The sequence below is a fragment of the Phaeodactylibacter xiamenensis genome (assembly GCF_000759025.1).
GTDB classification, from domain to species: domain Bacteria; phylum Bacteroidota; class Bacteroidia; order Chitinophagales; family Saprospiraceae; genus Phaeodactylibacter; species Phaeodactylibacter xiamenensis.
The window spans coordinates 288,358-346,028 of record NZ_JPOS01000083.1 but is presented as its reverse complement, the minus strand read 5'-3'; the positions used below and the strand labels follow the sequence as shown (position 1 = coordinate 346,028).

54 protein-coding genes and 1 tRNA gene (2 of these 55 only partly in view) are annotated in these 57,671 nt (G+C 49.8%); 37 read left to right on the top strand and 18 right to left on the bottom strand.

Annotated features, from left to right (window positions below; all coding sequences use genetic code 11):
- The 6 genes from IX84_RS24330 to sufB form a co-directional block, all read right to left on the bottom strand.
- A protein-coding gene (locus IX84_RS24330) for an SUF system Fe-S cluster assembly protein (RefSeq protein WP_044227009.1) crosses the window boundary here: on the bottom strand, positions 1-238 show its 5' portion. It extends 74 nt beyond the left edge of the window; the window shows 238 of its 312 coding nt (coding positions 1-238); it begins with the start codon at positions 236-238; its stop codon lies beyond the left edge, outside the window.
- Positions 239-282: 44 nt separating this feature from the next.
- Positions 283-708 carry a SufE family protein gene (locus IX84_RS24325; RefSeq protein WP_044227005.1) on the bottom strand — a complete coding sequence of 142 codons (426 nt, stop codon included), beginning with the start codon at positions 706-708 and terminating at the stop codon, positions 283-285.
- A 9-nt stretch (positions 709-717) separates the two neighbouring features.
- On the bottom strand, positions 718-1,956 hold the full coding sequence (locus IX84_RS24320; RefSeq protein WP_044227001.1) for an aminotransferase class V-fold PLP-dependent enzyme: 1,239 nt from the start codon (positions 1,954-1,956) through the stop codon (positions 718-720).
- A gap of 6 nt (positions 1,957-1,962) precedes the next feature.
- On the bottom strand, positions 1,963-3,303 hold the full coding sequence (sufD, locus tag IX84_RS24315; protein WP_044226998.1) for a Fe-S cluster assembly protein SufD: 1,341 nt from the start codon (positions 3,301-3,303) through the stop codon (positions 1,963-1,965).
- Positions 3,304-3,392: 89 nt separating this feature from the next.
- On the bottom strand, positions 3,393-4,154 hold the full coding sequence (gene sufC / locus IX84_RS24310) for a Fe-S cluster assembly ATPase SufC (protein ID WP_044226995.1): 762 nt from the start codon (positions 4,152-4,154) through the stop codon (positions 3,393-3,395).
- Positions 4,155-4,226: 72 nt separating this feature from the next.
- Positions 4,227-5,672 (bottom strand): Fe-S cluster assembly protein SufB, encoded by a 1,446-nt coding sequence (sufB, locus tag IX84_RS24305; RefSeq protein WP_044226993.1) that lies wholly within the window; start codon positions 5,670-5,672, stop codon positions 4,227-4,229.
- Between the two features lie 354 nt (positions 5,673-6,026).
- Here sufB and IX84_RS31485 point away from each other — a divergent pair, with 354 nt between their 5' ends.
- Complete coding sequence (locus IX84_RS31485) at positions 6,027-7,184, top strand: oxygenase MpaB family protein (protein ID WP_152605220.1); 1,158 nt, start codon at positions 6,027-6,029, stop codon at positions 7,182-7,184.
- A 104-nt stretch (positions 7,185-7,288) separates the two neighbouring features.
- Here the strand turns inward: IX84_RS31485 and IX84_RS24295 are convergent, their stop codons facing one another.
- Positions 7,289-8,740, bottom strand: coding sequence for a RagB/SusD family nutrient uptake outer membrane protein (locus tag IX84_RS24295; RefSeq protein WP_044226989.1), 1,452 nt, complete (start codon positions 8,738-8,740; stop codon positions 7,289-7,291).
- Positions 8,740-11,724: a SusC/RagA family TonB-linked outer membrane protein gene (locus IX84_RS24290; RefSeq protein ID WP_044226986.1), complete on the bottom strand. Its 2,985-nt coding sequence runs from the start codon at positions 11,722-11,724 to the stop codon at positions 8,740-8,742. Before IX84_RS24290 ends, IX84_RS24295 begins: the two co-directional genes overlap by 1 nt.
- Positions 11,725-11,834: 110 nt before the next feature.
- Here IX84_RS24290 and IX84_RS24285 point away from each other — a divergent pair, with 110 nt between their 5' ends.
- Complete coding sequence (locus IX84_RS24285; RefSeq protein WP_160213910.1) at positions 11,835-15,917, top strand: two-component regulator propeller domain-containing protein; 4,083 nt, start codon at positions 11,835-11,837, stop codon at positions 15,915-15,917.
- 122 nt (positions 15,918-16,039) lie between these two features.
- On the top strand, positions 16,040-17,266 hold the full coding sequence (locus IX84_RS31480) for a T9SS type A sorting domain-containing protein (RefSeq protein WP_052516357.1): 1,227 nt from the start codon (positions 16,040-16,042) through the stop codon (positions 17,264-17,266).
- 235 nt (positions 17,267-17,501) lie between these two features.
- On the opposite strand, the gene gcvP is transcribed toward IX84_RS31480, so the two are convergent.
- The gene (gene gcvP / locus IX84_RS24275) at positions 17,502-20,387 is read right to left on the bottom strand and encodes an aminomethyl-transferring glycine dehydrogenase (RefSeq protein ID WP_044226980.1); all 2,886 of its coding nucleotides are present in this window, start codon (positions 20,385-20,387) and stop codon (positions 17,502-17,504) included.
- Positions 20,388-20,540: 153 nt separating this feature from the next.
- Positions 20,541-21,836: an NAD(P)/FAD-dependent oxidoreductase gene (locus tag IX84_RS24270; RefSeq protein ID WP_044226977.1), complete on the bottom strand. Its 1,296-nt coding sequence runs from the start codon at positions 21,834-21,836 to the stop codon at positions 20,541-20,543.
- Positions 21,837-22,054: 218 nt separating this feature from the next.
- Here IX84_RS24270 and IX84_RS24265 point away from each other — a divergent pair, with 218 nt between their 5' ends.
- From IX84_RS24265 to IX84_RS24250, 4 genes are all read left to right on the top strand, one after another.
- Positions 22,055-22,639, top strand: coding sequence for an FKBP-type peptidyl-prolyl cis-trans isomerase (locus IX84_RS24265; protein ID WP_044227292.1), 585 nt, complete (start codon positions 22,055-22,057; stop codon positions 22,637-22,639).
- A gap of 90 nt (positions 22,640-22,729) precedes the next feature.
- The gene (locus tag IX84_RS24260; RefSeq protein WP_044226972.1) at positions 22,730-23,041 is read left to right on the top strand and encodes a DUF6122 family protein; all 312 of its coding nucleotides are present in this window, start codon (positions 22,730-22,732) and stop codon (positions 23,039-23,041) included.
- Positions 23,042-23,086: 45 nt separating this feature from the next.
- Positions 23,087-23,770, top strand: coding sequence for a tRNA (guanosine(37)-N1)-methyltransferase TrmD (gene trmD, locus IX84_RS24255; RefSeq protein WP_044226969.1), 684 nt, complete (start codon positions 23,087-23,089; stop codon positions 23,768-23,770).
- Between the two features lie 15 nt (positions 23,771-23,785).
- The gene (locus tag IX84_RS24250; RefSeq protein WP_152605219.1) at positions 23,786-24,181 is read left to right on the top strand and encodes a hypothetical protein; all 396 of its coding nucleotides are present in this window, start codon (positions 23,786-23,788) and stop codon (positions 24,179-24,181) included.
- A 256-nt stretch (positions 24,182-24,437) separates the two neighbouring features.
- On the opposite strand, the gene IX84_RS24240 is transcribed toward IX84_RS24250, so the two are convergent.
- Together IX84_RS24240 and IX84_RS24235 are read right to left on the bottom strand one after the other, a co-directional pair.
- Positions 24,438-26,012, bottom strand: coding sequence for a choice-of-anchor B family protein (locus tag IX84_RS24240; RefSeq protein ID WP_044226964.1), 1,575 nt, complete (start codon positions 26,010-26,012; stop codon positions 24,438-24,440).
- A 5-nt stretch (positions 26,013-26,017) separates the two neighbouring features.
- Positions 26,018-26,500: a DUF6495 family protein gene (locus tag IX84_RS24235; protein ID WP_044226963.1), complete on the bottom strand. Its 483-nt coding sequence runs from the start codon at positions 26,498-26,500 to the stop codon at positions 26,018-26,020.
- Between the two features lie 98 nt (positions 26,501-26,598).
- Here IX84_RS24235 and IX84_RS24230 point away from each other — a divergent pair, with 98 nt between their 5' ends.
- The 3 genes from IX84_RS24230 to IX84_RS24220 are packed head-to-tail and all read left to right on the top strand — an operon-like array spanning position 26,599 to position 29,351.
- Entirely contained in the window at positions 26,599-27,441 is an 843-nt protein-coding gene (locus IX84_RS24230; protein ID WP_152605218.1) for a TerC family protein, read from the top strand.
- Between the two features lie 42 nt (positions 27,442-27,483).
- The gene (locus IX84_RS24225; RefSeq protein WP_044226961.1) at positions 27,484-28,494 is read left to right on the top strand and encodes a DNA cytosine methyltransferase; all 1,011 of its coding nucleotides are present in this window, start codon (positions 27,484-27,486) and stop codon (positions 28,492-28,494) included.
- Positions 28,491-29,351 (top strand): NgoMIV family type II restriction endonuclease, encoded by an 861-nt coding sequence (locus IX84_RS24220; protein ID WP_044226959.1) that lies wholly within the window; start codon positions 28,491-28,493, stop codon positions 29,349-29,351. The genes IX84_RS24225 and IX84_RS24220 overlap by 4 nt, the downstream gene beginning before the upstream one ends.
- Before the next feature lie 3 nt (positions 29,352-29,354).
- Here IX84_RS24220 and ilvN read toward each other — a convergent pair whose 3' ends face one another.
- From ilvN to ilvD, 3 genes are read right to left on the bottom strand one after another with little or no spacing between them, the layout of a single operon-like run.
- Positions 29,355-29,894: an acetolactate synthase small subunit gene (gene ilvN, locus IX84_RS24215; protein WP_044226955.1), complete on the bottom strand. Its 540-nt coding sequence runs from the start codon at positions 29,892-29,894 to the stop codon at positions 29,355-29,357.
- A 50-nt stretch (positions 29,895-29,944) separates the two neighbouring features.
- The gene (gene ilvB / locus IX84_RS24210; RefSeq protein ID WP_044226952.1) at positions 29,945-31,699 is read right to left on the bottom strand and encodes a biosynthetic-type acetolactate synthase large subunit; all 1,755 of its coding nucleotides are present in this window, start codon (positions 31,697-31,699) and stop codon (positions 29,945-29,947) included.
- A 41-nt stretch (positions 31,700-31,740) separates the two neighbouring features.
- Positions 31,741-33,420 carry a dihydroxy-acid dehydratase gene (ilvD, locus tag IX84_RS24205; protein WP_044226949.1) on the bottom strand — a complete coding sequence of 560 codons (1,680 nt, stop codon included), beginning with the start codon at positions 33,418-33,420 and terminating at the stop codon, positions 31,741-31,743.
- Between the two features lie 613 nt (positions 33,421-34,033).
- Between ilvD and IX84_RS24200 the strand changes: the two genes are divergently transcribed.
- Entirely contained in the window at positions 34,034-34,924 is an 891-nt protein-coding gene (locus tag IX84_RS24200) for an NHL repeat-containing protein (RefSeq protein ID WP_052516356.1), read from the top strand.
- On the opposite strand, the gene IX84_RS24195 is transcribed toward IX84_RS24200, so the two are convergent.
- On the bottom strand, positions 34,892-35,581 hold the full coding sequence (locus IX84_RS24195) for an autotransporter outer membrane beta-barrel domain-containing protein (RefSeq protein ID WP_044226948.1): 690 nt from the start codon (positions 35,579-35,581) through the stop codon (positions 34,892-34,894). The two genes, IX84_RS24200 and IX84_RS24195, sit on opposite strands and share 33 nt — an antisense overlap.
- A 140-nt stretch (positions 35,582-35,721) precedes the next feature.
- On the opposite strand from IX84_RS24195, the gene IX84_RS24190 reads away from it, so the two are divergent.
- The 26 genes from IX84_RS24190 (at position 35,722) to ppdK (ending at position 55,764) form a co-directional block, all read left to right on the top strand.
- Positions 35,722-35,793, top strand: a tRNA-Arg gene (locus IX84_RS24190).
- 185 nt (positions 35,794-35,978) lie between these two features.
- On the top strand, positions 35,979-36,881 hold the full coding sequence (locus tag IX84_RS24185; protein WP_044226945.1) for a hypothetical protein: 903 nt from the start codon (positions 35,979-35,981) through the stop codon (positions 36,879-36,881).
- 87 nt (positions 36,882-36,968) lie between these two features.
- Positions 36,969-37,166, top strand: a complete 198-nt coding sequence (locus IX84_RS24180; RefSeq protein WP_044226942.1) for a helix-turn-helix domain-containing protein — start codon at positions 36,969-36,971, stop codon at positions 37,164-37,166.
- 79 nt (positions 37,167-37,245) lie between these two features.
- Positions 37,246-37,524 (top strand): hypothetical protein, encoded by a 279-nt coding sequence (locus tag IX84_RS24175; protein WP_044226939.1) that lies wholly within the window; start codon positions 37,246-37,248, stop codon positions 37,522-37,524.
- Between the two features lie 267 nt (positions 37,525-37,791).
- The gene (locus IX84_RS24170; protein WP_152605217.1) at positions 37,792-38,781 is read left to right on the top strand and encodes a hypothetical protein; all 990 of its coding nucleotides are present in this window, start codon (positions 37,792-37,794) and stop codon (positions 38,779-38,781) included.
- Complete coding sequence (locus IX84_RS24165) at positions 38,781-39,020, top strand: hypothetical protein (RefSeq protein ID WP_044226933.1); 240 nt, start codon at positions 38,781-38,783, stop codon at positions 39,018-39,020. The genes IX84_RS24170 and IX84_RS24165 overlap by 1 nt, the downstream gene beginning before the upstream one ends.
- 75 nt (positions 39,021-39,095) lie before the next feature.
- Positions 39,096-40,685: a hypothetical protein gene (locus tag IX84_RS24160; RefSeq protein ID WP_152605216.1), complete on the top strand. Its 1,590-nt coding sequence runs from the start codon at positions 39,096-39,098 to the stop codon at positions 40,683-40,685.
- A gap of 61 nt (positions 40,686-40,746) precedes the next feature.
- Entirely contained in the window at positions 40,747-41,250 is a 504-nt protein-coding gene (locus IX84_RS24155; protein ID WP_044226926.1) for a hypothetical protein, read from the top strand.
- Positions 41,251-41,267: 17 nt separating this feature from the next.
- Positions 41,268-41,573 (top strand): hypothetical protein, encoded by a 306-nt coding sequence (locus IX84_RS24150; RefSeq protein WP_044226923.1) that lies wholly within the window; start codon positions 41,268-41,270, stop codon positions 41,571-41,573.
- Positions 41,574-41,701: 128 nt separating this feature from the next.
- On the top strand, positions 41,702-41,842 hold the full coding sequence (locus IX84_RS33815; RefSeq protein WP_173426321.1) for a hypothetical protein: 141 nt from the start codon (positions 41,702-41,704) through the stop codon (positions 41,840-41,842).
- Positions 41,839-42,042, top strand: a complete 204-nt coding sequence (locus tag IX84_RS24145) for a hypothetical protein (protein WP_044226920.1) — start codon at positions 41,839-41,841, stop codon at positions 42,040-42,042. The genes IX84_RS33815 and IX84_RS24145 overlap by 4 nt, the downstream gene beginning before the upstream one ends.
- The gene (locus IX84_RS24140; RefSeq protein ID WP_044226917.1) at positions 42,039-42,647 is read left to right on the top strand and encodes an STIV orfB116 family protein; all 609 of its coding nucleotides are present in this window, start codon (positions 42,039-42,041) and stop codon (positions 42,645-42,647) included. The genes IX84_RS24145 and IX84_RS24140 overlap by 4 nt, the downstream gene beginning before the upstream one ends.
- A 4-nt stretch (positions 42,648-42,651) precedes the next feature.
- Positions 42,652-43,809 (top strand): phage integrase SAM-like domain-containing protein, encoded by a 1,158-nt coding sequence (locus tag IX84_RS24135; RefSeq protein ID WP_044226914.1) that lies wholly within the window; start codon positions 42,652-42,654, stop codon positions 43,807-43,809.
- A gap of 103 nt (positions 43,810-43,912) precedes the next feature.
- Positions 43,913-44,224: a hypothetical protein gene (locus IX84_RS24130; protein ID WP_044226911.1), complete on the top strand. Its 312-nt coding sequence runs from the start codon at positions 43,913-43,915 to the stop codon at positions 44,222-44,224.
- A gap of 116 nt (positions 44,225-44,340) precedes the next feature.
- Entirely contained in the window at positions 44,341-45,219 is an 879-nt protein-coding gene (locus tag IX84_RS24125; RefSeq protein WP_152605215.1) for a hypothetical protein, read from the top strand.
- Positions 45,212-45,412 (top strand): hypothetical protein, encoded by a 201-nt coding sequence (locus IX84_RS24120; protein WP_044226905.1) that lies wholly within the window; start codon positions 45,212-45,214, stop codon positions 45,410-45,412. The genes IX84_RS24125 and IX84_RS24120 overlap by 8 nt, the downstream gene beginning before the upstream one ends.
- Positions 45,409-45,927, top strand: coding sequence for a hypothetical protein (locus IX84_RS24115; protein ID WP_044226902.1), 519 nt, complete (start codon positions 45,409-45,411; stop codon positions 45,925-45,927). Before IX84_RS24120 ends, IX84_RS24115 begins: the two co-directional genes overlap by 4 nt.
- A 437-nt stretch (positions 45,928-46,364) precedes the next feature.
- Positions 46,365-46,616 (top strand): hypothetical protein, encoded by a 252-nt coding sequence (locus tag IX84_RS24105; protein ID WP_044226897.1) that lies wholly within the window; start codon positions 46,365-46,367, stop codon positions 46,614-46,616.
- Between the two features lie 7 nt (positions 46,617-46,623).
- Positions 46,624-46,917 (top strand): hypothetical protein, encoded by a 294-nt coding sequence (locus IX84_RS24100; RefSeq protein ID WP_044226894.1) that lies wholly within the window; start codon positions 46,624-46,626, stop codon positions 46,915-46,917.
- 184 nt (positions 46,918-47,101) lie between these two features.
- Complete coding sequence (locus IX84_RS24095; protein ID WP_152605214.1) at positions 47,102-47,308, top strand: hypothetical protein; 207 nt, start codon at positions 47,102-47,104, stop codon at positions 47,306-47,308.
- A gap of 766 nt (positions 47,309-48,074) precedes the next feature.
- On the top strand, positions 48,075-48,542 hold the full coding sequence (locus IX84_RS24085; RefSeq protein ID WP_044226886.1) for a DinB family protein: 468 nt from the start codon (positions 48,075-48,077) through the stop codon (positions 48,540-48,542).
- Positions 48,543-48,555: 13 nt separating this feature from the next.
- Positions 48,556-49,593, top strand: a complete 1,038-nt coding sequence (locus tag IX84_RS24080) for an alpha/beta fold hydrolase (protein ID WP_044226885.1) — start codon at positions 48,556-48,558, stop codon at positions 49,591-49,593.
- Positions 49,594-49,762: 169 nt separating this feature from the next.
- Positions 49,763-50,515: an alpha/beta hydrolase gene (locus tag IX84_RS24075; RefSeq protein WP_238578332.1), complete on the top strand. Its 753-nt coding sequence runs from the start codon at positions 49,763-49,765 to the stop codon at positions 50,513-50,515.
- 79 nt (positions 50,516-50,594) lie between these two features.
- Positions 50,595-51,791, top strand: a complete 1,197-nt coding sequence (locus IX84_RS24070) for a CehA/McbA family metallohydrolase domain-containing protein (protein WP_044226879.1) — start codon at positions 50,595-50,597, stop codon at positions 51,789-51,791.
- A 94-nt stretch (positions 51,792-51,885) separates the two neighbouring features.
- Complete coding sequence (locus IX84_RS24065) at positions 51,886-52,800, top strand: Gfo/Idh/MocA family protein (protein ID WP_044227285.1); 915 nt, start codon at positions 51,886-51,888, stop codon at positions 52,798-52,800.
- Positions 52,801-53,007: 207 nt separating this feature from the next.
- The gene (gene ppdK / locus IX84_RS24060; protein WP_044226874.1) at positions 53,008-55,764 is read left to right on the top strand and encodes a pyruvate, phosphate dikinase; all 2,757 of its coding nucleotides are present in this window, start codon (positions 53,008-53,010) and stop codon (positions 55,762-55,764) included.
- A gap of 60 nt (positions 55,765-55,824) precedes the next feature.
- Here ppdK and IX84_RS24055 read toward each other — a convergent pair whose 3' ends face one another.
- Positions 55,825-56,598 (bottom strand): hypothetical protein, encoded by a 774-nt coding sequence (locus IX84_RS24055; protein ID WP_044226872.1) that lies wholly within the window; start codon positions 56,596-56,598, stop codon positions 55,825-55,827.
- 156 nt (positions 56,599-56,754) lie between these two features.
- Positions 56,755-57,671: the 3' portion of a hypothetical protein gene (locus IX84_RS24050; RefSeq protein ID WP_044226870.1), read on the bottom strand. The gene runs 352 nt beyond the window's last position; 917 of the gene's 1,269 nt are visible here — the last part of the coding sequence; its start codon lies beyond the right edge, outside the window; it ends in the stop codon at positions 56,755-56,757.

Below are 57,671 nucleotides of genomic sequence, written 5' to 3'. Positions count from 1 at the left end.
CCAGCTCCACATCACTGACGCCCTCCACCATAGCCACTTTTTGTTGTACCTCCATGGGCAAAGAGTCCGCTACCGGGCACATCGGCGTGGTGAGCGTCATGCGCAGATTGACGATACCCTGATCACTGATATCGATACTGTAAATCAGTCCCAGTTCGTAAATGTCCACTGGGATTTCCGGGTCATAAACAGTTTTGGTGGCTTCTACGATTTTGGCTTCTAATGCTGCTTTGTCCATGATTGATCTTCTTTGACGTTGCGTGCGCTAAACAAATGTCGTCGTTACTGGCTTTTCGCGTTGATGGCCAGGCCGTACATCTTCATCTGCTTAACCATGCTGACCAGCCCATTGGACCGGGTGGGGGAGAGATGCTCCTTCAGCCCTATCTTATCAATGAAGTAGAGATCCGCCTTTGCTATTTCCTCGGCTTTTTGGCCAGACAGCACCCGGACCAGCAACGCAATAATACCTTTGGTGATGACGGCATCACTATCGGCCGTAAAACTCACTTTGCCTTCTGCTTCATCTGCATGCAGCCAAACCTGACTCTGACAACCCTTGATCAGGTGGTCTTCATCTTTGTACTGCTCATCAATCAGGGGCAGAGATTTGCCCAAATCGATGATGTACTCGTACTTCTCCATCCAGTCCCCGAAGAAGGCAAACTCATCGATGATTTCGTCTTGTATGCTGTTGATTGGGTTCATTGTGAAATTTTACTTTAACATCAAAACGGCCCTGTTAATTCCCGCCACGAGCGCATCAATATCCGCTTTGTTGTTGTAGAAGGCGAAGGAAGCCCGCACCGTACCAGGGATTTCATACCGGGCCATGAGGGGCTGCGTACAGTGGTGACCGGTGCGTACTGCAATGCCGAGCTTATCCAGGATAGCGCCCAGATCGTAGGGGTGTACCCCATCCACGAGGAAGGAGACCACGCTGGCTTTTTCTTTTGCTGTCCCGATGATACGCAGGCCTTCGATTTGCTCCAGCTGTTCTGTAGCGTAGACCAGCAGTTCGTGTTCGTGCCGGCTGATATTCTCGTAACCAATACTTTGTATGTACCTGACAGCTTCTCCCAGGCCAATGACGCCCGAAATATCCGGCGTGCCGGCTTCGAACTTATGCGGCAATTCGTTGTAGGTGGTCTTTTCGAAAGTCACCGTTTTGATCATCTCTCCTCCGCCATGGTAGGGCGGCATTTGCTCCAGCCATTCTTCCTTGCCGTACAGCACTCCTATACCCGTTGGGCCAAACATCTTGTGGCCGGAGAAGGTGTAAAAATCCGCATCGAGGGCCTGCACATCTACCTGGGTATGAGGGATGGCTTGTGCGCCGTCCACCAGCACGGGGATGTTCAGTTCGTGCGCCCGGTCGATAATGGCTTTCACGGGGTTGACCGTGCCCAAAGCATTAGACACATGTACCAGAGAAACGATTTTCACGCGCTCATCCAGCAGCTCGTAGAGGGCATCCAGGTCAATTTCGCCCGCATCGTTAACCGGTGCCACCCGGAGTTCCGCTCCGCGCTCCTCACAAATCATCTGCCAGGGCACAATATTGGAATGGTGCTCCATGGCTGTAATCAGTACCGCATCCCCCTGATTAATAAACTTCCTCCCATAGGAAGAAGCAACGAGGTTGATCCCTTCGGTGCAGCCCCGGACAAAGATGACCTCCTTTTCGGAAGGAGCATTGATGAATTGGCGCACAAGCTCCCGTGCCTCTTCAAAAGCAGTAGTCGCTTCCTGGCTCAGCTGATACACCCCCCGGTGCACATTCGCATGCCCGGTACGATAGTAATCATTGAGCCGGTCGATGACCTGTGCCGGCTTTTGGCTTGAGGCTGCGCTGTCCAGGAAGATGATGGGCTTGCCGTTCATCTCCTGTTCCAGCAGCGGGAAATCCTTGCGGATTTTTTCAATATCAAACGCTTGTTGAGCGGTAACTTCCATGTTGTTCTACTGTTCGAATTTCTGGTTGATCAGCATCTCTGCAAAATCGCGGACCTGCTCGTGCTTAAAGTACTCCAGCACTTCTGCGATGAAGGCGTGTTGCAGCATAGCCCGTGCCTGATGGTCGTTGAGACCGCGGCTGCGCAGGTAGAAAACGGAGGACTCATCGAGCTGCCCGATTGTGGCACCGTGGCTGCACTTCACGTCATCAGCAAAGATTTCCAGCTGTGGCTTGCTGTCCATTTCGGCTTTATTGGACAGTACCAGGCTGCTACTCTGCTGGAAGGCGTTGGTCTTTTGTGCATCCTTGCGCACCATTACTTTGCCATTGAATACACCGCGGGCGCTGTCGGTTACGATGCCTTTGTAAAGCTCATTGCTTTGACAGTGCGGTACGGCGTGATCAATGAAGGTATGGTTGTCAATGTGCTGTTGCTCCTTGCCAAAGTAAACACCGTAGTAGTTGGTGGTCAGGTTAGACCCTTTGTGCACGGTGTTCAGGTTGTTGCGCACGATGCGGCCACCCAGGTCTACGGTATAGTTTGAGAATTGGCTGTCGCGGTCCTGCTCCGCATCCACCCGGTTGATCACAAAGCCCTCGGCTCCTTCCTGCTGCAGGCAGTAGTGATGGATGTGGGCATTGGCGCCTATGGTAACGCGGTTGTAGATGTTGTTAAAGTAAGTACCGGTAGCTCCCGGCTTCTCAAATTGCCCTTCGATGTAGGCAAATTCGCTGCCTGTCTCCGCCACTGCGATGTTCATGTGGCTGTTGAGGATGGGCGTTTCAGCATTGGTAGACAGGTGAAGGATATAGACAGGCTTTTCGCAAGCGACATTCTTCTCGCTGTACAGGAATAAACTGTGCTGTGAGAATGCGGCATTAAGGGCTACGAAGATATCATCCTGATCCTTCAGAATACGGTCCATATGCTCGCGGGCAATGCTGCCAAATCGGTCGCTGTCCATAGCGTCCCGAAGCAGCATTACATGCATCCCAGCCGGTAGTTCGGCAAATTGTGATAAAGAATCGCTGAGCTGGCCATTTACAAAAACAATCAAGTGCGCGTCCATGCCTTCCGGCAGGTAAGCCTGTATATCAGCTGCATCCATACCCTGAGCCTGTCCGATGGCATAATCTGGTTGAAGAATACGGTTGACGCTCGTGTACTTGTACTCTTCCCACCGGCGGGTAGGGAAGTCGAGTGTGCCTGCCAGGGTCATGGCTCGCTGACGGTACTCGTCCAGCGGATGAGCCGACTGCTGATTCGCGGCCTCAGTTTGGTCAAACAGCTCCTGAAACTTTTGTTTTTCGGCTGCGTATCTGTCCTGAGCTACGGTTGTTGACATATCGTAAGCTATTATTTGAAGTGCGGCTTATGAAAATAAGCCGGCAGCTTAGGTTCGTAAATGAATGACTTTGATTGCGGATAGGGTAGTTATACCGCTACTGCGTCTACCTCTTCCTTGATCCAGTCATAACCCTTGTCTTCCAGCTCCAGTGCGAGTGACTTATCGCCAGACTTCACAATGCGGCCTTTGTACAGCACGTGCACAAAATCAGGCTCAATGTAGTTGAGCAGGCGCTGATAGTGGGTCACGATGATGAAGGACCGGTCTTGTGTACGAAGCTTGTTCACTGCCTCTGATACAATGCGCAGGGCATCGATATCCAGCCCGGAGTCGGTCTCATCCAGGATCGCCAGTGAAGGCTCAAGCAGTGCCATTTGCAGCATCTCACTACGCTTCTTTTCACCACCGGAGAAGCCTTCGTTGAGGGAGCGGCGCAGGAACTTCTCGTCCATGCCCACCAGTTCAATTTTCTCGCGGATGTACTTCAGCATCTGCATTGCATTCATGGCTTCCAGCCCGCGTGCTTCACGGTTGGCATTAACGATGCTCTTGAGGAAGTTAGAGGTGCTCACGCCCGGAATTTCGACCGGGTACTGAAAAGCCATAAAGATACCGGCTAAAGCGCGCTCGTCCACTTCCATCTCAAGAAGGTCTTCGCCTTTATATAGTACGCTGCCGCTTTCCACTTCGTAGTCTTCGCGGCCCGCGATGACATTGGCGAACGTACTCTTGCCCGAGCCGTTAGGGCCCATGATAGCGTGTACTTCGCCCGGTTTAACTTCCAGGTTGATACCGTTCAGGATGGTTTTGTCTTCAACCGCAACTTTCAGGTCTTTAACAGTCAACATTATGGTTTGGTATTTTTGTCGTGATCAATTTGGGTAAGGAAGGGAAACCCCTTCCCGGGTTAATGTTTAAGGTTAGCCAACGCTGCCTTCCAGGCTGATAGCGAGGAGCTTCTGTGCTTCCACTGCGAATTCCATCGGGAGCTCGTTGAAGACTTCCTTGGCAAAGCCGTTGACGATAGTATTCACTGCGTTTTCCTCGCTCAGCCCGCGCTGCATAAGGTAGAACAGCTGATCTTCGCCAATTTTGGAGGTCGTAGCCTCGTGTTCCACTTTGGCCGTGTTGTTTTGTACTTCCAGGTAGGGGAAGGTGTGCGCGCCACACTTGTCGCCCATGAGCAGGGAGTCACAAACGGAGAAGTTATGGGCATTTTCAGCCTTCTTGCCAATTTTTACCAGTCCGCGGTAGGAGTTGTGGCTGTGGCCGGCAGAGATACCTTTGGAGATGATGGTACTGCGGGTGTTCTTGCCCAGGTGGGTCATTTTGGTCCCTGTGTCTGCCTGCTGACGGTTGTTAGTTACCGCTACAGAATAGAATTCGCCCACAGAGTTGTCGCCCAGCAAAACGCAGCTTGGATACTTCCAGGTCACGGCAGAGCCAGTTTCCACCTGTGTCCAGGTAATTTTGGAATTGACGCCTTTGCAAAGGCCCCGCTTGGTAACAAAGTTGTAGATACCTCCTTTCCCTTCTTTATCGCCAGGATACCAGTTTTGTACCGTGGAATACTTGATGGTGGCATCATCCATAGCTACGAGTTCTACCACTGCTGCGTGCAACTGATTCTCATCGCGCATTGGAGCCGTACAGCCTTCCAGGTAGCTTACCTGACTGCCTTCTTCGGCGACGATGAGGGTGCGTTCAAACTGTCCGGTGTCCCGCTCGTTGATACGGAAATAGGTGCTCAGCTCCATGGGGCACTTCACGCCTTTAGGCAGGTACACGAAGGACCCATCGCTGAATACTGCAGAGTTTAATGCGGCGAAATAGTTGTCGTTAGCCGGTACTACAGAACCGATATATTTTTTTATCAGTTCGGGGTGTTCCTGCACCGCTTCGCTGAAAGAGCAAAAGATAATACCCAACTCAGCCAGCTTCTCTTTATAAGTGGTCTTCACAGAAACCGAGTCGATTACGGCGTCTACCGCAACACCGGCCAGCATCTTCTGCTCGTCGAGCGGGATACCAAGCTTGTTGAAGGTATCTAGCAGCTCCGGATCTACCTCATCAAGGCTGTTGAGCTTTTTCTTCTTTTTAGGCGCAGCGTAGTAGATGATATCCTGAAGGTCGACCGGCGGGTAGTCCACGTTTGGCCATTTTGGCTCGGTCATTTCCAGGAATTGGCGGTAAGCTTTAAGGCGCCACTCGGTCATCCACTCCGGCTCATTCTTTTTGGCGGAGATCGCACGGACCACATCTTCACTTAGCCCCTTGGGCAGCTTGTCCGTTTCGATATTGCTGGTGAAGCCATATTTATAGTCGCTCTTGGTATGCTGCTCCAGCGTCTGCATGGAATCGCTCATAATCTATGCGGTTTTTCCAGTGTTATTTAGACTAATTCTAATGCAAATGTCAGGAATTTATACAAAAAAGTACAAATAAGGTTTAGAGAATATTACACCTTTTTAGGTATTGGTGTTTCGGGTCGGCTGCTGCTGGTTTTGAAATCGATCGAAACCTTGGAATGTTGCTGGGTTTGATTGGATCTGGCAGGGTTTTATTTTGTAAAATCACAAAAGGGTGTTTTATAATTTTGGTATAGCTGTTTGCAAATTAGGTATAGAGACTCACTATTATTAGGTATATCTGATGAGGGAATAATCTCCAATTATGACCGAAAAGTATGTATCTTGAATATTCAATCAATCCCAGAAGCCATGCCTACGTCGACAACCTGGAACGCTGAATTTTTAGATCAAATGCGCCAAACCGCTGACCCGTTGGCTGATCAGGCGGTTGCACATTTAGTCACCACTGAAGGTCGAGAAGCGGCCCAGCGACTATTCGACCTTTTGATCCGTCGGATTGAAATGCCGTTGGATGAACTGCCCCCTTCACTAAAGGACTACTGGGAAGCCACACAGCAGCTGCCAGATTGGGTAGACTCGCGAAGGGTTGAGGCAGCCCATGGGCTTTTTCGGGATCATGGCCCCAAGTTCCTTCTGTTTTTGTATTACAAGTCGCTCCCCCTGCTTTACTGTTGCAAAAACGGGGCTCAGGTACTGGTGCAGACTAGCCGTCTGGCGCATAACCGGGAGGACATCACCATCTTTACACGGCGCATAGCTGAAACCGGGCAGTTTCTGATCGATGTGATGACCGATGGCGGTTTACAGCCAGGCAAAACAGGCATACAGTCTATTCAAAAAGTCCGGCTCATCCACGCGGCTATCCGCCACTTCATTCCTCCGGAGCGATGGGATACCGAGCGTTTGGGGATGCCAATTAACCAGGAAGACCTTGCTGTAACGCTGATGACTTTTAGTGTCGCGGTAGCAGATGGGCTGGAGCAGTTTGGAATACCTGAACCAACGGAGCGGCTGGAATCTTATTTGCACTGCTGGAAAGGGATCGGTGCCCTCCTGGGAATTGACGAACGCTTGTTGCCGACAGACTTGGCAAGCGCCCGTACTTTACTGGAGACGATTCTCAAGCGTCAGGCAGCCCCTTCCGAAGCCGGGCAATTGCTGACTAAAGCCCTCGTGGAATTTGCGGAGCGCACATTGCCTGCCGAGCGTATGGACGATGCCCCCCAAAGCCTCATAAATTATCTCATTGGCAGGGAGCGAGCCCAAATGCTGGGCATTACGCCCCCTGCGGGATGCCTGCCCGCTGCCGCACCGTTCTTCCTCAAGTCGCTTTTCCGTGCCGGAGAGCGCCTGGAGGATAAAATCCGGGAGCCCAAGTCCGTTTTCATAGACTGGTTTTCCATGCAGATGGCACGACGGATGGTCGGCTATTTCGATACCTACAAGCAGCGTCATTTTGAAGTGCCCGAACGGATGCGGCAGGCTTGGTTTGAGGGAGGAGGGTGATAGGCTGGGTGATGCCTGGCTTGACCACTCAACCCTACGGAGCCATAATCTCGTAGAAATCAGGAAATATTCCCCTATGTGGAAGATAAAACATAAACAGCCTGTCAATACCCCGGATTCTGCACCAAATTCGGGCTCGTATCCAGCTCCCGCTGAGGGATGGGCAGCCGCAGCCGGGGATGGTCCCAGGTGATACCGGGGCGGATTTCGGCACGCTCACGTTGCCTGTCGAAAAGTAAATGCCCTTCAAAGGCCAGTTCGATTTGCCGGTCCTGCTGCAGTATTTTTTTTAGCGCAGCCTGGTTGTACTCGCCGGACTCAATCCGGAGCATCGCATAGCCATCCTCAACAAGCAGGCCGAGCGAATCGTAAACTAAGTAGCCGCGCTGCCGCAATTGATTGATCACAGCAATGGCCTCGTCATGTTGCCCCAATTCCAGGGCAGCCTCCGCCCGGATGAGTAGGCACTCTGTAAACCGGAATAGCGGAAAGTCAAGAAATGTATCCCCCCGGTTGTATTTCAGGCAGTAGAGGGTATCCTGGCTGATCAGCGGCCTGAGCCAATCCGGCTTTGCGGGCCCTCTCAGGTCCGCAATCTGGTAGCCCGCGCTTTCTAGGTTTGTCTGCTGCGCAGAGGAAAGTCCTGAAATGTAAGTCGCTTGCGCAAATTTAGCGGTAATCCTGGCATCTGTATACGCCCAGTCGAGGCTTGCTGTACTTTGATTGCCCAAGCCTCCCAGGGTGAACCAAACCCTTTCCTGGCTATCGGCTTCCCAAAAAACATCGGCAGGGTCCGTTTGCAGTTCGAACGGTCCGTTGATCACAAACCCTGCTTCATCATAGGCAGCGGTATACGCGTGAGCTTCCAGGTACAGGCGTGCCCTCATTGCATGTACCGTATATTGATTTACCCGGCCTGGTACAATTACGGTGGATAGGTTGGCTGCAGCCTGCTCCAAATCAGTCATGATCTGATCGTACACCTCACCAAGGGAACTCCTGCCCGGGTATTGCAGCTCACTTGAGTTTATAACAGGTGTAAGCATGACAGGCACCCCAAGGCTGTCTGCATTTTCCAGGCTATACGGGCGACAGAAATACCTTGCGAGCTGGTGGTAGGTGTATGCCCGGAGGAAGCAGGCTTCGCCGGTAAGCTGGTTTTGTGCCTCTTGGCTAAATCCGGGATACCGGCGGACGACTTCCGGCAGGGTCTCTAAAAGCAAATTGGTTTGATTAATTATTTGGTAGCAAGTGGACCATAACTCAAAAACGCGGTTGTTGCCGGGCTGAACCTGCAGGTTGTCGAAATTTTCAAATCCTTCTCCTTCCAGGGTAGCGCTGCCACCAAGTAGTTCGGCAAACAACAGCGCATTCCTTCCTGCAAATTCTTCACTGTGCACCAGCTGATAGAGGCCGTTCAGTAAAGCCTGAAGGTCATCGGGCGATTCCAGAGCATTTTCAAGAAATAGGGCATTTTCGGGCTGCTCATCCAGCCAATTTTGGCAAGCACTGCAGCAAATAAAAAACATCAACAGGAAAAAGAAGCTTTTTCTCATCACCATTCGGTTTCAAGTCCAAGAATAAAGGCACGGGCAGCGGGTAAATTGTAAAGCCTGCCCCCCTGAGCGCCCGATTGGATATTATAGAACTCGCTGTTGGGGTCCAGTCCTTGGTAGCGTGTCCAGGTCCAGAGGTTCTGTGCGCTGGCGTAAACCCGCATTTTTACATTTGCATCACGTTTTAGCCTCCAATCGTAGGACAGCGTTAGATTTTGAAGGCGCAGGAAATCGGCATCATGGAGGTAGCGGGTAGACATCTGATTGCCATTTGGCTGGAAAAGACGGGCCTGTGGTACATCTGTATTGGTATTTTCCGGAGTCCAGGCATTCAGCTGTGTCCGCAATTGATTGAAATTGCCGGTTGAGAAATTTTCCTCCAGATGCATAAAATCATTTAGGTAAGCCTGATGCCCGACCTTAAAATGAAAAAAGGCCGTCAGGCTAAGCGGGCCGTACCGAACTCGGTGCTGTAGGCCCCCGCTTACATCGGGAATTGGGCTGCCAACGACTTCACGGCTAGCCAGTGCAGCCTGATTGGTGGTACTGCCATCTTTCTGATAAAAGAGGGCATCTCCATTTCCAGGGTCCACACCAGCATAGCGAATAAGATAAAAGGCACCAGCAGGCTCTCCCGGACGAAAAAGGTTGTAGTTATTGAACAGGAGGTCATTGTCCGTTCCATCCCCATCGGTATCGGGCAGGGCAACCACTTCATTACGCAGCCATGTGGCATTAGCGCTGATGTCCCAGCTCAGCGGCCCTTCGACCACTTTGCCACGAAGCTCCAATTCAATGCCAGTATTACGTATTGTTCCTGCATTGCGCCAAATTGTATTAATGCCATTGGTGGCTGGTACAGGCGCTTGCAGGAGCAGGTCGCTGGTATTCCGGTTGAAGAAGCCCAGGGTACCTGACAGCCTGCTTTGCCAAAAAGCAAAGTCAAGCCCAATATCCAGCTGCACGGTTTCTTCCCAGCCCAACTGTGGATTGCCGAGTGATTGCAGGGTAATGCTGCTCTGCCCAAGGTAACTGCCCCGTGGATTCACCAGGCTGTAAGCCGCCAGGTCCTCAATAGCGGCATTCCCGGTTTCCCCAATGCTGCCCCTGACCTTCAGGTATTGGAGCCCGGTATGGCGATTAAGGGTGTGGTCAATGAGTATCCTGCCCACGCCCAGCGCAGGAAAAAACCCAAATTGTTCGTCTCGCCCAAACCGAGTGGAGCCATCGTAGCGGGCAGAAAGGGTAGCCAGCCATTTTTCTTTGAACTGATAGTGCAGCTGAGAAAAGTACCCAAAAAATTCTGCGGCTTGCGCTTCACTAAAGTACTCATTAATCTGACTGGTGGCAGTCAGTACCCGGCTGCGGTCATCTACGGGCCCGCCTGAGGCAAAGTCAACAGTGAAATCCGATTTGAGATATTGCATTCCGGCGATGACTTCGAGGTTATGCGCCCCGGAGCGTAATGGTGCCCAGGTAGCCTGACTGGACCATTGCAGGCTGTTGAGCTGTTGATGAAGCCGGGAGGCAGAGCCACCAAATCTTCCAAAAAAGGTGGCCGGTCCATCGTATCCCTGTTCCTGTTCGTAGGTTTGTTCAACAGCCAACGTAGACCGGAACCTGAGTTGAGGAAGGGGGGCAAATTCCACATAACTGCCACCCAATATTTGTTGTGTTTCCAGCCTCATCTCCTGGTCTTTGAGCACCACTAAAGGGTTGCCGTTGATCCCACCTAGGCCCAAACTGGTGCGAAGAGGTGTTCTGATCAGTTCCCCCTGCTCGTCAAAAGCCTTTGTGTTGGGCAAAAACCAGGCACTCCAGGCATGGGGAGAGCCAAGAAACTGATGCCCGGTATAGCGCTGGGCCGCGCGGCTGGGCGCAAGGTTGAGCCCTGCCGTCCATTCAGGGCTAAACTGATGCCGGATATTGGCACGCAGATTGAGCCGCTCCAGATTAGTCGTGATCAGGTAGCCATCTTCATCCTTGTAGTTGGCTGAAACATAGTATTGAGTTTGCTCATTTCCTCCGCTGAAGCTGGCGTAAGCCTGGTGCTGGAACCCTCTTTGAAGGATCAGCGACTGCCAGTCGGTGTCTGGCTGGGCGTCCACGTTATAAATCAGGTTGGAAAAGCCAGTATTCTCAGCGGCTTGGTTCCAAAGCGTGGCATATTCCCTGCCATTGAGCACATCGTAGCGCTGACTGGCTTCAGAAAAGCCGGCAAAGTATCCGGCCCGCAGTCTTGGCGCTCCGGGCTTTCCCGTTTTGGTGGTAATCAGCAGTACTCCGTTGCCGGCCTGAGCGCCAAAAATTGCCGCCGAAGCTGCATCCTTAAGTACTTCCACGGAGGCAATGTCTTCTGGGTTAAGGGTTTGCAGGGGATTGGTTTGGAAACCGAGAGTCCAGGAACCATTCTGAGCTGGCATGATCATACCATCAATGACAATAAGGGGTTGGTTGCCTGCACTAATGGAGTGGACACCCCGGACGCGGATGCTGCTGGCCGCCGCCTGCCCGCCGGATGCCGGAGTGATGGTGACGCCCGGGAGCTGCCCCTGCAGCCCCAGCTGCCAGCTGTTGAGTGGCATACGCTCAAAGGCTGCCGGCCCGGTTTTGCTGATGGCTCCGGTGACCGATCTGGCACTTTGCTGCCCAAACCCTGTGACGAAGACTTCTTCCAATTGAAAAACGGCAGGCTGGAGTTCGATGCGCATTGGCATTTCACGGAATATGGAAACTGTTTGGGGTTGAAAACCGGTAGAAGTGATCCGGATGGAATCCACATTGGCTATAAGCATAAGCTTGAAATAGCCAAGGGCATCTGTCGGCGTGCCTTTGTTGGTTTGGTCAAGCGGGAATACGGACACTCCGGTCAACGGCTTGCCCTCAGGGTCGGAGACATATCCTTCAATCAGGAAACCGCTTTGCGCATGGGCAAGGAACACAGAGCAGAGCAAGATCACAAAGGTTGCTTTTGTGTTGCTCATGTTATGGGTTTAGTTTGAGATTAAATATCAGTAAAAATTTCATAATTGAGAACAAAATGATCAGTTTTGGACAGTCATTCATTGCACTAATGTCCAGTAACCCCCGGTTGATGAAATCTTCAAGCCCTGAAAAGCACTGGTACTTCCTTTATTTGGAGCCCGATTGGAGCCCTGTTTTTCCGCTAAGCGGTATGGTGCTCTTATGGCTTTTGGGGCTGTTGCCGAATGTAGGGCTTGCACAAACCCTAAACCTTCCCTTTGACCGTATCGGGGTGGAAGATGGTTTGCCTAACCCTTCCGTGCTTGATCTTATTCAGGATAGCCATGGTTTCCTTTGGATGGGCACCTACTCGGGGATCGCCCGCTACGATGGGTATGAAATGAAAACTTACCGGGCTGGTTATGGCGACCGCGACAGTATTCCTAACCGGGATTACCCTGTCCTGTGCCAAGGCCGGGAGGGGCGAATTTGGCTGGGGCTGTTGAATCAAAAGTGTAAATTGTATCAATACCGCCCCGAGCAGGACCGTTTCCTGCCCTATCAATTCGATACATTGGCTGAGCGAGGTCTTCTACCGGTGGAATCAGGCGTCAATTCCCTTTTTGAAGACCGGGAGGGGCGGCTTATTGTGGGGACGTATGACCATGGCGTATTCGTCATCACACCTGCCGGAACAGAAGGCGAAAGTCCTGCCGTGGCACAGTATACCCACGATGCCAATGATGCCAACTCTCTGATTTCTAATGCGGTCAGTGGGCAAATGTCACAGGATCAAAACGGATATATTTGGATTCCCACAGAGTCAGGGCTTTGCAGCTGGAACCCTGAAACCGGGCATTTTACTCCTTTACCCGGATATAGCTTCGGAGAGGGGTTTGAAAATTTTATCACACAGGCTTATTTCGATCCCCCTCATACCCTTTGGGCGGGCACGATGAACAAAGGTCTTTTACGCATCGATACACGCACCCGGTCAGTTCAGGCTTACCGGGCAGATACCGCTTCAACTCATGGGCTGAACTTTGATTATGTTAGCCGAATCGCAAAGGATAACAGGGGGCAACTATGGGTTCAATCCTATGGTGGAATTGGATTCCAAAATATTCAGCGGCTGGATATTTCAACAGGACGCTTCTTTGATGTTCGCAACCGGAATAAGTCATTCCGTGAGGGGAATATTTCTGATCTTATCGTTGATAAGACCGGGAATATATGGGTTTCCGCCTGGCAGTCCGGGGTGTTTAAGTTTGCCCCGCAATCCGAACATTTCCAGTTTCTTGAATTTCCATCAAGCGGTTCAAATGCAGCTCCCCCTGCGGTGGGTGATATCGAAGAGGACAGCAGAGGCAAGCTTTGGTTGGTTTCCTATACCAACGGTCTTGCGGAATGGGACCCTCGTAGCGGAGATTATTCGAAGGTGATTGATATCAGCCGGTTTCCGGTTGGGACGGGTAAAGGGCGTCTGTATTCCATTGGAGAATATGCGCCCGGGCGTTTGATTGTGGGTAACTCTGCCGGCGGGCTACTTTTGAATGCAGCCGAGGGCACCCTGGAGCAATGGGGCATTAATGATGAGGCGAGCTTTTCGCAGGTGTTCCCTTCGGATTCCGGGTTCTGGTGGGGTCTTAATTTTGATACTGGTGTGTACAAAATTTTTCCGGAAACCCGTACCTGGGAATTGGTTCTTTATAAAAACGGGCTCATAACCATTGAAACAGGGCCGGGAAACAGCCTCTTTCTGGGGCGTAATCAAAGCGGGCTGTATCATATTTCCGAAAAGGGAGAGGTACTGGCGGAACACCTTACTAATTATGGCATACAGGACATTCATTTCGATCAGGATGGCATCGCCTGGTTGTCTACGCATAGCAGTGGGCTGATCGGTTTTGATGTAAATAAAAAATCATTGATCCGACTGCCCGAAAAAACACATGAGGCAATCGGTCTTTGCCGTCAAATCCTGGAGGATGATTCAGGCTTCCTATGGATCAATACCGCCCGTGGCATTGTACAGTTTGACCCTTTTCGGTGTCAGGTATTGAATGCTTATGATGCCAGCACCTGGCTTCAGCCAGGACTGACCTGGTACCATCCTTATTCAAAAGGGGCTAAGCTCCGAAATGGCGCTTTGGCATTTGGGAGTGGGAGTGGTGCGTTGCTGTTTCACCCGGACAGCCTGAGTGTGGACACCTTGTCGCCAGAAGTGGTGCTGACCCGGTTGCACATCAATAATCAGGTGGCGACTCCCGGCCCCGGGCAACCGCTGCAGCAGGAACTGCCCTATACAGATCAGATTAAGCTGGGCCATCATCAAAATGACTTGTCCATTCACTTTAGCGCAGTGAATTATAAACCAACAGAACAGAATGTCTATCGTTACCGGCTGATGCCCATTGAGCAGGACTGGGAAACGGCCGGCGCCCGTAATTATGCTGTTTATAACGAACTGCCAGCAGGGCATTACACTTTTGAAGTTCAGGCGGCGAGCGGAGATGGTGCCTGGAGAGGTGCTGCCGCAACTTTGAGTATTCAAATTGCCCAGCCATGGTGGTGGACTTACGGGGCCCGGGTGCTTTATCTGCTCCTTGCGGCCGGAGTGGTGTTCCTGGTAGCCAGAGCGCTTCAACAACGCATTGAGGCTCGGCGTCTGCGCGAAATAAACGCCCTGCAATCTCACCTTTACACTAATATCACCCACGAATTCCGTACACCGCTTACCCTCATTCTTGGGCTGAGTGATCAACTCAAAAGCCAGTTGCCTTCTCCTGTCCAGCAAACGCTGCAACTTATCCGGTCAAATGGTGAGCAGCTTCTGCGCCTGGTTAATCAGCTGTTGGATTTATCGAGGCTGGATGCAGGGCAAGTACAGCTAATGCCAGTGCAATCGGATATTATGGTATTTCTGAAATATGTTGTGGCTTCTTTTGAAGGGCTGGCACGGGAAAAAGCAATTGAATTGACGTTTGAGGGGGAACCTGATTCCTTTTTTATGGATTTTGACCCTGGCTATTTGCAGCAGATTCTGGATAACCTCTTGTCTAACGCTGTAAAATTTACGCCCCGCAACGGGTCCATCACCCTTAGGGTGCTTGGTGACCGCCGGTACTTAAAGGTTGAAGTGGTCGATACCGGACCAGGAATTGCTCTGGCAGAGCAGGAGAAGATTTTCAACCGGTTTTATCAGGTGCGCGCAGCCGCCGCTTATAGCATACAAGGCACTGGAATCGGGCTGGCAGTGACCCGGGAGTTGGTGCAGCTCATGGGGGGCACGATACTGGTGGAAAGCGGACCGGAAAGCGGCTCTAGATTTACCGTAACTCTGCCCGTTACCCAAAAAGCGGAAATCCGGCAGGAGGTCAATCTCGCTCCCAAGCTGGCACCGGGTGCCTCCGATGAATCAGGCAACGCCCCGGAAGCAACAGATATCGGTAATAAGCAACCCACTGTATTGATTGTCGAAGACCATAAAGACTTGCGGCAGTACCTGAATTACTGCCTGAAGAGTGAGTATCAGGTATTGGAGGCAGGTAACGGGCAAGCCGGGCTGGAGCTGGCCATTTCGGAAATCCCCGATATTGTTGTCACGGATGTCATGATGCCCGAAATGGACGGCTATGCCATGTGCCAGGCATTGAAAGAGAACCCGTTGACCAGCCATATTCCCGTTATTATGCTTACCGCAAAGGCTGATGCGCCCTCGAGGCTGCACGGGCTGGAGTTGGGCGCTGAGGCTTATCTGGCTAAACCCTTCCTGCAAAAAGAGCTGCTGATCCGGGTAAGAAAGCTTTTGGAGTTGCGCCAACAGCTCAAAGAATTTTACGAGGGGCTAATCGAGGGTAGGATAACAGTCAGCCCTGAAGACCCTGAACAGGCTTTTCTTTCCGATGCCCGGTCATGCGTACTGGAGCATATTGATGTTCCTGCTTTTGGTGTGGAAGAGCTGGCAAGAGCATTGGCAGTCAGCCGTACGCAGCTCCACCGAAAGCTTACGCAGACTACCGGACATTCAGCTGGGCGCTTCATCCGGGACATTCGCCTCAGCGAAGCTAAAAAACGCTTGCAGCAAACAAACCATCCCATTAGCGAAATTGCTTACCAATGCGGGTTTAATGATCCCAATTACTTCGCCCGCCTGTTCCGGCAGGAAGAAGGTATGACGCCTACTGAATTCCGGGAAAATACCGGAAAATAAAGGCTTTTGAACATTTATGCTAGTATTTGGAACAAATGTCCAGTCCCGAAAATTGTGCTGCGCTTAGGTTTACGGCATTCAAAAATGCTAACGTTTATTCAAACCATTAAAACAACCTAAGCATGAAGCAAAAATACTTAATCCTCTTCCTCGCATTCGGGCTGTTCTGCACAGTGGCAGCTGCTCAGACCGTCGGCAGCTGTGACGGCGACCGTTTCATCAATGAAGTCTTTACGGAGGTTGAAATATCGACCATACAGTACGGTGAAAATGTCAATTACGGTGTGACGGAAGCACTCATTATGGATGTTTACGAACCGGAAGGAGACACCGCTGCTGCCCGGCCAGTCGCCATCTTTGCTCACGGTGGAGGCTTTATATTTGGCAGCCGTACAGAAATGGACTACCTCTGCACGGAATACACCAAAAGAGGCTATGTAGCAGCAACTATTGATTACCGGAAGCTACAGGTAACGGGCTTAGATTCCGTCAATGCAGCGGAAGGCCTGATCCGCTGTATGCAGGACATGAAAGCGGCAGTCCGTTATTTTCGCAATGACGCCATGACGGCCAACACCTACCGGGTGGATACGAATTTTATTTTCGTGGGTGGTTATTCTGCAGGGGCAATCGCAGCTTTGCATACCGCATACTGGGATGCCGAAGATATGGCCCCGGAATACATAGAACAACTCCTGATTACAGAAGGAGGCTTGGAAGGGCAGTCCAGCGATTTTATGAATGTATCCTCCTCCGTTCAGGGCGTTATTAACCTCAGCGGAGGGCTGATTGATGCAGATTGGGTAGCGGCTGATGAGCCCCCTCTTGCGAGCTATCATGGTACCGATGATGGTACCGTATTCATCAATACAGGATTAGCAGCAGGAGCACTGCTGCTCGAAGGCAGTGAAGTGATTCATGCCCGTGCAGATGAAGTAGGACTGAAGGATTACTTCTATAAACTGGAAGGCGGTGGGCATGACGGTATTTTTGAGGTTGGCCCTTTCGCAGAGGATTATAACACCTTTCTTGAGGAAACCTGGATGTTTCAGGAATCCATACTGTGCAGTGAGGTTTCTTCGGTTGGAGAATCATTGGCACAGCCAGACTTTGCCACGCTGGCGCCTAATCCGGTTCAGGGCCAGCTTTTCGTGGAGAATACCACCGGAGAAACCCTTAAGCTTCAACTTTTCAGTGCTGCTGGCGCATTGGTCTGGGATGGGCTTATCACCAGCTATAACGAATCAATTAACCTAAGCCACCTGTCTTCAGGAATATATTTCTATCGGTTGAGAACCCAAAGCCGGAAAGGATCGCAGCAGGGTAAATTAGTGGTTGCGCCCCGGTAGTTTTCACCGTCCCACAGCATACGAATAAACACCTAAAACCGTTTTCGGGCAGATGCTGATCCAGTATCTGCTCGTTACCCTGTAAACCCCAGTTTTAATGGCAGCCCAGTTGATGGTTCATCGGCAGGGCTGTCTTTTGGTGAATGGCTCCGATGGGCTTCCGGGAAAACAAATCACCCCCAGGCTCAACGAGAACCTGAGGGTGAAGTAGCTATAATCATTTGCTATCGAAATCCTAGCCTAGCGCATCCTCCTCATAAGCCGCCATCGGCGGGCAGGTGCAAACCAGGTTGCGGTCGCCGAAGGCATTGTCTACGCGGCCTACGCTGACCCAAAACTTATGCTCGAAGCGCAAGTGGGGTAGAGGGAAAGCCGCTTTGGACCGGGAGTAAGGCAGGTGCCAATCATCCATGGTGATCAGCTGCAGGGCGTGTGGGGCGTTGACCAGCACGTTGTTGTCCTCGGCAGCTTCGCCCCGGGCAATCTCATCGATCTCCTCCCGAATGCAAAGCATGGCATCGCAGAAGCGGTCGAGCTCGTCTTTGCTTTCACTTTCCGTAGGCTCGACCATAATGGTGCCGGGCACCGGCCAGGAAAGGGTGGGGGCGTGGAAACCGTAGTCGATCAGACGCTTGGCCACATCCTCTGCGGAAGCCACCGATTTGTAGGGGCGCAGGTCAATGATGAGCTCGTGGGCGGAGTGGCCGTATCTGCCGGTGAAGAGCACATCATAGGCGCTTTCAAGGCGGGCTTTGATGTAATTGGCATTCAGGATGGCTGCTTTTGAGGCATCCGTGAGCCCCTTCTTGCCCAGCATTCTGATGTAAGCGTAAGAAATCAGGAGTATGCTGGCACTGCCAAATGGCGCTGCGCTGACTGCTCCGATGCCCTGATTTCCGCCAGTTTGAATCACGCTGTGGTTAGGGAGGAAGGGCTTCAGGCTTTCGTTGACGCAAATCGGACCCATGCCGGGGCCACCGCCACCGTGTGGGATGGCAAAAGTCTTGTGCAGGTTGAGGTGGCAAACATCGGCATCAATAATGCCCGGACTTGTCAGGCCGACCTGCGCGTTCATATTGGCACCGTCCATGTAGACTTTACCGCCGTTATCGTGGATGATTTTACAGATTTCCTGAATTTCAGTCTCAAATACACCGTGGGTAGACGGATAGGTGACCATCAGAGCGGACAGCTCATTGCTATGCTTCTCTGCTTTTGCGCGGAGGTCTTCCAGGTCGATATTCCCCTGATTATCACACTTCACAACTACGACTTTCATGCCTGCCATGACTGCGCTTGCCGGGTTGGTACCGTGAGCAGAGTCCGGGATGAGCGCCACATTGCGGTGAAAGTCGCTGTTGGCTTCGTGGAAGGCACGGATGGTCAGCAAGCCGGCGTACTCGCCCTGTGCGCCCGAATTGGGCTGTAAAGAACAAGCGGCAAAGCCGGTAATTTCGCTCAGCCAGGCTTCCAGTTCGCGGAAGATTTGGAAATAACCTGCTGCCTGATCGACAGGAGCAAAAGGGTGGACGTTGGCAAACTCTGGCCAGCTTACCGGGATCAGTTCTGTAGCCGCATTCAGTTTCATGGTACAGCTACCTAAAGGGATCATCGAATGCATGAGGGACAAGTCCTTGTTTTCCAGTGACTTGAGGTAGCGCATCATTTCCGTTTCGGTATGATAGCTGTTGAATTTCGGATGCGTCAGATAGCCGGAGGAACGCTCCAGTGCAGTTGGCAATTGAAGCCCTTCTTTCACTTCTGCTGTGAAGCTGGCAGGTTGCTCTTTCACTTTAGCGAAAAGTGCAGCGAGGCGCTCAATTTCTGCGAGGTTTACCGTCTCGTCCAGGCTGATTTGTATGCTGTCTTCGGTATACCAGAAGTTGGTCTCCTGATTCAGAGCTTCAGTTTTGATGGCCTGAATAAGCCCGGCGTCCGCTTTGATGCTCAGGGTGTCGAAGTAATGCCCATTCTGCTGCTCATAACCCAGAGCTTGCAGGTTTTGGTCCAGAATCTTTGCGAGTTCATGTACCCGGCGGGCAATGGCTTTGATGCCTTTAGGCCCGTGGTATACAGCGTACATGCTAGCCATTACAGCCAGAAGTGCCTGTGCGGTGCAGATATTTGAGGTCGCTTTCTCCCGGCGGATGTGCTGCTCGCGGGTCTGAAGTGCCATACGGTAGGCAGCCTGTCCATGCCGGTCCACAGAAACCCCAATGATGCGCCCGGGAATCTGCCGCTTAAATTGCTCACGTGTGGCAAAGAAAGCAGCATGCGGGCCACCGTAGCCCATGGGGACTCCAAAACGCTGCGTATTGCCTACCACAGCATCTGCGCCCCATTCACCAGGAGGGGTGAGCAGGGCAAGGCTGAGGATATCGGCTGCAACAGTCAGGTAGACCTCCTTGTCATTGGCTTGTTCTGCCAGTGCCCGGTAATCCTCTACCTTACCGGTACGGTCCGGATACTGCAGCAGCATACCGAAGACTTTATCTGTCAATTCAAATGACTTCCAGTTGCCTACCACTACTTCAATATCAAGTGGCTTAGCGCGGGTCATCAATACCTCAATGGTTTGTGGCAGGACGGTATCGGCAACGAGGAACTGATTGATGGCTTCCCCTTTGTTGCGTTTGTTCTTCTGGCTGTAGAACATCGTCATTGCCTCCGCTGCAGCCGTGCCTTCGTCCAGGAGTGAAGCATTAGCGATCGGCAGAGCCGTGAGATCGCTCACCATGGTCTGGAAGTTGAGCAATGCCTCCAGGCGGCCCTGGGATATTTCAGCCTGATAAGGGGTGTACTGTGTGTACCAGCCCGGATTTTGGAAGACGTTGCGGAGAATAACCGAAGGCGTGATCGTGCCGTGGTAGCCCATGCCGATGTAGGTTTTGTAAACCTTGTTCTTGGCAGCGGTGCGCTTCAGCTCGTTGAGGAAGTCAAATTCCGTCAGGGCTTCCGGCAGGTCCATTTCCTTTTTCAGGCGGATTTTGTCCGGCACAGTCTCGTCGATAAGCTGATCCAGTGACGGTACGCCAATAGTTTCAAGCATTTTCGGCAGATCCCTATTAGAAACCCCGTTGTGGCGGGTCACAAACTGATCGAAGGAGGTGGTGTGTTTCATTATCCGTCGCTTGTATTGTTATATTCGGTTAGGATTTTTGGAATGGAGCTCATGCCCCGCACCGTGATTTTGAGCCGCAAAGGTACGACTTTTTTCTGTCCGCCTAACAAGCAATCCGGAATTTGGGTTGCTCCTTTTTATGTAAAAATTCCATCATTCCCGTGCGACGTCCGCAGGGCCTTCCTTGGGGCGGATGATTAGGCGCAGGGATTGGTCGTAAGTTAGGTAGTTCCAGACCCAGTTGAGGAATATGGACACTTTGTTTTTGGCTCCCAAAATCTGGAAGAGGTGTACAAACAGCCATATCAACCATGCGAAAGCCCCCTGGAATTTAAAGCCGGGCAGGTCGGCTACGGCACGGTTGCGGCCGATAGTGGCCATAGAACCGAGATCCTTGTAGGAGAAAGGTTCCATTTCTTTGCCCTTTGATAGCCTTTTGAAGTTTTTGCCCAATTGTTTGGCGTGCTGCATCGCAGCCTGTGCCACCTGTGGGTGCCCTTTGGGGTAGTCGGGCTCTTCCATGTAAGCAATATCGCCAATGGCAAAAATATCCTGCGTGCCCTGTACCCGGTTGAAGCGGTCTACGGCGAGCCTGCGGCCTTTTACTAACGCTTCATCTGGCAGCCCCGGCATTTTATTGCCTGCTACACCGGCTGCCCAGATGAGCTTATGGGTAGTGATTTTTGAATCGTCGCTCAGTGTGGCGTACGCTCCATCAAATCCGGTGACCATAGCATTTAGCTGAACCTTAACGTCCAGCCCCTCGAGAAATTCCTGCGCTTTTTGGGCGGCTTCTTCCGACATGCCCAACAGCAGCCGGTCAGCCCCTTCCACCAGGTGGATGTCAATCTCATCGGTATTCAGCTGTGGGTAGTCCTTGGGGAGGACATAACGCTTCATTTCCGCCAGAGCGCCTGCTACTTCCACACCAGTAGGCCCTCCACCAACGATGACGATGTCAATCAGTTGTTGCCGTTTTTCGTAGTCCGTTACGGATAGCGCGATTTCATAATCGGTGAGGATACGGTTGCGCAGGTGCAGCGCTTCTGAAACGGATTTCATGGGCAGGGCTTTTTGTTCAATTTCCTCATTGCCAAAGAAATTGGTGTCTGCGCCAATGGCCAGGACCAGATAATCGTAGTTGCAGATGCCGAGTGGGGTATGGAGCTGCTTTTGGTCCGTGTCCACCCGTTCCACCTCCGTTACCCGGATGAAGATGTTCTTTTCGCCCTGAAAAGCTTTCCGGAAGGGAAAAACGATGGAGCTGGGCTCCAGACCGGACATGGCCACCTGGTAAAACAGCGGTTGGAACTGATGATAGTTGTTTTTATCGATCAGAACGACCTGGTAGTTTTGTTTTTTGAGTTCGCGGGCAAGGGTCAGCCCACCAAATCCACCGCCTACAATAACGATGCGTTCCTGGTCGGATTCAGGTATGTTAATTTTCATAAAGTGAGATCTGTCGTAAAAAAGTCTACGGTATTGAAAGGGCTTATCCGGGTCAATGTTTGCAGCTTTTTTTACCTGGGTTATTGAAAGCGTTATAATTTTCTTTTCTTCGCAGCGTTTCAGCAGAACAGAAAATCAAAGTATTTATGAATAAAACAATTCTATCAGTCCTTATGTTAGCAGGGCTGTTCACAATGACCACAGCAAAAGCACAGGAAATGGATTCACTTAGCTACGCACTGGGCGTACTTTTAGCGCAGAACCTGCAGAACCAGGGCTTTGACAACCTGGACGAAACGTCTATGACTACGGCGATTCACGATGTACTGGCGGGCAACGAGCCTAAGTTTACAGCGGAGGAGGCCAATCAGGTCGTTCAGCAGTACATGATGAAAAAGCAGCAGGCAAAGCACGCCGATGCAATCGAAGCGGGCAAGGCTTTCCTGGCTGAAAATGCTAAGCGCGAGGAAGTAAAGGTTACAGATAGTGGCTTGCAGTACGAAGTGCTCAAGGAAGGCAACGGCCCTAAGCCTACCGAAACCAGCAAGGTGAAAGTCCATTACCACGGCACACTTACCGATGACACTGTGTTTGACAGTTCCGTAGAGCGTGGCGAGCCTACTTCATTTGGGGTAAATCAGGTCATCAAAGGCTGGACGGAAGCGCTGCAGCTTATGCCTCAGGGGTCTAAGTGGAAGTTGTATATTCCATCTGATCTGGCTTACGGGCCGCGTGGCGCCGGCGGCAAGATCGGCCCATACGAAACCCTGATTTTCGAAGTGGAACTGCTGGAAATCCAGTAAGCCCTTTCAGGATAAGAAAATGTCGACAGGTGCTTCCGGGATAGCCGGGAGTGCCTGTTGTGTTTTACAGCATCGAAAAATTGCTTGGAAATGGCATTGCTCCAACCGCTGGTCCACTACAGCCTGCACTTTCTGGCGCCCGGCTTATTGGCTTACCTGTTTTTCCGTTCCCAATGGCAGCGGGCGTGGCTGATCATGCTCGCTACTATGCTCGTAGACCTGGACCATCTGCTGGCAGACCCTATCTTTGATCCGGGGCGCTGCAGTATTGGCTTCCACCCGTTGCATTCCTATCCGGCTATCGGTGCTTACTTTTTGCTGCTATTCTTGCCCAAAACACGAATTGTAGCGGTCGGTTTGTTATTTCATATGCTGACCGATTATCAGGACTGTTTGTGGTAGGGCGGACTTCCGTCCGAATTGCTACATTTGCAGAAAAAAGGGAACATGCGCATCGACATCATCACCGTTTTGCCGGAGCTTTTGGAAAGCCCGCTCAGCCACTCCATCATGCAACGGGCGCAGGACAAAGGCCTGCTGGAGGTACACTTGCAGAATCTGAGGGAATATGGCATCGGCAAGCACCGGCAGGTAGATGACTACCAATACGGCGGTGGAGCAGGTATGGTGATGATGCTGGAGCCCCTGGTCAACTGCATTGAGGACCTGCAATCTCAACGTGCCTACGATGAGATCATCTACATGACCCCTGATGGGGAACGCCTGCACCAAGGCCTGTCCAACCGCCTTTCTCTAAAGGAAAACCTGATGATCATCTGCGGGCATTACAAAGGCATTGACGAGCGCATCCGGGAGCATTTGGTGACGATGGAGATTTCCATTGGTGATTTTGTGCTCTCGGGGGGCGAGTTGCCTGCTGCAGTGCTGGTAGATTCGATCGGGCGCCTGCTGCCGGGAGTATTGAATGATGAAACTTCGGCTTTGTTGGATTCTTTTCAGGACAATCTACTAGCGCCACCTGTGTACACGCGCCCGGAGGAGTTTAGGGGATGGAAAGTACCAGACATCCTTAAGTCCGGCAATTTCAAAAAGATTGAAGAATGGCGGATGGACAAGGCGGTGGAGCGCACCCGTGCCCGTCGCCCGGATTTGCTGGAGGGGGAGGAGTAGGATATGTTTTCCCGGATGAAATACTTGTTGCTTCTGCTCTTACCCTACCTGATTATGGTAGTGGTCAATGAGGTTTCCCGATGGCGGCAGCCTGGTGTATTCAAGTACAAAGGCGGCGTTACCTATGGCGTTTCCATTCCTGCCATCAACCCCTCTGAAGGCGACCCGGACCGCTGTACCTGGCGTTGTCATGATGATACTGAATACTGCCTCAATCACCATGTTGAGCATCCACCTGCGGAGTGGTTGAAAGGGGCTTACTTTGGGATTATCCGGTTACTGGCTGGTACTGGGGCTTATGGGCTGTCGAATGTTTTATTGCTTGGGGCGGGGTGGCCATTTATGATGTTGCTGCTATTGATTGGCGTGGTCCGAATGCGGCGAAAAATCAAATCACTTCGGTATGAGTAGTGGTATGGAATGGATTATTAGGGCTTATGTGTATTGTACTGATTTTATAATCAATGTGGCCAATGGCACGGGTTTGTCTTATTTTGAGGTGAATGCGTTGCTTTTTATACTGGTTTGGCCTGTTGTTTCCCTGGGGCTGCTGGGGTATTGGGTTTGGCTTTGTTTTCGGTATTGGCAGCTCGAAAAGGAGATTCACCCATAGAAGAGAGTTGCAGGCTAAGCAAGCTTAACAAAACCAAGCTTGCAAGATTACGGACTAACGAAAAACGACAGGGGCAGTGGTAAGTATTGCTCCCTGCGAAGCATAGACCACAAAAAGATATTGTCCGGCCGGAATGCTGCTTCGTTCTACGCGCAGCTGATTTTTGGGTAGCGCAGGCCAACTTTTCAGGACTTTCCCTTCTGTAGACAGTAATGCCGCAGTAGCGCCTTTCGGCAAATCCGGAAGGTCGATGGTGAGTTGCTGCGTGGCGGGGACAGGGTAGGTGCGGACCTGGTATTTTTGCCGCTCGTTTTGAGTAGCAGTGCTGATGGGGCTAAGCGCTACTGTGAATTCGGTACCGGTGCCGGGTTCTATGTCCACTTCGAGGGTTTTGGTCACGTAGCCACTTCGGGTGACCTGCAGGGTGATACTGCTGGACAAGGTGCCGGAAGCAAAGGCGCCGTCAAAATCTGTAGTCAGTGCGAACCCTGGTAGTTCAGGGGCAGTGATAACAGCATTGACGATGGGGGCGCCAGTCAAACTATCGATGACTTGCCCGTAATACCGATTGGCTTGGGTGTTGTTAAACTCCCAAACGTAAAGACCGTCTTCCCGATTGCCGCCTATGATTTTGCCGGAAGGCAGATAGGGGCAAGCCGACCAAAGCCCACTGAAGCCGCCGCTCTGACCGGGGTAGGTGTCGAAGTAGCCAACTTCCACTGGGACTTCTGGGTCTGCAATATCGAGCACGCGCAGACCTTCTGTATTGTGGGTGATAAACATGAAGTCGCCCCGGATGTACGGGTTGTGCACCAGGCTTTGGATATTGGCGGTGTAGGTAGCAACTTGTACCGGCTCGGTAAGGTCAGAAATGTCATACATACGAGCCACAAGCCCATCCTGCTCATCACACAGGAAGAGGTAGTTCATATCCAGCGTAGTGGTCATGCTATGGGTATTTCCGCCGGGATAAGACATTCGGTTGAGGAGCACTGGGTTTGCCGGGTCGGAAATATCTAAAACATCCATAGTTCCTTCAAAGAAAGCGGCTGCGAAGAGGATATCTCCTCTGACGTGGCAGTCGTGGATGTAGTACCCCGGCTGATAAAGCCCCACCTGCTGAGGATTGACCGGGTCTGAGACATCAATGATATGCACCCCGGAAGTGGTGGTGGTCCCGCAGACAAACACGTAGGGCTGTTCCTGAAAAATGTCCTTTTGTATGATGTGCCCCCGGTTGAATTGGGAGTTATAGGTTGTCACTAAGGAAGCGTTCTGAGGCAATCCACTCAAATCAATGACCTGCATGCCGGGATGGGGATTGGCACCGCCTTCTGTCACGACATAGGCATGGTCGCTTACTACCGTGATTTCCCGCCAGTTGGAAGGCGGGCCGGGAATGAATGCGCGTTCCGTGAGGCTGCCATTGGTACCGATTTCGACGACAGCAGTGCCGGTCTGTGCACCCAACAGGGCATATTCAGTGCCATCAGCCCCCACATAGCTCCAGGAACCTGAAGCCCGCCCGTCACCAGGGTTGTACTGACCGAAAAGGCTGACATTCAGCGCATCTTGTGCACCCGCGAAGATGGAAAGCAATAGCAGGCTTGCAAAAGTAAGGAGGCGCATAGGGTTTATGCTTTTAGGGATTCCAAAGATTTGAACAGCGCACCATCCCGGGAGATGAGGGCTCCTCCTTCCATAAGGTGAAAGATTTCCATTTTTCGGGACTCGGCGTATTTTTTCTCGGCAGTGTAGAGCTTGAGCCTGGCGCCGGTTAGCTTCAGCTGCTCCTGCATTTGCTGCGGACTTTGTTGCTGAGTAAGGTCGACGGAAGACTCGCCTTCAATTTTCAGCCCATTCATCTCCGCTTGTTCTTCCCCGAAGCGGAAGGCCTTCAGGTCGTGCGGTGTTTTATGTTCCAGGTACTCCACATCCTCCAGCACCTTATCGAAGACCATATCGCTGAAAATTTCGATCAGGCGGTCGGCTTTGTCGTTATCCTCCTCTTTGATTTTTTTCCAATCATCGGCCGTTACCTGATTGGCAGCGAGGAAGTTGATGAATTCCTTTTCCAGTTCCTTTAGCTCCTCATTACGTAGGCGGCGGTACTTCATGTCGTCGCTTTTTTTGTAAAGGTAAAAAATGAAAGGAGGGCCTGCCCCATAGCTAAGCGGGATTTTCGTAAACTTGCGGTCAGAAAAACTGATGCACCATGGATTTTATCATGCCCGATTTTGCCAGCGGAGCCGTTTGGATGAGCCTGCTGACGCTTACTTTTCTGGAAATTGTACTGGGAATTGACAACATCATCTTCATTTCCATTGCTTCCGGCAAACTGCCGGAGGAAGAGCGCCCCAAAGCCACCAATATTGGGCTGATTCTGGCTATGGTGCTGCGCATTGTGCTGCTGTTTGGGGTGTCTGTTCTGGTGGCTATGGAAGAGCCCTGGTTCGAGATTCATACTTCATGGATGCATGGTGGGTTTTCCGGGCAGAGCATCATTCTCATCATAGGCGGGCTGTTCCTGCTGTACAAAAGCACCACCGAGATCCGCCACAAGCTTGAGGAAGAAGACCCGCACGATGAGACTCCGAAAGGCAAGGCATCCCTGACGAACGTGATCATTCAGATCACCCTTATCAACATCGTATTCTCCTTTGATTCCATCCTGACTGCGGTAGGTATGACGAATGGGGTGACCGGTGCGTTGATGATCATGATCATTGCCGTGGTAGTTTCTGTGCTCATCATGATGCTGTTTGCCAATCCGGTGGCTAGTTTTGTCAACAAAAACCCAACCATACAAATGCTGGGCATGGCCTTCCTGATCCTGATCGGCTTCATGCTGATTGCCGAAGGCGCACATTTGGCGCACTTTTCAATTGCCGGTTCAGAAGTGGGCACAATCCCAAAGGGCTACCTCTACTTTGCCATTACTTTTTCCCTTTTTGTGGAGTTCCTCAACATGCGGCTGCGGGCGGATCGCAAGAAAGCACCGGTACAACTTCATGGCTACACGGAGGATGCCCGGCGGGAGGGGATTTTGGAGGATTAGATTTTTTGAAACAAAAAGTGTATTTTAGCTGAAATGTTTTAAATGAGTGCGATTAATAATCAGCTAACATCGTTGGAAATCTGTGCAGGTGCAGGAGGGCAAGCCATTGGTTTGGAATCAGCGGGATTCGATCATGTTGCATTAGTTGAAGTAGATCATCATGCCTGTAATACACTCAGGTATAACCGTCCTTCGTGGAACGTTATCGAAGATGATGTCCGTAAGTTTGATGGCAAGCCTTTCAAAGGAATTGATCTTTTTGCCGGGGGCGTTCCGTGCCCGCCATTTTCAGTGGCGGGCAAACAGTTGGGGTGGGATGATGAACGGGATTTATTCCCTGATGCTCTTCGGCTGGTGGAAGAAACCGGTCCAAAAGCTGTGATGATTGAGAACGTCAAAGGTTTGATGAGCAAGAAGTTCGCAAACTACCGGAAGCAAATACTTCGTAAGCTTGAGCAACTTGGGTATCTGGGAGATTGGAAATTGGTTTATGCTGCTGATTACGGCGTGCCTCAGTTGCGTCCCCGCGCCATATTGGTTGCACTAAAGGAAGCGTACTGGCCCTATTTTAACTGGCCGTCACAGACAGAAGAAAAAAGGCACACTGTTGGAGAGGCACTTTATCAGCAAATGAAGTCCAATGGATGGGAAGGTGCAGCAGCCTGGAAAAACAAAGCAAATGCTATTGCACCGACTATCGTGGGAGGGTCGAAGAAGCATGGAGGCGCAGACCTCGGACCCACAAGGGCAAAGAAGGCTTGGCTTGAGCTGGGGGTCAACGGGAAAAGCCTGGCAGATGAACCCCCCGGACCTGGTTTCGAAGGAACACCTAAACTGACCGTCCGGATGGCAGCTATCATTCAGGGCTTCCCGGAGGAGTGGGTGTTTACCGGAAAAAAAACGGCCTCTTACCGGCAGGTTGGCAATGCTTTTCCGCCTCCTGTTGCTAAGGTCATAGGAGGAGCGATCGCTTCTGCTTTGCGGAAAGAACAAGTTTTCGATAAACCAGGAATTGAACTTGAATTTGCATTCTCTGAAATCACAAAAAAATGATTGGTGGGTTGATTTCTTCCGAAAGATCCAGGTTTCATCAACGGCTTTTAGATGAACTGATCTTCACAAATAAAGAAGGTGTTCCCAACTTTGCGGACAATAGTCAGGTGTTTAGCCGGGAGGTTGCAAGCCACATTTATACAGCTATTGGAGGTGAGTCAAAAGAAGGTCGACTTTCCGGGCAAACACTTGGCAATCAATTCGAGGTCTTTACCAGTGCGTACCTTGAAGCAACATTTTTGAAGTTGAGCCACCTCCGTCCTGGAAAATGGACGATTGAACAGGTAAGGTCAAGAGCCTCTGAGTCTATTGCCCGGTTTGAGCAATACGCTCATCTCATTGACCTGAAAGCACTTGCAACGAACAATCAGGTGCTGGCCGCAGCGTTGGGCAATGATTATTCTATTTCTCCGGACATAGTCATTTTAAGGGATCCGGAAGGCGATGACCACATCAACCTTTATGATACACTGGTTGATGGTAATGCCAACAGGCAGAGTTCTTTGAGGAAAAGTGCCAATTCAGCCCCCATTTTGCACGCAAGTATATCTTGTAAATGGACCTTGCGAAGCGACCGGGCACAGAATGCAAGGTCAGAAGCTTTAAACCTTCTAAGAAATCGTAAAGGGCGTTCGCCGCATATTGTTATCGTTACTGCGGAACCTACCCCCAGCCGGATCAGCTCTATTGCATTAGGAACCGGTGATATTGATTGTGTTTACCACTTTGCGCTATACGAGTTACAACAGGCTGTACAGGATATAGGAAATGATGACAATCAACAACTCCTTAACATCATGATTGAAGGCAAGCGGCTTAAAGATATTTCAGACCTGCCACTTGATCTAGCTGTGTGATGCCTAAGTATTGGTTTGTTCTATTTCTAACTCCTGTAGATACCGGTTCAACCGTTCCATAGGCTTCACAATCGCCACCCGGCCGGAGCGGACGAACTCGTAGATGCCGATTTTCTCCAGCTCATGGAAGAACGCGGTAGTCTCATGCTCATGGCCCGTCTTTTCGAGGACGATAAACTCCGGTTCAATTACCAGCACACGGGCATTGTGCTTGCGGATCAGGTGCTCTACATTTTCGCTGTTGCTGAAGACATGGGTAGGCACCTTGTAGAGGGCGATTTCCTGGTAGACGACCTCCTCGGAAGTGTAATAAAAGGCCTTAAGTACATCGACTTGCTTTTCGAGCTGGGCGACGAGTTTCCTGACCATTTCTTCCGTAACCTGGACCACGATGGTGAAACGGTGGATGTCCGGCTGGGAAGACTGACTGGTGGTAAGGCTCTCGATATTGATATGGCGGCGGCTGAAGACGGAAACCACCCGTGACATCAGGCCGCTGTAGTTCTCTGTGAAAACCGTTATGGTGAATTGTTGCTTTTCCATTGTGATTTGGGTGTAGGCCTGGCTTTGATGGGCCGGGCCGGTTCATGAGATTAAGCTTTGGGCTGCGGTTCCAGTACAATCTCGTCCACGGCAGCTCCGGAAGGTACCATCGGGAAGGTATTGGTTTCTTTCTCCACCCGTACATGCAGGAGGTATGGGCCGTCATGTGCCAGCATTTCCGCTATAGACTCAGAAAGTTCAGCGGGGTCGGAGATGGTTTTTCCTGGTACGCCGAACCCTTCCGCAATCTTCACGAAATCCGGATTTTGCAGCTCTACGGAAGAGTAGCGGCGGTCAAAGAAAAGCTCCTGCCATTGCCGTACCATGCCCAGGAAGTTGTTGTCGAGCAGTACAATTTTCACTGCTGTATCCATTTGGGCGCAAAGCCCGAGCTCCTGAATGGTCATCTGGAAGCCTCCATCGCCGATGAAAGCCACAACCTCGCGTTCCGGCTGCGCCAGTTTTGCCCCAAAAGCCGCAGGCAGGCCATAGCCCATCGTCCCTGCCCCCCCGGAGCTGACCCATTGGTTGGTCGACTCATAGTCGTAATAGCGGGCTGCGATCATTTGATGCTGGCCTACGTCAGTAGCCACCACGGCCTGTCCTTTGGTTTGGCGGGAGACTTCGCGCACCACCATTCCCATACGGATTTGCCCGTCTTCGGAAGGGGACATATCGTGCCGGATCACTTTTTCCTCTTCTTCTGCGTCCATCTCCTTAAACCGGGCGATCCACTCGGGGTATTGTTTCTCTTTGATCATAGGGAGCAGTTTCTCCAGTGCCTCCTTTGCGTCGGCAAGCACGGCGACATCTGCCGGTACATTCTTATTGATCTCAGAAGGATCGATTTCGATGTGGATGACTTTGGCCTGTTTGGCATATTTTTCCAGATTGCCCGTTACCCGGTCATCGAAGCGCATCCCGATCGCAATGAGCACATCGCAGCGGTTTTGCATTACATTGGGTGCGTAATTGCCGTGCATGCCCAGCATACCCATATGCAGAGGATGGCTGTTGGGAATACTGCTTAGCCCATGGATGGTGCACGCCAGTGGAATACCTGACTTCTCTACGAATTGCCGGAAAGCATCTTGTGCATGAGCGATCTGAATACCATGGCCAGCCAGAATCAGCGGCTGTTCAGCGGCATTAATCAGCGCGGCAGCGGCAGTTAATGCGGAGGTGGAAGGTTTGGGCTTGGGCTTATAGGAACGGATCGGCCCCTGCTTTTTATATTGAAAATCCAGCATTTCAATCTGAGCATTTTTAGTGATATCGATGACAACCGGACCGGGGCGCCCGCTGTTGGCAACGTAAAATGCTTTTGCAAATACTTCCGGGATTTCCTTTGCTGAGGTGATCTGATAATTCCATTTTGTGACCGGCATGGTACAATTGATCACGTCTGTTTCCTGAAAGGCATCGCTGCCCAGCAGGTGATAGTAAACCTGCCCGGTAATGCAGACCAACGGAACAGAGTCGAGCAGCGCATCTGCCAGCCCGGTGATCAGGTTGGCTGCGCCCGGGCCTGAGGTGGCCATACAAACGCCAGTCTGCCGGGTGACTCTGGCATAACCTTCGGCAGCATGTATGGCTCCTTGCTCGTGCCGGGGCAAAATATGGCGGAGTTGCTTTTCGTAGTGATAAAGGGCATCATACACTGGCATAATGGCACCACCGGGATAACCAAAAATGGTATCTACCTTCTCTTCAATCAGGCATCGGAGGATAGCCTCGGCGCCCGACATATGCTCCGTTTTTCCGGGCAGCTCAATGGTATCAGTTGAAGTCGCTTGCTGTTTCATACATGGTCGATTTTCATGGTACTTCTAAGACGGCCCGCAGGCTACAGTTGATCGGTCACACAGCCTTCGCTGGCAGAGGTGACCGTTTTGGCGTACTTGCGCAAAATGCCGGTGGTAGCCCGCAGCGGTGGTTCCTGCCATGCGGACCGGCGTTTTTCAATTTCAGCTTCTGTAAGGTCTGCCTTGAGCGTGTTGTTGACGGCATCAATGATGATGGTATCACCATCCTGTAGCAGCCCAATGAGGCCGCCCGCTTGTGCTTCAGGGGTAATGTGGCCTACTACAAAACCGTGGGTGCCACCGGAGAACCGCCCGTCAGTGATCAGGGCGACTTCTTTGCCGAGCCCCTCGCCCATAATGGCAGAGGTCGGCTTGAGCATCTCAGGCATGCCCGGAGCGCCTTTGGGGCCACAGTAGCGGATGACCACTACATCTCCTGCTTCAATTTTATGGTTGCTGATGGCTTCGTTGGCCTCGACTTCACTATTAAAGACTTTGGCTCTGCCTTTGAAGTATTCGCCTTCCTTGCCGGTGATTTTGGCGACAGCGCCCTGTTCTGCCAGGTTGCCGTAGAGGATGCGGATATGCCCGGTAGGCTTGATGGGGTCGGATACGGGACGGATTACATCCTGCCCTTCCTTCAGCCCCTCTATGGCATCAAGGTTTTCGGCAATAGTTTTTCCGGTCACGGTCATACAGTCGCCATGCAGATACCCTTCTTCCAATAGCAGCTTCATCACGCCCGGTACACCGCCTACTTCGTAAAGGTCTTGCATCACATACTTGCCGCTGGGCTTCAGGTCGGCAATAAAAGGTGTACGGTCACCGATTTTCTGGAAGTCATCGATAGAGAATTCTACTTCGGCAGCCCGGGCGATCGCAATCATGTGCAGCACGGCATTGGTGGACCCGCCAAGGGCAGTGATCACCGTTACCGCATTTTCAAAAGCCTTTCGGGTCATGATGTCGCGTGGCTTAATGTCCTCACGCAGCAGATGGTGAATGGCAGCCCCCACTTTGTGGCACTCCGCCTGTTTTTCCATGCTCTCTGCCGGGATGCTGGAATTGAACGGCAGGCTCATACCCATGGCTTCAATCGCAGATGCCATGGTATTTGCCGTATACATCCCCCCACATGCGCCCGGCCCCGGGCAGGCATTTTTGATAACGGCTTTAAAGTCGGTTTCATCAATCGTTCCGGCAATCCGCTGCCCGTAGGCTTCGAAGGCAGAGACGATATCCAGTTTCTGGTCTTTGTGGCAGCCCGGTGCAATCGTTCCCCCGTAGACGACAAGCCCGGGGCGGTTGAGGCGAGCCAGGGCCATCATAGCGCCCGGCATATTCTTATCACAGCCCACAACTGGCACGATAGCATCATACCACTGTGCAGAAGCCACTGTTTCAATTGAGTCGGCAATAATGTCGCGGGAAGGTAGAGAAAACCGCATACCATCGGTGCCCATAGACATGCCATCGCTTACTCCAATGGTGTGAAAGATCAGCCCGAGCAGCCCCTCTGCCTTTACACCGCCTTTAATTTCGGCCGCGAGGTCGTTGAGGTGCATATTACAAGGGTTGCCCTCCCAACCGGTACTGGCAATGCCCACTTGTGCTTTTTTTAGATCCTCCTCGGTAAGACCAAGGGCATAGAGCATCGCCTGAGCGCCCGGGCGGGTATCGTCCTGGGTTAGTTCCCTGCTGTATTTATTGATTGCTGCCATCTTAATTTGGTACTTAAAAAAAACAAGCCAACACGCATCGGCCGGGCCGGGCGGGGCTTGTATGGATTCTTTGAAATGGTTTTTTAAAAGCTAAGGACTTCAAATGTAAAGGGGGCAGGGGCCATTTGCGAATTAAAAAGGGTGGAGTGCTACGGTTTGTTAAAGTGGTGTTCTGTGTGTAAGTGTTTGTTTTTGAGTTAACTGTGTGGTTTTGGCTTACGAAATTGGGCAGGGCTACATTCATGACAGGAGTACACTGATGCCGCAGATCTGGCTGGTCACACTGATCTTGCAGTCCTGGTTCCTTCACACATGCATACCCCGCCCTTATGCCCCGCTCGCAATCAGTGGAAATCTGCGCAATCAGTCCAATCTGTGTTCCCTCACGCTACACCCGACAGGAGTACACTGATGCCGCTGATCTGACTGAGCGTGCTGATCTTGCTAGTCCTGTGCCGCCATACCAGCATGTCCTGCTCTTATGCCCCCGATCGAAATCCGTGTAAATCTGCGCAATCAGTCCCATCCGTGTTCAAAAAGTCCACACTAAATAAAATCCACATCACTCTTCTGTGCCCACAATTGTACCTTTGGTGTCTCAAAATCAAATCTTATGCGGATAATTTCAATTGCAATATTACTGTTTTATAGTTCAATTTTACTCAGCCAGAATTTTCTGAGCAATAAAAAATTTAAACTACCAAAAGGAATTACCGAAGCATCTGGTGCCTACCTTGCTGGTGCTGACAGCCTTTGGTGGCTCAATGACAGTGGGAATGCCCCGGAGTTGTACCGGACCGATGGGGGAGGGGCGCTGTTGGAAACCTACGCTGTGCCCGGCAGCCTTAACCGGGACTGGGAAGACCTCACTGCGGCACCGGACGGGCGTATCTTCATTGGTGATTTTGGCAATAATGCGAACCGGCGACAGGATTTATGCATCTACATTTTGTCAAAAGAGGGGCAGTTGGACAGCATCCGGTTTGCGTATCCGGATCAGGGAGCTTTCCCGCCGCCTAAAGCAGAGTGGCAGTTCGATATGGAAGGCTTTTTTTATTATCAGGACAGCCTGCACTTGTTCTCTAAAGACAAATCTGAGCAGAGCTTTATCACCAAACATTACAGCCTGCCCGCAAAACCTGGCACCTATACGGCTCAGCTCCGGGGGCAGCTGGAACTGCCTAAACGCATAGTAACAGCGGCAGCTATAAGTGAAGACGGGCAAACGGTAGTTCTTTTAGCCTACCGTTTTAAAATGTTCCTGGGCTTTTTCCCACTCACCCCCGCCGATTTATTCCTCTTCCGGGATTTTGAAGGGACAGACTTCCTAAGCGGGCAGATGCAACGCAAACGGGGCGCCCGTTGCCTGATGCCCACGCAGTATGAGGCGGTAGACTTCACGGGGCCAAATACCGTTTATATTGCCTCTGAGCGAACGCCCTTATTCCACCAAAAAGCCAAGCGCCGAAAGCTACCGCTGATCGAAGCGGATGCCCAGCCGTAGCCCGGCCCAAAACTGTTGAATACTGCTTTCAGTTCTAAAAGGGACCCCTTCTGGTGAAGGAAAAACAGTTCTTAATCCGGCCCATTCGGAGGGCAAATAATACCGAAAGCCGGCCATCGGAGTGAGGGTAAGGATATCTGATAATCCGATATCAAGACCTGCCCCTGCTCCGATACTGAAAGCAAAAGTATCTTCTTCAATATCGACCGCAGCAGATTCCCGGGTTTGGATGGTGTGCTGAAAGTAGGAAACCCCTGGAGAGACCTGCAGGAAGAAGCCTTTTTGAAAGAAATCGCCTGATTTGGAGAAAGTGGGGCAGTCGCAGTCCCCCTCCAGGTCCAACACGTAAAAGTTGGTATTCAGGAACAAGCTAAAGGCATTTTGAGTAAACTCATGCGGATCGCCAACAATATCAATCGTTTGCGCTGAATGACCGAAGTTGAGCTCCGGCAGCAAATCGATGCGGGTCTGCCCCAGCGGGATCCAATAGTCGACGCCTACAGCCCAGCCATTGCCAAGCGGGTTAGTCTGCCCGGCAACAGAAGCCGGGTAGGCCCAGTCCGGCGCGTCATTGAACCGGGCGCTGCCGTAAAGCCCCAACTGAGCGTTTAGTTGAACAACAAAGGCCAAAAAGCCGATCAAAAGCAGGGTTCTCATACAGGTATTTTTACCTATAAAAACGCACCAGCACAAAAATGTTATGCTGTGGGGAATTTTAAAGATAGAGTTTGTGTTTTGTAAACTGCTTTCTTATATTTGCAGCCGCTCCGAAAGGAAGCGACTTAAAAATCAAGGTTGGCTCCATAGTACAAGGGATAGTATGTAGGTTTCCGGAACCTAAGATCCAGGTTCGAGTCCTGGTGGAGCTACTAGGCAAGATTCGCCGGAATCGGCTGAAAGCATTGAAAAGCCTCAAGATTTAGTCTTGGGGCTTTATTCGTAAGGGCCTTGGGTTAGCTGCTAAAGTGCTTTAACTTGACTTTAAGCGCCTTTTCATGCCCTCAAATAGTCTCAACTTCGTCTCATATTTTTAGACGGGTAAAATCTGTGATCAATGTCGGGAAGAACTACAATTTACGGGATACCATTCAGCATTAGATTTTTCCTTAATAAAAGGTTGAAGGGGTATGAGCAAGATGGCCATAAAAGATACCCAGTGTATGCCCAGGTAAACTTTGATAGAAAGAATGTACAGCTACCAGTAGTTCAAGAGCAAATTTCTAACAACAATTTATATCTACCGGAGCTGGCATTCGAGTCTTTTTTAGATTATATGGACAAAGAGATTGCTGGCTCTCATCTGTCAAGAATTACTCTTCACACAGACGAAATGGCGATATTGGCAAAGGCGTTTTACCATTCTTTTTACTTACCCGTCAAAGAGACATTAAGGCTGTATCATAATGTTGACGGATTTGATCTCAAATCACTCAAGTACGTTCTGTTTAATATGACCAGGTCGATACATTCGGGGTTGTTTGAAACTCTTAATTCCATATTGAAAGGCTCTGATCTTCACTTTAGAAAATACCAATACAACCCTAATGTGTTCGGCTTAAAAAATTTTGGAGTACAAGTCGATGACGATGCAGCTCCTTGGTACTATTACCGTGGCACTGAACTTTACGAGGCTTTATTTTACTCGTCATTTAGGGAGAAGATCCCCCCAACAGCAGCAATCCTATTTGATACAATTACTTTAATTGAGCTATTAGGTAAGACTAACCTTACGGCACTAGAATGGAAGACTACCAAAGCCATCAGAGATAAAATGGAAAAAACAATAACTTCATTAGTCAAAGAAGACCAAGAAAAGTTGCTAAACGACTTTTCTTTTGGCTTGGGGATGAGAAGGTTAGGTGCAGTCTATTTTGATCAAACTCCCGATGTTTACATACGGCAAATCGAAGATGCCGCCAACAAAATGAAAAATTATACTGACGATCGCTTGCATTAACAGCACGAAACAACTATATTGCACACGCGTTTTAGAGCGCATTTTTTTTCCAACACCATACAGTTAAAATGTTAAAAAATACGTATTATGAACAGAGAGGAATTTATCACGACTGACGAAGCCATTGATATGGTTCCACCTGGAGTCAAAGTCGATCGCTTCCACTTTTACCGACAACGTAAGGCGGGTAAGCTCAATTCTTTTCGATTTGGTAAGAGGGTTTATCTCTTGCGGGAAGAAGTTGAAAAGTACATTAACAGCAGATTTAAAGCTAAAACAGCTTAGTAAACTCATCAAACAACTCCGTACCCCCCCGTACAACCATTCTTTAAAAACCTTTTAGAAAAGAAAAAATTACCACGAAATGCAAAATGCAGAAAATCAGGATTTTTTGAATTTTTTGGAGAGCGAAGCCGTACGCCACCTTGTAAACGATTTCAATGTCGAGTTGGCGCAGAATTATTTAGTGGACATGGCTATTTGCGCACTCGAGTCGGATCACTTTGTACATAAGTCAAATCGACATCAACGATCTGAACCGCTTCATGAGCTTAAGGTGCTGTTGGACCTTTTAGTGGAGATTCAGGAGGAGGTTCGACCGCTGGTGGAGCAAGTTTCTGAGAAGAGGCTGAAGCGGGCGTAGTGAACAAAAAAAAGGGGCTCGCATTTGAGCCCCCTCTTAATTCAATTATAACTGAAGCAAAGATAATCTTTTTGTCAGTGTCAATCAAGGTACAACACGAGTCTTAAAGAAGCTTAGGACTTTAGGCAGAAAAAACAACCATAAACTGACGGAATTTCGGAAAATTCCTGGTTCGAGACCAGGCCGTTAGCCAACGAGCGGGACACCGCGAGGGAAGGGATTGCCAGAGGCGCCCTCCCTCATTTTTTAATTCAATTATAGCTACTTATGAAACACAGAAAAAAAGCCCCCCCTTTCGGCTTGAATCAGTCAAAAACTTCAAAGTTTATCCGGGAAGTATGCAAACGCAATGATGCTAAACCGAGCACTTGGGCTACTATGACTGAGTGTTATAGGCTGAATTCAAAACCACTCCTTGAAGCGCTTGCGTCAGACCTGGAATACCCCCTTCTCAAAACGAATCGAGTTTCTTTATCCAAATTGACTGGATATAGCCCGGTGACGATATGGAGAGCCATTAAGGCGGGTCAAGAGATGGGCTTAGTGGTGAATAAAATTTTTCACGGGACGAATCGTGATTTTGAACTCGAACTTCATCCAGGCCCGTATTTCACATTCCACGTAAATGACAAAAACACAAAGCTCGATTTGACCAAGTTTTTCAACTTCCAAGCTTTCAATTTGAAAGCCTCTTTCTTTTCCTGTAGTTCCTTGTTAAAAGGAAACTCTAAATGTGAACTAGATGCTTTCAAAAAGAAACAAGCTTTCACGCAAGCTTTCATTGAAGGGGAAGAACAGGGAACTACTAATGAGCGCCAGAGGCGCGAAAATAGTCAAACGGAGAACAAAAAGGAACCTTTTTTAAGGGCAACCAACGAGCGCGAAACCCCCACAAATCAGGACGTTTCCGCCGAAGAAATTCTGAAATTTTCAAACCAAATTTTTAGGACGATCACGAGTCGTCTGTTCGATGGTAACTACTACACTGCCGAGCAGCGACGGTGGCTACGATCGGTGATTTTTCAACACCTTCTCAAAGCAGCGGACACAAAAAATGAATTCGGAGCCATCCTGGCCGGCACCAGCGAAGCAGCTCGCAGAAATCTCACCAGAGGTGAAAAAATTTCCGAGTTCATCAAAAATAACGGCTTAAACCGGCTGGCCGAAATGGGTAGCTTGCCCAGTTCATCATCTTCTTCCATCAACCCATCCAGCAGCATTTCGACACTTGCGGCGCGGATGAAAATCAATTCATAATGGCAGATTTGTTATTGGGCTATCGCCCCGCAAAATATACTAAGGGCCAAATCGGGACCGAGCGGCAAAAGAACGGAAAACTTTGCTACCACCGCATCAAAAACACCCAACGCGCAAAGGCATTCGTGCGCAAATATCGCGTCTTGTATGCGGCGGTGTACGACCGATCGTTGCCTTTCGGTTCGAACATGATCGACGAGTACAGACCCGAAACCGGCTGGCGCTCTGGAATGAACTAAATTTCTAACAAAACGGGCCGGCTGCACCTTTGCTGAGGATAGACAGCCGACCCGGGTTAAAAACCAATCAAAATTATGAAAAATCTCAAATCTCCCCCAACAGACATGGAATTTGCAGCTAGACACGCTCGGATTCGTAGCATAAGCTGGATTATTGTAGCTACGCTTATCGTTAGTGGCACAACTGAAATCGGGGGCATTTTTACGGCTACAGTAAGTGCCTTTGAACCAATTGCGGGGCAATATTCATGGTATGTTGCAGGAGCAATTGCACTTATCGCTACTTTCGTCTTAGAGGGCGGACTGAGGATTATGATACCCCAAGCTGTTGATTCCTTTCTCTACAAACGGTTTCAAGGCTTAGACCTGGCATTGACTGTGATTTACGTGGTCTTGGGAATTGGGCTAATGGCTACTTCCGGGTATCTCTCGTTTGTGAATAGCAAAATAATCGTTGATTCCGTAGTAGTCGAGCCAGAGCGGGACAGCTTAGCCATAAAAGGCGCACGAATCGACTACAACGCCAACCAGGCAAAAGCGGCTGAAACCTACCGGAATGACAGTACCGCCACGGCTCAGCGATACCAGGAACGCTTGGCCGCTGAGCAAACTTCGTATGCCGGTAAGATCGGAGCCGCCAAACGGGAGCTTTCCAATATCTACAACCGGGAGCGCAGAACGGGGCAATCCTTCGCCACCGCCAAAGATGCGGCCCGTCAGAAAATTGCGAACCTCCAGGCGGAGGAAGCCACAGCCATTGCCGGTATCAAGGCTGAAAAAGCCGAAGCCCTTTCCACCCTACTGGCAGAGCATAAGGCCCTACTGGCAGAAATCAAAACCACTTACCAGAAAGCCACCGCAAGCCTGGAAAAGAAATTCCAGGAAGCCAAAGGCGAACGTACTGCCACGGTGGACGGCTACGGCGGTGGTTTGGCCTATTTCACCGTTATTTCGTTGTTTATTTTCCTGGCTTCGGTCATTCTGGAGCGCATCTATGTGAAAGGCAGTGGCATTAAACAAACGATCGAATTGTCGCAATATGATGTCAGCCCCCCTGCCTACATCGAAGCCTGGCACGCCTTCCGTGACCGGATTCAGACAAATATCCGCACCCGCATTGCGAACTTTGCAGCCAAAACACCGCCCCCGCCATTACCTACGGCTCCGACTGAGCTGTACGATCCCACACAGTTATCAAATATCACGATCAACTTGAAGATTCAGCAGGAGGACACCGGCGAGCAGGACGGTGACCGTACGATTTACATACAGCCTAAACGTAGACAGATCGGTTTCACACGAAAGGATGCCCCCCAAGACCGTACGAAAGTGTACGACCATGAGCCACCACCCACCAAACCAGATGGTGGTCCGGAACCACCTCCCAGAACCAGCCACGAACCACTAACCACGGAGCCTCCCAGCCACGGCATCCGGTGGGCAGTAAACCCTCCATTAGAAAACTATGCGAATATGCCGTTACCGGACTTGCTCCAGCGGCTCAAACGACATAAGAAACGTCTCGGGGAGCAGACACAAAAAAAACTGGCAGCGGAACGAAAAGGGGAAACCGTACAGCGCCGTACGCTCGATGCTATCGAAAATAATCGGAATTGGGTCAACTCGCTCACTGCTCTAATCAACCATAAACAGGGCAAGCAATGAGCATAGCGTCCAAATAACTTAACCGGCGGTTGGCATCTGCCAGCCGCCCCAACATATTCACATGAAAAAGAAAATTACTCCGGAGGAGTTGTCACTCCTCCGACCAGCCATACCCATGTTGTTCCTTATCGACCGGATGAGGGCGGGAATTGTCCAGGTGATTGCCAATTACGCGGCAGTAGGGGAGGAGGCACAGTATGCCTGGCAAGAACCTGGGCAGCAATCAAATTCAAAATTTACGAGCCTTGGAAAACTGGCAGCGGACTATTTCTACGCGCGGTACGAAGGTGAACGCCTGTACGACGTGGATTTAATTGGCTACGCGCTTGATGAACAACAATCAGACGTGCTTGCCCGGGCCTTCATCACTGCTCAGCTGCGGCCGGTCGCTCCTGCTGCGTACCTCTCCGGGTTCGTCCAGGCTGCGTACCAGTTTGGCAGGATCAGCACCGATCAGTACAACTGCTCTGAATTTCAGGCTTCGATCAGCTTCCTGTCAATGCTGCTACGCAATCGTAACAAGCTCGAACCTGTATTGCTGGACACGGCGGATATTCCTTATTAACCCTGAAACTTCATAAAATGATTACTCAAAAGATAGGAGAACGGTACACTTTGCGAGTTTACGGGAACCGGATTCGATTTTCGTACATCAACGCAGAAGATGACCGCGTGCAAACAGAAACCTTCAAGCGGATACCCAACTATGTCTCTGAATTCTACCTGAGTTATACGAGCATGCGAGGCAACAGCTATGCCAGTTTCTCCGACATCGAAATGACGTACGAAGAAACTAGAGAACACATTCGGAAGAATTGGTTGCCAAAGGTGCCATTGGCGGATCAGATTAGCATTCGTCAATTTTTCTCAATCAACATAACCCTGTAATTGAACATGAAGGTGAAAATCCAGACCGACAAAGATGAGATCAAGCGAGAGGGCCGTAACATTTTGCGCGATACGCTGATAGGTTGCGCCGTCCTGATTATTCTATTCATCCTCAAAACAGTATAACGATGTACGTATATATCCAGACCGAACCAACCCTTTTCACAGTTGGCTTCTATGACCCTAATGGAAAATGGCACCCAGAGAGCGACCACTCCACCCGGGCAGAAGCTGTGGAGCGTGTGGCGAAGCTAAACGGCGGGCTATGAAGCTGAAGCGCAACGACAACGACCTGACCCCACGCGGGTACAAGTCCTACCTAATCCACGAAGAGCGAGACCAGGAGGGAAGGCTGAAAAAGCAGTACAACCTCCTGGTCAAAAAGCGATGGCAGCGCCATTACTGGCTATATGTCGTAGCTCTGATACTGCTGATTGATTTTATATTCTTCAAACTTCAAGTGATATGACAACACACGTCCTAAATAGTGCCACCATGCCCGTGGCCGGCACGTACGATATAAACTCTATCTCAGCTGAAGTCTTCTTTAGCGAGATCAAACACGCCATCAAGTTTGGGCAACCAATCCGAAGCTGGATTGGCTACGATCAAAACGCGAAGATCATCCAAAAGCACACCGGCTGGCGTACGCCGATCAACCGTGAGCGCACGGAGCTGTCGCACGGCGACCGGCTCCTCATCATGCGATTATCCTACCGGCAGGAAAACGTGTACAAGGGCATGGCAGTCCAGGAAAAGGACTTCGAATACTTCGAGGGCTTCTACTTATCCTGCTTTCCCATTCCATCTTGGAACGACCTCATGTCTATGGATATCCATGAACCGAAATGTGTACGATACCTGGAGAACATCTTTTGGCTGAAAGGCGGTGACCTGGAGGCGTTACGGTCTGCCCGGAAAGCGATGCAGGAATGTGAGGATGGGGATCTGCGAGAGTGGTCCGAAAAGCAATCGGATTACTTGGATTGCCTACGTGCAATCATAGACCCACAGGGCTTGGTGCGGGAAGTAGCTAGGCGTGAGCCAATCCAAAGCGAATACACAAAACAATAGCGACATGACACTGAGGCATATCATCAACGATCCACCCAGGCAGGACGGCACATATACGATTAGACTGTACGCATCATACCAAGGGGAGCGAAGGTATTTTCCCACCGGGCTAGCAGTTGAAAAAAAATATTGGGACAAGAAAAGAGGGGAGGTGAGCAAGAAATACGTGCTTGCGAAACAGTACAACAGGCAGTTGCTTTTGCAGAAGCGGAAGATCGAACAGCATATCTTGGACGGCGGTCAATTGGCGCATTATGGGGAAAAGGATAAGTCTGGCAGTATGGTCGCTTTCCTGGAGGCATACATCGAAAGCAATCACGGCCTGAAAGTAGGGACTGTGAAAGGCTATCGTACAGCACTCAATAAGCTCAAACAGTATCTTAGCTTAAATGGACGGGAAGATATTTCATGGAACGAAATAGATAAAGACTTCTACTATTCCTTTTCGGACTTCATACTGGAGAATGGTGTGAACTGGAGCGGGCTGACTAAACATCTTCGCGTGTACAAAAAGGTGATGAGAATAGCAGAGGAAAAGGGGTTGCATCACAACAAATCGTACAAAGCTCCTTGGTTCAAAACCAGGGATAACGAATCATCAAACAAAATATTCCTGACAAAGGAAGAAATAGCATTAATCGAAAACCTCGACTTATCGAACATGCCGCAGTTAGAGCGCGAGCGCGACCGGTTCCTGGTAGCCTATTACTTTATCATGCGGTATTCAGATGTTGTACGGTTATCAAAAGCATCTTTTTTCGGGAATGGCGGTGAGATGTACATGAATTATGTTAGTCAAAAGACCGACATCAAAGCTACAGTTCCAGTTAAGGCGGCTGCTTGGAAATTATGCGAAGCATATAATTTTGATTTCAGCTTCACTGCTAACCAGGTCGCTAACAGATCGCTTAAACAGATCGCAAGCCTGGCAGGTATTAATCAGCTCGTTGCGCAAGGGGATCGGACAGGTCCAAAGTGTATGTTCGTCACCTTTCACACCGCGCGAAGATCAGCCGCAACGAATCTACGACTGATGGGGGCATCTATGAAAACTATCGCGGACATCGGCGGCTGGAAGAAACTTAGCACAGTAGACAGGTATCTTCGCGCGTCCACTATGGACAGCGCCAAGCTAGCCCGCGATTTGGACTTCTTTAGATGATAAAAACACATCGTGTCTAACGATAAACGCATCGTTTATATCGGGTGTTTATCGTTAGACAGAATCGTTTAACACGCTGTAAACCAGCGTATAACATTATCGAATGGAATTTAGCGATGATTTTCGGAAAGAGCTTTTTGAGGTGGTGAATATCCTTACTGCAAGTAGGTATAACAACCCTTTGGCACGCGTGAAACTTCAAGCAAATACGAATAAGGCAGGGGCAAGAAGGGTAGGGTATAAGATCATCTGTGAGTGTTGCGGCAAGGAAGTAGAAAGGGGCGATGATCGTGCACGGACCTGTTCTGCAAGATGCAGGAAAGAGCTTAGCCGGAATCGCGCCCAGGCAAAAAAATGGTTGTCTGACAACCTGGGCGAAGTACAAAGGTTTCTCCAAACCGTCCTCGAAGTGTGACAAAGGAGCAACGAAAACCCTTTAAGGATTTCGCGGAACAACTGTGAATTAACCCGGAAAATTAGCCCTGGCGTAGGCTGAGGGCTATTTTTGTTTAGAAAATCAATCTATTCAAAATGGCTAGTAGCAAGGCTTACATGGGCACCAAGATCGACGAGGACAAAAAACAACGTTTCCTCATGATGATGCAGGAAAAAGGGATGAATCAGTCCCAGGGCATTGAATACGCTATTGACCGTATTCTCGGTGGAGAGGAAGATGTGCAAAGCCCAGAGCAAAGACCGTACACGTACGAAGCAAAAACGTACGACGAGCCAAACAATACAGATGATATGGAAGAGTACAGCGAATGGGAAGAGGACGACCAGCCAGCGAAACGCGATGAGCTGGTGACCAGCGGCTATGATGATATTGACCCGGTCTTCCCGAACAATCCAATTCGATCTGAACAGTTGGAATGCGAGATACGAAACGCCTGGCGAGCAGCCAGCCAGGACACATCAGCTGCGCCTGAGGTGATCTTCCTGGAGGAACTTTCTGAACGCTGCCTGAAATTGGCCAATGCGCGTGAGGAGTATACCTGTCCTGCAGTTGATATTGCCCTGCCTGACCGCATCGTGGAATTGGTTGAAATTATCGCGAAGGATGCCTTCCAGGAGAGCAGCACAGGGGAAGCCAGCGAAGTTTTGGACATCATGGCCAACCTTGCGGAAAGCAAAGCTGCCAGGATGTACAATTCAACGCGGAAGGTTGAGATAAGCTTCTCCAGGAATGATTGGCGCCTCATTGACCGCATGATCGCAAGGGAAAACCGTACGCGCTCAAAAGAATCTAAGATCAATGGACTGCGAGAGCTTATATACGAGTTTCTGTCGGCGAAGGTGAAGGAGCGAAGCGCAAGCGGCTTCTTTTCTTCTTCAGACCGCGACATGATCCAGTTCGCTGAGGGGCTTCAAAAAATTGCTATCACAGGAGAAAATCGGAATTATGAATAACGAAGCAATCGTATCCACTTTCATGCTGGGCGCCATCTTTGGTATCCTGGTAGTCGCTGGAATCCATTGGTGGAATGGCGAGTTCGACGAAAAAGAAGAAGTGAATGACCCCGAAATCTCAGACCTCAGTCAACGCACTGAGGATTGGTTAGACTGGGCGAAAAACGTTGACCGAATCGACTTAGCATCATGAAGAATCAGCTATACATCTTAATTGCGATAGGGCTTGCGCTGTATGGGCTATCCAGCATCGTACAAGGCCGCAAGCGTCAGGAAGAAATCATTGCTCGCCTAAGGTACGAAAGGGCCAAACGAGAAGAGGAGGAGCTTCAAGACACTCCGTTCGTTCCAGGCTCTTGGTATGTCTACATTTTCTGGCACCATGCGGGTGACCTGGCGAAAGCCAAGCAGATCGAGAGCGCACTGGAGCAATATACTGGACAGGAAGACCGGATATTCAAAATTCCTTTCGCACAACTTTTGCAAGGGCAAGTGCAGAACAGCCAAGGGCGCTACCTGCCTACGAGCGAGATTGACCGGCTTTTCCCGGGTGTCCGCCAGGCAAGCGAATACCCTGTGACTTACCTCTCGAAACTGAGCCTGGACGGGCGGCAGATGAACGTTGCGAGCATCGAGGGAACAATTGAGGCAGATGGCTTTATGCAGTTGTTCGAGCAGATTGATCAATTAGTCGCAGAAGGCTACTAATTGGTTCATTTGTTTAGATTTTGATGATTTGACAAGGTCGGCGGGAAACCGCCGGCTATTTTTTCAATTAAGCGAAATACCATGGGATTTTGCGTAGGCGGGAAGTGGTGTCGGCGGCAAGACTGTCGAAAGCGCTGTGACGGATGGTTCGGAACGATGGGCGAAATCCGAGATGCGTGCCGGTCAGCTTGTCATAATAGCACGTCTTTCACGAAGGAAGAATTCCTATGTTCAGGAGATTACATAGATCAAGAATATGTAATAGGCCGGTACAAGTATGATCCATGCAAAGATGATGATATTACGCTGCCTGGCTTTCTAGACCCGCTGAATGAACGTGAACGTCAGGAAGAGCAGCGACAAGATATGCTTCCGGTATATGCAGGTCTTGGGTTGCTGTTTTTCGCTGCACTAATTGTTATCACAATCGGAAGGTAATGGAGCAGTTTATGTCAGGTAGTGGAGGTGGAATGCCTTCAGGCGGAGGGATGGACCCAATCACGGCGATTGCGAATATGATATCTACCACCATTGATGCTTTCACCTGGAAAGGAAAAAAGAGGTGGGACATCATCCCTGACTATGCAGATCCAGCTGATTATCAGCCTGGGCCGGATTACACGCCAGCGATCATAATAGGCGGAATGGTATTCGTATTTGCAATTATGGCGCTTGCGCTGAGAAAATAACTTTACTATGGACAGATTTAATGTGGATTTTTCGGGCGCATTGGACATGCAAAACCAAGATTACACCAGCCCCGCTGGTAACCAGCAAGGGGGGAAATTTCTTGGCTGGTTGAGCAATAATTACCTGGGGCTTTCCCAGGCGGCAGTGAATGTTTCGTGTCTATTCAACCCTGATACTTGCAGGCAGAATGTGAACATTCAGCCTCAGCAGCAAGAAGAGCAAGGAGGAATTGGAGCAATAGTCTGGATAGTGGTGGCAGTAGTTGCTATCGTAATCCTGATCATTGCTTTGCGAAAATAACAGGTATGCTGTCTGGCATTAGCATATCTGCATTGGTTCATTATTTGAGAGGCTCTACGTGAGCCTCCTTTTCAATCGTATCATATGGAAGATCAAACTACATCAGAGTACAAGACATATTTCATCATCGTGTTTGCTATTCTCGCAGCAATCACTTTGTTCATCCTGTTTAATCAATAGAAAAATGGCAACAGCAGCAACAACAGCCGCTATGGCGGCAGCTAATGGAGGCAGTGCAGCTGGAGCTGCAGCCGGAGGTGCAGTGGCAGCTACTGCAATACTTGAAATATTACGCAGCCGCTGGTTTAGCTGGTTTATGCTCATGCTGATTGTGCTTATGTTCCTTCGCTTCCTGGAGAAACGTTACTGCGGAAATCAGTTCGACGTGTAATCAATGAAAGAAGGAAGCATAATCCAGGTCAGGGCGAAAAGGGTACCTTTTCTGAAGCACTATGCGGTAGTCGTAGGCAGTGAAAACGATGCGCAGTACGTTCTGCACAATACGCCTTTCCAGGGAGCTACTGTAGACCTCCTGGAAGACTTCCAGTCCTCAAGGGGGCAGCCTGTTTCTGTTCACGAGACAGAACTTACAGAGCTTGACACAGCAGGCTTAATTTCGCGTTTCAGGGCGTGTGATCGGCCGTATCGGCTTTTCTCCTTCAATTGTGAGCATTTCATTGATTGTATGAGAGAGAAAAAGCAGACAAGCCCTCAGTTGGAGTTGTCCTTATTTTTGATTCTTCTGATTTCGATGCTTTTGTTTTTGTCTATGATTTTGAGATAATCGCCTTTTTGACTTCCTGGGTTTATCATTAGCCTGCCGGAAACGGTGGGCTTTTTTTGTAGCGTAAAACGTCAAAATATGTCCCATTTCAGTGCTTTTTTCTCAAATAATTCACAGCTAAATTTTGCAACTGGATATATTTTATTCTAATGCATTGATTGACAATTATTTAACGTCTGTGCATTGTGGGACAATATATATCTGGTGGGGCTACTAGGTAAAACAAAAAAATACCTTAAAGCCAGATTCCTCGCGGGTCTGGCTTTTTTATTTGCGCTAAACCCAATCTGCTATTTTATTCGGTTTACATCCTTTTGTTTTTCTGCATTCATTTTGACCGTAATGTAAAACAGTATTCTCGAAAACAAAGAAAATGACTCCATCTGAACCTTTAATTTTGAATTTAACAGAGATAAGGAGAAGGAGCATCAAAATTTGGAATGGGCTTCCTGAGCGGTATTGCAATTGGAAACCTGATGAAAAAGCAATGACTGCTATAGAATTAATCAGGCACGTTTTAGAGGCCGATTACGGGTGGAATATTATCATCAATAAGGGGAGTATGGCAAATTATCAAACGCCCTGGAAAAATAGACCTTTTATTAGCGTTGCTGACGAACTTGAATTTGCTGAACCTTACAGAAATGCGTTTTTAGAAAGCGTCCGCCAATTTTCGGATAGAGAATTAAACGAAACGGAGATCATTCACCCCGGAAATGGAGACAAAAAAATCCTTGGGAAATATTTATTACGAATTGGTTATCATGAATCTGTTCACGCGGGACAATTTCTTTCGTATCTGAGAGCAATGAAAATTAATCGCCCAGAGATATGGGTTTGAATATTAATATATTATGATTAAATGGGTAATAATATGGGGGCTCCTAATTACAGTTGTGGTGGTTTCTTTTATTCTGTTTTTTCCGAAAACCTACGCCGTACAATCCTTTGAAGTGAGAAAAGGGACAAGGTATTGGGAATTAAATACAGGATCTAAAATTGGGTATACAAAAATAGAAAGCGGGCTAAAGGAAAAGAAAAATCCAATGGTCTACCTTCACGGTGGCCCAGGCGGGAAAGTAAGTGATCAAGTTATAAGGACATTAGAACCCTTGTCTTCATTTGGGCATGACCTCTATTTTTATGACCAAATCGGGAGCGGGCATTCAAAAAGACTGGAAAACATTGCTGAGTATTCTGTCGAAAGGCATAAAAATGACCTTGAAGAAGTGATAGGCAAAATAGGAGCAGAAAAAGTAATCCTTATAGGCCATTCCTGGGGGAGCATGCTGGCCACTCTGTATTTGCAGGATCATCCTGGTCGGGTTGAAAAACTAATCCTGACAGGGCCCGGGCCAATTTTACCGATTGACAGATCTCTAATGAAGGTGTTACCTCCTGAACATTTAAAGCTGAAAGAACCTGAATATTCAAATAAAGAAGGTAATCAAAAGACATATAAATTAAGGAGCAAGCGGATTTTAAAGTGGGCGTATTTGTTTGAAGCAAAACTAGCTACAGATAAAGAGGCCGATGATTTTTTCACCTTTTTGAACGAAGAATTGAGTAAGTCAACAAGTTGCGTAGTAGAAGAGGCTGAAGAATATGAAGGAGGAGGAGGTTATTATGCTCATATAATGACTGTAAAAAGCTTCAGTGAGGCAGAAAACCAAAAGGGGCAATTGAAGAAAATCAAAACTCCGGTTCTGATTATTAGAGGTCAATGTGATAATCAAAAATGGGGATTCACGGAGGAATATTTAAATCTGCTCCCCAACTCCAGCTTAGAAATAGTGGAAAATAGTGGTCACGATCTGATTCGTGGAAATAAGGAAAAATACTTTGAGCTGATAAGCGAATTCATAGGAAGCCCGGATAAGAGAAAAAAATAATCGAGCTAACTGCTTATGGCAAGAAACACCAAATAAAAACGGAAATGAATGATTGGATTAGTATTTTGCTGAGACACACCAATCGAAGAAAAACATAGTATAGCCAATGACCAAATTTCTTACCTGTTTCCTGCTAATCTTATTCTTGCTGGGCTGCAAAAGTAAGCCGATGGCTTATAACGACCAGGTGCCGATACATAAGTCAATTACCATCCACTCCAGGTTTGTCGGAGAAGAACGTGTCATCAATATTTGGATGCCTCCTGGTTATGAAGATGGAGGCAAAGCTTTTCCCGTGCTGTACATGCCGGACGGTGGGATAGGAGAAGACTTTCCGCACATAGCGAATACCCTGTCTGAGCTGATTACGAGCAACAAAATCGAGCCTGTCCTCCTGGTGGGCATTGAGAATACAGAGCGGGGCAGAGACTTAACCGGCGAATCCAAAGTGGATGCTCATGAAAAGTATGGCATCCCAATGGCTGATGGTGCGAAAAACTTCAGGGCATTTATCCTTGAAGAACTCGTTCCTGAAATAGAGCGCAACTACCAGACTACAGGTGAGAAAGGGATTATCGGTGAGTCGCTGGCTGGCTTATTTGTCGTCGAAACCTTTCTGCTGCAGCCCGGTGCATTTGAATTCTACATCGCCATGGACCCTTCGCTTTGGTGGAATGACAACTTCCTGGTGAAAAATGCAGCAGCATACCTGACTGAGGTGCCCGACGGCAGCAGAAAGCTCTGGTTTGCAGGGTCGAATACTACTGATATTTTCGAGTATACCCGACAATTTGCTGAATTATTAGAAAGAGAGCAACCAAAGGGCCTCGATTGGAAATATTCCGATGAACCAGATGAAAAACACCATACCATCTTTAGGGGCACTAAAGAGCAAGCACTGATTTGGACTTTGGGCAGGTGATCATTGGGGGGTAATTATAGGCTTTGTGTCGAGAGTGAAAGGCAAAAAAGTTAAATTAGGGGCATCAAAATCACCTTTCATGCAACAGACTAAGTTATGGCCCCTTGTATTAATCGTAGCAATCACAGGCTGCAATGAGCAAAATGAAACCTTACAAAAGCAATGGTATAAAGGCAACCTCCATACGCATTCCTACTGGAGTGATGGAGATGAGTTCCCGGAAATGATAATGGATTGGTATAAGTCACGAGATTATCAGTTTGTTGCGTTGACGGATCACAATACCCTGGCAGAAGGGGAGAAATGGAAAACCCTATCAAAAGATACTGTCTATCAGGAAGGATTTAGGAAGTATCTTGAAAAGTATGGTGAAGAATGGGTTAGATACCGGTCAGACTCACTGGGCCGCACTGAGGTGCAATTGAAAACGTACGAGTCGTACCGTGGGTTATTTGAGGAAAAAGAAAAATTTCTGATTCTTCAATCCGAGGAGATTACAGACCAGTTTGAGCAAAAGCCGGTCCATATGAATGCTACAAATGTGCAGCGTAAGATCGACCCACAGGGCGGTAGTAGCGTACTGGAGGTGATGCAAAATAACATCGATGCTGTAGAGCAGCAAAGTCAGGAATTAGGAGAGCCAATGCATACCATTATCAATCACCCTAATTTCTTCTATGCCATTTCCCTTCAGGATCTTATTGCGTTAAGAAATGGCAGGTTTTTCGAACTTTACAACGGTCACCCTATGGTAAATAACCTGGGCGATTCGAGCCACTTGTCCACTGAGCGAATGTGGGACCTGATTAATGTGGCCTATATCCAAGACGGCAAGCCGCTAATGTATGGGCTGGCTACTGACGACTCTCATCACTACCATCAAGCAGGGGTAAAATGGAGCAACGCTGGCAGGGGCTGGATACAGGTAAGGGCAGATTCCTTAAGCCCGGGAGCTATACTATCCGCTATGGAATCAGGAGACTTTTACGCAAGCACTGGAGTGGTACTCCGTGATTTGGATAATCAGGGTGACCGGCTTTCGGTCGCGGTTGAAGCAGAACCGGGCGTAGGGTATAGGATTGCATTCATCGGGTGTAAAAAAGGGGAGACAGACGCAAGAGTACTACACTCGGTAGAGGGCGAAAAGGCCACATTTGACTTGACTGAAGATCTTCTTTTCGTCCGGTGTAAAATCGTTTCTTCCAAACTGCAGGAGAACCCTATCGAAGCATTTGTGTATGAAATGGCCTGGACTCAGCCTATACAGCCAAGATAGAGAAAAGCAATCATCGGTAAGCTGTTTTGCAGATAATAGGAATGAAAGAGCCAAAAAAGCAGGAGGATTTCTCGTGTTGTCAATGGAAAATAAGATGAAAATCGCATTAATAGGCCTTGGGCAAATTGCCCAAAAAGCCTACCTCCCTATCTTGGCCAATCATACCAAAGTGGTCCCGGTTCTTTGTACAAGAAACCCCAAGACATTGGCTGCCTTAGCCCAAAAGTATCGCATCCGTGACACCTACACTGATTTGGAACAGCTCATCCGCTCCAAGCCTGATGCCGCAATGGTCCACAGTGCTACAGAGAGCCATGCAGGTATTGCCTTGCAATTGCTGAAGGCAGAAATCCCTGTTTTTGTTGATAAGCCCTTAAGCTATTCCCTGGAAGAAACCAACCGGGTACTGGAATGCGCCTTCCTAAATAAAACACCGCTCTATATGGGCTTCAACCGGCGGTTTGCCCCTATGATCAGCGCACTGTCGGAAGTGCCCAACCCCAGGCAGATAACCTGGGATAAAAACCGGGTGCATTTACCAGGCGCTCCGCGGGTGTTTATTTTTGACGATTTTATCCATGTGATCGATAGCCTCCGCTTTCTGGGAAAGGGCAAGGTGCGTCACCTTCAGGTCTTTGCAAGCCTAAACGAGGGGATGATGGAAAATATTCAGGTCCGATGGCAACAGGGAGACACCCTGCTGTCCGGCGGCATGAACCGGATAAGTGGTATCACTGAAGAAAGAGTGGAATTGTATTCCCGAGGGAGCAAGTGGACCGTTTACGACCTTAGTTACGGTACTCACTGCGCCAACGAGCAGGCCAGCGAAATGACCTCCGGCTCCTGGGATACCACCCTTTACAAAAGGGGCTTTGTAGACATGGTGGAAGACTGGCTTCACGTTGCACAATCCCGTACTGTTTCCGCTCCAAGCCTCGAAGATATCCGGGCTACCCATCAGTTGTGTGAAGCCATCCTGGGCAAAGCATTGGAGGGTGCAAAAATATAAGGCTATAGCATGTGGAGCCGGTGCTTTATCCGCTGTTTTGGTTGACGACTGCCTGCCACCCTGCTGTCATTTCTCACCTCCTGAGATGACAACCGTCCTTTTCCTGCTCTCATCTTTCCTCTAGCTTTAACTTGAACATTACTTTTTTATGCCTGGAGCAATTGTTTGCAGGAAATATTTTTTGTTCAGGAATCAAAACGAATCGTCATGACAAAACAAATCAACATGGACCAACAGCTCGTCTACCGTTTTGGTGGCGGCTGGGCCGATGGAAGCCAGGAAATGAAAAACCTCCTTGGCGGCAAAGGGGCCAACCTCGCAGAAATGGCAGGGCATCCGGAACTTCAACTCCCGGTCCCTCCCGGCTTCACCATAACGACTGATACCTGCAATGCCTATTACGAAGCAGGCCGTCATTTTCCAGCTAAGCTGGAAGATGAAGTGATGGCTGCTCTTGAGCGCATCGAAGAACTTACCGGCAAAACTTACGGCAACGTCAATACCCCCCTCCTTTTATCTGTCCGCTCTGGCGCACGTCAGTCCATGCCTGGCATGATGGATACCGTTCTCAACCTGGGGCTGAACGATGAAACCGTGCAAGGCCTTATTGCACAAACGAACGACCCCCGCTTCGCCTACGATGCCTACCGCCGTCTGATTATGATGTATGCCGATGTAGTGATGGAGAAGGCAGCAGGCATTCCGCCGGTACAAGGCAAAGGCATTCGTAAACTGTTGGATGAACACCTGGAGAGCATCAAAAAAGCCCGTGGATTCCAATTGGATACAGAACTGACCGAAGCCGACCTTCGGCAGATCGTTATCGATTTTAAAGCCATCGTGAAGCGTGAGATCGGGGAGCCTTTCCCGGAAGATCCTATGGCACAGCTATGGGGCGGTATCGGTGCCGTTTTTGATAGCTGGAATGGAAAGCGCGCCAAAGAATACCGTCGTATCGAAGGCCTGCCTGATGAATGGGGCACTGCCGTTAACGTACAGGCTATGGTTTTTGGGAATATGGGCAAAGATTGTGCTACCGGTGTCGCCTTCACCCGAAACCCTGGCACTGGTGAGCATAAGTTTTACGGTGAATTCCTCTTCAATGCACAGGGCGAAGATGTGGTGGCTGGTATCCGCACGCCACAGCCGATCAACGAAGCCTCCAAAAACTCACAAAGCGAAAATTTGCAGACCCTTGAGGAAGTGATGCCCGAGATTTATGCACAGCTGAATAATTATCAACAGCAACTTGAGGCCCACTACAAAGATATGCAGGACCTTGAGTTTACGATTGAGAAAGGCAAGCTCTACATCCTTCAGACCCGTACCGGTAAGCGCAATGGCACCGCCGCCGTTCGTATGGCCGCCGAGATGTATCAGGAAGGTATGATTGACGGGCCGACCGCCCTTATGCGGGTCAACCCCAATCAACTGACTGAACTACTGCTGCCCCGCCTCGACGCTATGGCTGAACGTGCCGCCACACCAATCGCAAAAGGTCTGCCTGCTGGTCCCGGTGGTGCCATGGGCAAAGCAGTCTTTTCTTCCGAAAAAGCCGTAGAGCTCAGGCAAGCCGGCGAAAACGTGATCCTGGTGCGCGAAGAAACCTCGCCGGAAGATGTAGACGGCATGTACCACGCTGCCGCTGTACTGACTGCCAAAGGCGGGATGACCTCCCACGCAGCCCTTGTGACCCGAGGCTGGGGCAAGTGCTGTATTGTTGGCTGCAACGGGCTCGATATCAATGAAGCCGAAGGATATTTTACCACCCCTGATGGAACAAAGGTGAAAGAAGGCGACTACATCAGCCTCAACGGCGCTACCGGTAAAGTCTATCTCGGCAGTATGCCCGTGGTGGATGTCGATCTGGCCGATAACGAAGCCTACCAAACGCTAATGGGACTGGTAGACGAGACTAAGGTGCTGGGCGTGCGCGCCAATGCCGAGTCTCCTGCCGATGCAGCCAATGCCTTGCGCTTTGGCGCCGAAGGTGTGGGCTTGTTCCGCACCGAGCACATGTTCTATGGCAAGGGCAGCGAAAAGCCCCTTTACCTCCTGCGCAAGATGATCCTCAGTGCCAACCGAAAGGAACGCCGGGCTGCGCTGAAGGAGCTGTTCGGTTACATCAAGAGCGATATCAAGAAAACACTGGCGGTTATGAATGGCAAGCCGGCGACTATCCGCCTGCTCGACCCGCCTCTGCATGAATTCGTACCTCACGACCGGCAGCGGCTGGAAGAACTGGCAGAAGAGCTCGCGGTTGACGTCAGTATTCTGGAAAAACGCGTCCTTGCCCTCCACGAAAACAACCCTATGCTGGGCCACCGTGGCGTGCGCCTGGGTATCAGTTATCCCGAGATTACGGAGACCCAAGTCCGGGCTATCCTGGAAGCTGCTGCTGAGCTGAATATGGAAGGGCGGCAGGCACTTCCCGAAATTATGATTCCGGTTACCTGCTCCCGTAATGAGCTGCAGGACCAGGAAAAGATCGTTAAGTGCATCTACAAAGAGGTATGTGCTTCCTTAGGTGTAGACGAAATCCCTTACCTCTTCGGTACAATGATCGAAACGCCACGTGCTGCCCTGCGCAGCGGGCCAATGGCAGAAATCGCACAGTTCTTCAGCTTCGGTACCAACGACTTGACGCAGATGAGCTTTGGCTTCAGCCGGGATGACATCGGCGGCTTCCTGCCCATTTATCTCGAAAAAGGCATCCTTGTCAACGATCCCTTCCAGGTTCTTGACCGCCGTGGGGTAGGCGAGCTTGTAAGATTAGCCGTTGAGCGTGGCCGTGCCCAACGTCCTGGCCTCAAGACTGGCATTTGCGGCGAGCACGGAGGTGAGCCACAGTCCGTAGCTTTCTGCCACCGCATTGGGCTGGATTACGTCAGCTGTTCTCCGTTCCGCGTGCCTATCGCAAGACTGGCAGCGGCGCAGGCGGCGATTCAGCATCCGCGGCAGTAGATAAAATATGAATTTGTTTTTGTGAGGAGCCTGCCCTTCGGGGCGGGCTTTTTTCTGAGCTCAGAGCCGGTCTTCAGCCTTGCGTAAGTTAGTATGCCAGGCATGATTAGGTTGAATGTTTTCTTCCTCCTGAAGCCGGAGCAGGTGTTGAAGATCAGCCCTGCTGTTTACTTTTTTTAGCAAAGTAACCATTGTATTGATTTGAGGGCGCAATTTTCTGGTTTTCAGCTCCATAAACAGAGATGCCGCAGATGTATAGTCGGGAGCTTTCCCAATCAGCGTATTATAAGTGACGAGATTTCGGGAAATATTCCGGGCGGACATTTCCTCAAGAATTTTCTCCTTTTCTATTTCGGTATTGGCCTTGCTTAGCAAGGTATTGTAGGTTTGTATATTAGGGCTTACATCGTAACTGCTTAAATTACGTAGGATTAGCTGCCCTTCATTAACAGACGGGCTTAGCTTGATGAGCCCGTTGAGCGTGTAAGTGTTTGGATAGAAGCCCAGTACGGTCATTTCGTCTAGTAAAAGCAGCGCATCTTCCAGGCTGTTGGATTTGGATAGTAACACATTATAGGTTGTGGTATTGACAGGAGTATTGTGCTGCTCCTGGTAGCGCTGTATGGTTTGTTCCATCTGCTTTTTGGTCTCATGAAGCTGTAGGTGGGCGTTCAAAACATCAGTTACAGGCTGCGCACCGCGCTTGGAGTACTGTTCGAGTAAGCGGTCTGCACTTTTGATGGCTTCGCGCCGGGATAATTGCCGTTGTTTTATTGATGCCTTCAGCCCCCGCAGTTCCTGTACCCATTCTCTTACATTGATGCTTTTGTCCATAGTTGTTGGTTATGTTTTATTGTCTGTTGCCCTTTCCCCACTGTTACCCCGCCATACCTTGATAACGGGTATTTAATTCCACTTTAGAGTCCTTCATTTGACAGGCTTTAGCCTTCAAAATAAAGAAACTTTGTCTTACTCCAAATCCAGCCAAAATCACACCAACACCTCCCCAACCCGTACCCGCCACTTCGGAAACCCATCCACCAGCCCGGACTCACTGTTTTCATGGTTCACTTTGCTGAAAAGGAGGTCTTCATTTCGGGCATGGTCCAGATAGACCCGGCGGCCGTTTTCGCGGATGAAGTTGATTTCCCGCTCGATGAGCCGGAATTTATGCTGCAGGGAAGTCCCCGGGCGATCTATGCTCCAGATGTAGGTGGCGTGGCTATTAAGCAGCTCCCAGATGAAGTGGTCCATGGTTTCACCTTCCACGTGAAAGAGGAAGCCGAATTTGGGGCTGAGCGTAAACCGCAGCCCGGTGCCTTGGCTCTGAAGCTGGCCGGATAAGTACAGTAATTGCTTGCGGTTCCTGATTTTTTCGGACTCCAGCAGTTCTGTAAGCAAGTCTTTGTCGCTTTGGCGGATGGTGTTGCCCAGCTCTGCTTCGTCGAAGCCTTCGAAGTACTCCTCAGGGGTGAAAAGACTCTTTTCTACCGTGATTTTTTTGGGCTTGAAAATGGCATCTTCCAGTCGCAGCTTCCGAACAGTCGCAATGAACTTATCATTGATCTGACTGATTTCTTTCGATTGGCAGCGGATTTCAATGTGGTCCGCTTCATCAATTTCCAGGTAACCGTGCACTTCGATCTTTTTCTTCCCCAGCGCTTTGGCAAAAAAAGGCTTTACATGGTCAAATTCAGGCAGGATATTCGGATTCTCAATGGGGAGGGTCAGGGTTTGTTCCGGCAGCTCTTTTACCTGATGCTCCACCTCTACAGAGCCCATTTTGAAGACGGCTTTGTTCAGTGGATACTCAAAGTGCAGGTCAATACGGGTCTTTTGCTCTTCCGGCTCCGAAAAATCCACCCAATCCTCATCCGATGACCGGGTCATGCGCCAGGTTTTAGGGG

Excerpts from the sequence above, each read along its gene's own strand:
- IX84_RS31485 (WP_152605220.1), top strand. The coding sequence starts at position 6,027 with ATGCCTACGTCGACAACCTGGAACGCTGAATTTTTAGATCAAATGCGC.
- ilvN (WP_044226955.1), bottom strand. The coding sequence starts at position 29,894 with ATGGAAAAGCAACAATTCACCATAACGGTTTTCACAGAGAACTACAGC.
- gcvP (WP_044226980.1), bottom strand. The coding sequence starts at position 20,387 with ATGAAACACACCACCTCCTTCGATCAGTTTGTGACCCGCCACAACGGG.
- IX84_RS24290 (WP_044226986.1), bottom strand. The coding sequence starts at position 11,724 with ATGAGCAACACAAAAGCAACCTTTGTGATCTTGCTCTGCTCTGTGTTC.
- IX84_RS24065 (WP_044227285.1), top strand. The coding sequence starts at position 51,886 with ATGAAAATCGCATTAATAGGCCTTGGGCAAATTGCCCAAAAAGCCTAC.
- IX84_RS24085 (WP_044226886.1), top strand. The coding sequence starts at position 48,075 with ATGACTCCATCTGAACCTTTAATTTTGAATTTAACAGAGATAAGGAGA.
- IX84_RS33815 (WP_173426321.1), top strand. The coding sequence starts at position 41,702 with ATGTACGTATATATCCAGACCGAACCAACCCTTTTCACAGTTGGCTTC.
- IX84_RS24240 (WP_044226964.1), bottom strand. The coding sequence starts at position 26,012 with ATGCGCCTCCTTACTTTTGCAAGCCTGCTATTGCTTTCCATCTTCGCG.
- IX84_RS24070 (WP_044226879.1), top strand. The coding sequence starts at position 50,595 with ATGCAACAGACTAAGTTATGGCCCCTTGTATTAATCGTAGCAATCACA.
- IX84_RS24180 (WP_044226942.1), top strand. The coding sequence starts at position 36,969 with ATGAACAGAGAGGAATTTATCACGACTGACGAAGCCATTGATATGGTT.
- IX84_RS24165 (WP_044226933.1), top strand. The coding sequence starts at position 38,781 with ATGGCAGATTTGTTATTGGGCTATCGCCCCGCAAAATATACTAAGGGC.
- IX84_RS24100 (WP_044226894.1), top strand. The coding sequence starts at position 46,624 with ATGGACAGATTTAATGTGGATTTTTCGGGCGCATTGGACATGCAAAAC.
- IX84_RS24115 (WP_044226902.1), top strand. The coding sequence starts at position 45,409 with ATGAAGAATCAGCTATACATCTTAATTGCGATAGGGCTTGCGCTGTAT.
- IX84_RS24055 (WP_044226872.1), bottom strand. The coding sequence starts at position 56,598 with ATGGACAAAAGCATCAATGTAAGAGAATGGGTACAGGAACTGCGGGGG.
- IX84_RS24075 (WP_238578332.1), top strand. The coding sequence starts at position 49,763 with ATGGCTTATAACGACCAGGTGCCGATACATAAGTCAATTACCATCCAC.
- IX84_RS24095 (WP_152605214.1), top strand. The coding sequence starts at position 47,102 with ATGGCAACAGCAGCAACAACAGCCGCTATGGCGGCAGCTAATGGAGGC.
- sufB (WP_044226993.1), bottom strand. The coding sequence starts at position 5,672 with ATGAGCGATTCCATGCAGACGCTGGAGCAGCATACCAAGAGCGACTAT.
- IX84_RS24265 (WP_044227292.1), top strand. The coding sequence starts at position 22,055 with ATGGATTCACTTAGCTACGCACTGGGCGTACTTTTAGCGCAGAACCTG.
- IX84_RS24250 (WP_152605219.1), top strand. The coding sequence starts at position 23,786 with ATGAAATACTTGTTGCTTCTGCTCTTACCCTACCTGATTATGGTAGTG.
- IX84_RS24230 (WP_152605218.1), top strand. The coding sequence starts at position 26,599 with ATGGATTTTATCATGCCCGATTTTGCCAGCGGAGCCGTTTGGATGAGC.
- ilvD (WP_044226949.1), bottom strand. The coding sequence starts at position 33,420 with ATGGCAGCAATCAATAAATACAGCAGGGAACTAACCCAGGACGATACC.
- IX84_RS24135 (WP_044226914.1), top strand. The coding sequence starts at position 42,652 with ATGACACTGAGGCATATCATCAACGATCCACCCAGGCAGGACGGCACA.
- IX84_RS24170 (WP_152605217.1), top strand. The coding sequence starts at position 37,792 with ATGAAACACAGAAAAAAAGCCCCCCCTTTCGGCTTGAATCAGTCAAAA.
- IX84_RS24120 (WP_044226905.1), top strand. The coding sequence starts at position 45,212 with ATGAATAACGAAGCAATCGTATCCACTTTCATGCTGGGCGCCATCTTT.
- IX84_RS24295 (WP_044226989.1), bottom strand. The coding sequence starts at position 8,740 with ATGAGAAAAAGCTTCTTTTTCCTGTTGATGTTTTTTATTTGCTGCAGT.
- IX84_RS31480 (WP_052516357.1), top strand. The coding sequence starts at position 16,040 with ATGAAGCAAAAATACTTAATCCTCTTCCTCGCATTCGGGCTGTTCTGC.
- IX84_RS24160 (WP_152605216.1), top strand. The coding sequence starts at position 39,096 with ATGAAAAATCTCAAATCTCCCCCAACAGACATGGAATTTGCAGCTAGA.
- IX84_RS24195 (WP_044226948.1), bottom strand. The coding sequence starts at position 35,581 with ATGAGAACCCTGCTTTTGATCGGCTTTTTGGCCTTTGTTGTTCAACTA.
- IX84_RS24130 (WP_044226911.1), top strand. The coding sequence starts at position 43,913 with ATGGAATTTAGCGATGATTTTCGGAAAGAGCTTTTTGAGGTGGTGAAT.
- IX84_RS24175 (WP_044226939.1), top strand. The coding sequence starts at position 37,246 with ATGCAAAATGCAGAAAATCAGGATTTTTTGAATTTTTTGGAGAGCGAA.
- IX84_RS24125 (WP_152605215.1), top strand. The coding sequence starts at position 44,341 with ATGGCTAGTAGCAAGGCTTACATGGGCACCAAGATCGACGAGGACAAA.
- IX84_RS24235 (WP_044226963.1), bottom strand. The coding sequence starts at position 26,500 with ATGAAGTACCGCCGCCTACGTAATGAGGAGCTAAAGGAACTGGAAAAG.
- ilvB (WP_044226952.1), bottom strand. The coding sequence starts at position 31,699 with ATGAAACAGCAAGCGACTTCAACTGATACCATTGAGCTGCCCGGAAAA.
- IX84_RS24320 (WP_044227001.1), bottom strand. The coding sequence starts at position 1,956 with ATGGAAGTTACCGCTCAACAAGCGTTTGATATTGAAAAAATCCGCAAG.
- IX84_RS24270 (WP_044226977.1), bottom strand. The coding sequence starts at position 21,836 with ATGAAAATTAACATACCTGAATCCGACCAGGAACGCATCGTTATTGTA.
- IX84_RS24145 (WP_044226920.1), top strand. The coding sequence starts at position 41,839 with ATGAAGCTGAAGCGCAACGACAACGACCTGACCCCACGCGGGTACAAG.
- IX84_RS24155 (WP_044226926.1), top strand. The coding sequence starts at position 40,747 with ATGAAAAAGAAAATTACTCCGGAGGAGTTGTCACTCCTCCGACCAGCC.
- IX84_RS24200 (WP_052516356.1), top strand. The coding sequence starts at position 34,034 with ATGCGGATAATTTCAATTGCAATATTACTGTTTTATAGTTCAATTTTA.
- IX84_RS24285 (WP_160213910.1), top strand. The coding sequence starts at position 11,835 with ATGAAATCTTCAAGCCCTGAAAAGCACTGGTACTTCCTTTATTTGGAG.
- IX84_RS24225 (WP_044226961.1), top strand. The coding sequence starts at position 27,484 with ATGAGTGCGATTAATAATCAGCTAACATCGTTGGAAATCTGTGCAGGT.
- IX84_RS24140 (WP_044226917.1), top strand. The coding sequence starts at position 42,039 with ATGACAACACACGTCCTAAATAGTGCCACCATGCCCGTGGCCGGCACG.
- IX84_RS24260 (WP_044226972.1), top strand. The coding sequence starts at position 22,730 with ATGGCATTGCTCCAACCGCTGGTCCACTACAGCCTGCACTTTCTGGCG.
- sufD (WP_044226998.1), bottom strand. The coding sequence starts at position 3,303 with ATGTCAACAACCGTAGCTCAGGACAGATACGCAGCCGAAAAACAAAAG.
- IX84_RS24080 (WP_044226885.1), top strand. The coding sequence starts at position 48,556 with ATGATTAAATGGGTAATAATATGGGGGCTCCTAATTACAGTTGTGGTG.
- IX84_RS24325 (WP_044227005.1), bottom strand. The coding sequence starts at position 708 with ATGAACCCAATCAACAGCATACAAGACGAAATCATCGATGAGTTTGCC.
- sufC (WP_044226995.1), bottom strand. The coding sequence starts at position 4,154 with ATGTTGACTGTTAAAGACCTGAAAGTTGCGGTTGAAGACAAAACCATC.
- IX84_RS24220 (WP_044226959.1), top strand. The coding sequence starts at position 28,491 with ATGATTGGTGGGTTGATTTCTTCCGAAAGATCCAGGTTTCATCAACGG.
- IX84_RS24105 (WP_044226897.1), top strand. The coding sequence starts at position 46,365 with ATGGAGCAGTTTATGTCAGGTAGTGGAGGTGGAATGCCTTCAGGCGGA.
- trmD (WP_044226969.1), top strand. The coding sequence starts at position 23,087 with ATGCGCATCGACATCATCACCGTTTTGCCGGAGCTTTTGGAAAGCCCG.
- IX84_RS24185 (WP_044226945.1), top strand. The coding sequence starts at position 35,979 with ATGTCGGGAAGAACTACAATTTACGGGATACCATTCAGCATTAGATTT.
- ppdK (WP_044226874.1), top strand. The coding sequence starts at position 53,008 with ATGACAAAACAAATCAACATGGACCAACAGCTCGTCTACCGTTTTGGT.
- IX84_RS24150 (WP_044226923.1), top strand. The coding sequence starts at position 41,268 with ATGATTACTCAAAAGATAGGAGAACGGTACACTTTGCGAGTTTACGGG.